The organism is Streptomyces sp. NPDC127177 (assembly GCF_042672475.1).
In the GTDB taxonomy this organism is placed as follows: Bacteria; Actinomycetota; Actinomycetes; order Streptomycetales; family Streptomycetaceae; genus Streptomyces.
The window spans coordinates 1-48014 of sequence record NZ_JBHXUW010000053.1; the positions used below are offsets into that span (position 1 = coordinate 1).

Sequence of the window (48014 nt, forward strand, 5' to 3'; positions counted from 1 at the left end):
CCCGCCGGGATACCCCCCCCACATGTGTTTCCGCGGCTGCTTGGTGGGGGTGCCGGACTCGCCCCCCCCCCGCGCCGCGTCCCCCGCCGCCGGGGCGGGCCCGGCCCCCTCAGGGGGTCCGGGCCCTCCCGTGTGTGCGGTGTGCGGTCCGTGACTAGAGGGACGTCTTCTTGGCCGTGGAGAACGCCACCACGGCGGCGACCACGAAGAAGAGGACGCTGACGAAGTCGGAGTCCTCCTTCCAGACCGTGTTCAGGTCGCTGAAGTGCTCCGTGAAGATCTCCGTAACGGAGAACACGGACTGCTTGCTGATCATGATCGCCTCGCCGAGCAGCTGCCCGGCGTAGACGCCTATCAGGGCGAACAGACCACTGAGCACCGGCAGGGCTGGGTTGCGGCCGCCGACCTTGCCCGCGGCGAAGCCGACGAGGGCGCCGACGCCCACGGCCGCGTAGCCGATCTCGTGCTTGGTGGCGCCGATGATGGCGCCGTAGATGCCCGCGGCGACGAGGGCCGCCACGAGCGCGGCGAGCAGGCCGAGCCCGACGTTGTCACGCGCCGGTGCCACCGGGGCGAACGGCATGCCGCCGCCGAACTGCGGGCCGGGCTGACCCGGCTGGCCGTACGGGCCCTGCTGCTCGGCGAACGGGTTGCCCGTGGGGGCGCCGGGCTGGGGCTGCCCCGGCTGCTGGCCGGCGTACGGGTTGCCCTCCTGGGGCGGGCCGCCGTACGGCTGCTGCGGCTGGTTCGGCGGTGGTACGGGCTGGCTCATGACGCGATCCCCCTGGGACGTGTGCGCACTGCTGTGCGAGAAGTGACGCCGCAGGCTAGCAGTCGCGTCGGACATCGGCGCACGAAAATCCTTGGGGGAACTGCGTTCAGAGCCGGTGCGCGGCTCCGGCGGGGGTGGCGCCACGGGTGTCGAGGAGGAGCTGCGCCTTCACGGCGAGGCCCTGGAGGTCGTATGTGCGGTGGTGCTGGAGCAGCACCGTGAGGTCGGCGCTGGAGGCCGCTTCGTAGAGCGAGTCGGCCCGGGGGACGGGGAGTTCACGTACGCGCCAGTCCAGTACGTGCGGGTCGTGGTAGCCGATCTGTGCGCCCATGTCCATCAGCCGGGTGGCGATCTCGCGGGCGGGGGACGCCTCCTGGTCGGCGAGGTCCGGCTTGTACGTGACGCCGAGCAGCAGCACCCGGGCGCCGCGCACGGACTTGCCGTGCTCGTTGAGGAGGGTGGCGCAGCGCTGGATCACGTACTGCGGCATCCGGTCGTTGATCTCCTGGGCGAGCGAGACCATCCGCAGCGGGTGTCCGGGGGTGCGGCTGTTGTACGGGAGGTAGCCCGGGTCGACCGGGGCTCCGTGGCCGCCGACGCCGGGGCCGGGGCGGAAGGGCTGGAAGCCGAAGGGCTTGGTCTCGGCGCACCGGATGACGTCCCACAGATCGACGCCGAGGTCGTGGCAGAGCACGGCCATCTCGTTGACCAGGGCGATGTTGACGTGCCGGAAGTTGGTCTCCAGGACCTTCGTCATCTCGGCCTCGCGCGGCCCGCGGGCGCGTACGACCTTGTCGGTGAGCCGTCCGTAGAAGGCGGCGGCCGATTCGGTGCAGGCCGGGGTGAGGCCGCCGATGACCTTGGGGGTGTTGGCGTAGACGTGGCTGCGGTTGCCGGGGTCGAGCCGGGTGGGGGAGTGGGCGAGGTGGAAGTCGCGTCCGCCGCGCAGCCCCGAGCCCTCTTCCAGGAGGGGGAGCAGGAAGTTCTCGGTGGTGCCGGGGGGCACGGCCGATTCCAGCAGCACCGTGGTGTGCGGGCGCAGCCGGGCGGCGAGCGCGCGGGCCGCGTCGCCGACGGCGGTGAGGTCCAGCGTGCGGTCGGGGCCGAGCGGGGTGGGGGCGCAGATCACGGCCGTACGGACCCGGCCCAGCTCGGCCTCGTTGGTGGTGGGGCGGAATCCGCCGGAGAGCATGCGCCGGATGTCGGACGCGGTGAGTGATCCCTCGACGGGGGTGCGGCCCGCCGAGAGCTCCGCGAAGGCCCGGGGGTCGGTGTCGTAGCCGACCGTCTGGATGCCGGCTGTGACGGCGGCTTGGGCGAGGGGCAGGCCGAGGTGACCGAGTCCGATGACGGCGAGGTCTGCAGGCACGTGAGTGGCCGTCCTTCCCTAAGACCGACCGGCACATGAGGGGTGGCGTCGCGGGGCCGGGTGCGCGCATCTGCGGCGTTGTCGTCGACCGACAACGCTCCGCGTTGCCTCGATCCTCCGCCTTGCAGCCGCACGCACCCGGTCCCGCTCCTGCTTCCGCTCCTCATGTGCCGGTCGGTCTAAGACCATGAGGAGAGAAAGTGCAACTGCTGGGGACAGCGCAATGTCAGACTAGGCGTAAATATGACCTATATGTCGCATTGTGCGGCCCTCGTCGTCGGGGTGTTGTCCACAGGCGGTGGCTGAAGTCGCGGAGCGCGGACAGAATCGAGACGTGGGCACGGGCGTCCGACCCCACGGTCGGACCGCATCCCCCGTGCCAGGACCACCCCGATCTACCGGGAGGCAGCAGTGAGGACAGCGACACTGGGACCCGCTGAGCGCGGCGAGGCGCTCGCAGCGATGGCCGAGCGCGAACTGGACGTGCTGGTCGTGGGGGCGGGCGTGGTAGGCGCCGGGACGGCGCTGGACGCGGCCACGAGAGGGCTCTCGACCGGTCTGGTCGAGGCGCGCGACTGGGCGTCCGGCACGTCGAGCAGGTCGAGCAAGCTGATTCACGGCGGGCTGCGCTATCTGGAGATGCTCGACTTCACGCTCGTCCGGGAGGCGCTGAAGGAGCGCGGGCTGCTGCTGGAGCGGCTGGCCCCGCACCTGGTGAAGCCGGTGCCGTTCCTCTATCCGTTGCAGCACAAGGGCTGGGAGCGGCTGTACGCCGGCTCGGGCGTGGCGCTGTACGACGCCATGTCGGTGTCGTCCGGGCACGGCCGGGGGCTGCCCACGCACCGGCACCTCTCCCGCCGGCACGCCCTGCGGGTCGCGCCCGCGCTGAAGAAGGACGCCCTGGTGGGCGCCCTGCAGTACTACGACGCCCAGATGGACGACGCCCGCTACGTGGCGACGCTGGTGCGCACCGCCGCCGCGTACGGCGCCCACGTGGCGAACGGTGCCCGGGTGACCGGTTTCCTCCGGGAGGGCGAGCGGGTCGTCGGCGTCCGGGTGGAGGACGTCGAGGCGGGCGGTGAGTACGAGGTCAGGGCCAAACAGGTGGTCAACGCCACCGGCGTCTGGACGGATGACACCCAGGCGCTGATCGGCGAGCGCGGCCAGTTCCACGTCCGGGCGTCCAAGGGCATCCACCTGGTCGTCCCGAAGGACCGCATCCACTCCTCCACCGGCCTGATCCTGCGCACCGAGAAGTCCGTGCTCTTCGTCATCCCGTGGGGCCGGCACTGGATCGTCGGCACGACGGACACCGACTGGGACCTGGACAAGGCCCATCCGGCGGCCTCCAGCGCGGATATCGACTATCTGCTGGAACACGTCAACTCGGTCCTGGCCACCCCTCTGACCAGGGACGACGTCCAGGGCGTCTATGCGGGGCTGCGGCCGCTGCTGGCCGGTGAGTCGGACGCCACGAGCAAGCTCTCGCGCGAGCACACGGTGGCGCATCCGCTGCCGGGCCTCGTGGTCGTCGCGGGCGGCAAGTACACGACGTACCGGGTGATGGCCAAGGACGCCGTCGACGAGGCGGTGCACGGACTGGACCAGCGGGTGGCCGAATGCGTCACCGAGGACATTCCGCTGCTGGGCGCCGAAGGCTACCGCGCCCTGTGGAACGCGCGGGCCAGGATCGCCGCCCGGACCGGACTGCACGTCGCCCGGGTGGAGCATCTGCTGAACAGGTACGGGGCCATGACCGAGGAGATCCTGGAGCTGATCGTCGCCGATCCGGTCCTGGGCGAACCGCTGCCGGCCGCCGACGACTACCTGAAGGCCGAGATCGTCTACGCCGCCTCGCACGAGGGGGCCCGCCACCTCGACGACGTACTGACCCGGCGGACCCGGATCTCCATCGAGACCTTCGACCGGGGTACGCGCTCCGCCCGGCTGTGTGCCGAACTGATGGCTCCGGTGCTCGGCTGGGACAAGGGCCAGATCGACCGGGAGGTCGCGCACTACGAGAAGCGGGTGGAGGCGGAGCGGGAGTCCCAGCGCCAGCCCGACGACCTGACGGCGGACGCGGCCAGGCTCGGGGCGCAGGACATCGTGCCCCTCTAGGGACGGCAGGTGTCGCGGGACGTCCGGAACGCCTCCCGGGTCCGCCGGCCCCGGGGCGGGGCGGGCGGAACTCCGCTGCCAGGAGCGTGGGTTCGTGCGTTCCGGCGCCGCCCGGGAGGTGTGCCGTGCGGTGGCTCCGGGCCGTACTCCCGGTGTACGGCGGCGGTGTTCGGCCCAGGGGGGAAGCGTGTGCCGGGCGTGCCACAGTCGGTGCGCCGCTCTGGACGACGGGCCCCGGAGGTATAAGGCTGCGGGCGTGAGGTGTGGTTCGCTGGGCAGGCTCGCCGTTCAGGGGCCGGGCGCGGTCACCGCCCACGGGGTGCGATCCGTGCCCCGGCGCCGCCACGGGAAACGCCTCCGGCGGTCGCATCACGGCGGACCCGGGCCCCGGGACGGGGGCCGGTCCCGGGGTGAGGGACAATGAACGCTCTGCCAGGGCGGGTTGATCGCAGAGGGGACGCATGTCGGAGGCGGAGCAGGCACGGGAGCCCCAACGGGACAAGGACGGGCGTCTCCTTGCGGGGCGGTACCGGCTCGGGGAGGTGCTCGGCCGGGGCGGCATGGGCACGGTCTGGCGCGCCGTCGACGAGACGCTGGGCCGCACGGTAGCGGTCAAGGAACTGCGGTTCCCGACAGCCATCGACGACGACGAGAAGCGCCGTCTGATCACGCGCACGCTGCGCGAGGCGAAGGCGATCGCCCGGATCCGCAACAACGGCGCGGTCACCGTCTACGACGTGGTCGACGAGGACGACCGGCCGTGGATCGTCATGGAACTCATCGAGGGCAAGTCGCTGGCCGAGGCGGTGCGCGAGGACGGTGTCCTGACGCCGAGACGGGCGGCCGAGGTGGGTCTCGCCATCCTCGACGTGCTGCGCTCGGCGCACCGCGAGGGCATCCTGCACCGCGACGTGAAGCCGTCCAACGTGCTGATCTCCGAGGACGGCCGGGTCGTACTGACCGACTTCGGGATCGCCCAGGTCGAGGGCGACCCCTCCGTCACCTCCACCGGCATGCTCGTCGGCGCCCCCTCGTACATCTCGCCGGAGCGCGCCCGCGGGCACAAGCCGGGGCCCCCGGCCGACCTGTGGTCGCTCGGCGGACTGCTGTACGCCAGCGTCGAGGGCTGCCCGCCCTACGACAAGGGCTCCGCGATCGCGACGCTGACGGCGGTGATGACCGAGCCGCTCGACCCGCCGAAGAACGCGGGCCCGCTGGAGGAGGTCATCTACGGCCTGCTCGCCCGGGACCCCGAGCAGCGGCTCGACGACGCCGGTGCGCGCGCCCTCCTCAATGACGTGATCAACGCCCCCGAGCAGTCGGAGACCCCGGTCCCGCCGCCGGCCGACGCCACCCAGGTGATGGCGCTGCCCAAGGTGCCTGCCCCGGCCAAGCCGGCGTCGAAGCCCGGCGAGACCGGCGAAGGCCCCCGCGACCGGCTGCGCGGTGCGCTGCGCTCGGTACGGAACGCGAAGGCGGCGCCCGTAGCCGCAGCGGGAGCCGCGGCGAGCACCCCCGCGACCGCACCGGCCGAGCCCACCGCGGCCCCCACGAAGACGACCACGGCCTCCGCCTCCGGAGCCGTGCCCCCGCCGCGTCCGGCCACCTCTCCGTCCACCCCGCCCCGGGCCTCGCTCACGGACGTGGTGCCGCGCCGCACGCTGGCGATCATCGCGGCCGTCATCGTGCTCGCCGTGCTCGGCACGGTCCTCGCGCTCACCCTGGGCGGAGGCGACGAGGGCACCGACAACGCGGGCAAGGGCAAGGACGGCGCCGCCGCCTCGGCCGGCGCCTCGGCGGACGGCGGCTCCGCGGCGACCGCCGGCACGGAACAGGGCGGCAGCGGCAAGGGCCAGGAAAAGGGCAAGGACCAGAACGGCTCCGGCGGCCAGGACAAGGGCAAGGGCGACGACTCCGGCAAGGGGTCGGACGGTTCCGACGACGACGCGGACGCCAAGAACGCCCTGCCCGCCGGTTACAAGTGGGTCACCGACAAGCGGTTCCACTTCACCATGGCGATGCCGAAGGGCTTCGAGCGCAACTCCATCGCGGGCAGCAACTCCGGCGGCATCTACAACATCGACAAGGGCTACCCGCGCGTCCAGGTCGACTACAACAGCTCGCCGGGCCGGGACGCGGCCGCCGCGTGGAACTCGCTGAAGGGCGCGGTTGCCGGCAGCAGCAGCGGGTACAAGCACCTCGGCATAGATCCGGTCGAGTACAACGGTTATCCGACCGTCGCCGACTGGCAGTTCGAGCGCAACGAGCACGGCCAGCGCAGCCGCATCCTGGACCGCGGCTTCAAGGTCGACTCCAAGCGCGGCTACTCGATCATGATCAGCTGCAAGGCGGACGAGTGGGACGACACGGCGTGCAAGACGCTGCGCGAGACGGCGTTCGCCACGTTCAAGCCGCTCGACTGACGACGGCTGCCGGGCCGGGTTGCGCAGACCCTGCCGCGCAGCCGCCGGTTGCCACGTATTGTGAGAGCTCGAAGACCGTACGCAGCTGAACGCGTCAGTCAATTGCACAGTAAGTGACCGCAATTGGTTGGTTCGGTGCGGTCTACGTGACCGGGGGACAGCGCGCTCTGGGGAGGCGTCGTGGACGACTACGCGGGTCGGGTACTTGCCGACCGCTACCGCCTTCCGCTGCCCCCGTCCGACGCGTACGAACTGGTCGAGACCCGGGCGTTCGACACCTACAGCGGCCAGGAAGTCCTGGTCCGGCAGGTGCCGTTACCGGAGGTCGTGGACGCCGAGGTGCTGGATGCCGACGGTCTGCCCACACCGGCCAGGCGGACGAGCGGGCGTACCGTGCGGCGGTCCACCGATCCCGCGGTCCGGCGCGCCATCGAGGCAGCCCAGGCGGCGGCCCAGGTGCCCGACCACCCCCGGCTCGACCAGGTCTTCGACGTGTTCGCCGAGGCGGGTTCGCTCTGGATAGTGAGTGAACTGGTCGCGGCCCGCCCGCTCGCCGCGCTGCTCGCGGAGCGCCCGCTCAATCCGTACCGGGCCGCGGAGATCGGTTCCGACGTCCTGACAGCGCTGCGCGTCCTGCACGCCCACGGCTGGACCCACCGCAACATCACCGTGCGCACCGTGCTCATCTGCGACGACGGACGCGTCGTGCTGACCGGACTGGCGGCCGGGGCGGCGGAGGAGGCCCTCTGCGGCTACGTGCCGGTGCCACGCCCCGACGAGGCCGAGGGTGACGGCCAGTACGGCCGGCCCGCGGTGGAGTCGGGACCCACCGGCCCGTACGTGCCGCCGATGGTGGAGTCCGGTTCCGACGACCCGTACGCGCCGGGGGTGGAACAGGGCTCCGACGACCCGTACGCGCCCCCGGTCGTCGGACCGGGTCCGGCCGATCCGTACGCGCTGCCGACGGCCGGTTCGGGTTCCGGTTCCGGTTCCGACGAGCCGTACGAGCCGCCCGCCTCGCACGCGCCCTTCCGGCCGCCCGAGCAGTCCCCGCCCGCCGAGTTGCCCGGATCCCGCGGCGCCGCAGCGATCGAGTCGGCGCCGTACGCCGGCGGTTCCGATGACCCGCACGGCCCCGGCGAGCTGGAATCCGTCCGCCGTCCGGCGCCGCCCGTCCCCGCTCCGGAACCGGGCAGCGCGGCCCAGGCGCGTGCCGCGCGCGCCGGTGCCATCGCCGCGTACCGCGCGGGCGCCCGCGCCGCCGCCCGCATCAGCGAGGAGGAGCGCCGGGCCGGCACGGACGAGCCGCGCGACACCGGCACCCTGCCCGTCCAGCGTGAAGGCGCGGGCCCCGCCGCCCCGCCGCCGGCCCTCCGGCCCCCCTACGACTACGACTTCGACGACGAGGACGACGACGAGGACGAGGGTCCGTACGACGACGAGGACGGCGGGAGCGGTGGCCAGGCCCCGCCCCGGCGGCTGCATCTGACCGGCTCCTGGGACGACGGCCCCGGCTTCGGGCGCCCCGTCCCCGCCGGCGGTTCCAGCGAGGACGCCCTGCGCGCCGACTCCCGCAGGCTGGGCGGCACTCCGGCGGTCCGCCCGCAGCAGCCCGTTGAGCCCCGGGAGACCGGCCCCGGCCGCTGGGACGAGATCGTCGCCGGGAACCGTGACACCTCCGCCTACCGGGGCCCCGCCACCACCCTCGCCGCCGAGCGCGCGCGGCAGGCCAGGATCGCCGTCGTCGGAGCGGTCACCGAGCGGTGGGCGCCCGAGCAGGCCGGACCGGTCCACGAGAACTGGCAGCTGGCGCCGCCCATCGGCCCCTCCACCGACCTGTGGGCGCTGGGCGCGCTGCTCTACCGCGCCGTCCAGGGCCACGCCCCCTATCCCGAGGAGAACGCCGCCGAGCTCGTCCAGATGGTCTGCGGCGAGCCGCCCGCCTTCGCCGAGGAGTGCGGTGCGCTGCGGCCCGTCGTCGAGTCGCTGCTGCGGCAGGACCCCACCGAGCGGCCGGACTTCGAGGAGCTGCGGGGCTGGCTGCGCTCCCTCGTACGGGCGGCGCCCGAGCCCGAGGCCGGACTCGACGTCGTGCCGCTGCCGTCCGTGGACGACACCCGGCTGCCCGTCGTGCGCCGCCGGGGCGAGCTCGTCCGCAAGCGCCGCGGCCGCCGCAACGGCCCGGCGCACGGCCGTCACCGCCAGGGCAAGGGGCGGCTGGAGGTGGAGCCCGCCGAGCTCCGGGAGCCCAAGGCCGTCAAGCCGCCGCGCGAACCCAAGGGCCCCAAGGCGCTGCGCACCCCGCCCCGTCCGCAGCCGGACGGTCAGCGCGCGCCGCGACGGCTGGGCCGACTGCTGCTCGTCCTGATCCTGCTGGTGCTGGTCGCGGCGATCGCGTACGCCGTGATGTTCATGCCCAAGTCCGGTTCGCAGTCCGGAGCGGGCGCCTCCCCCTCCCGTACGGCGTCCGGAGCACCCGATCCCGGCTCCGGCAGCGCGGACGAGCCGTCGTCGTCCGGGTCGGCCGGTGCGCAGAAACCGCAGACCAGCCGCTCCGCCGTCGCGCTCGCGCCCGGCTACGTCCTGCGCAAGGACGCGGAGGGCTTCGAGATCGCGGTGCCCAAGGGCTGGCAGCGCAGCCCTGCCAACGCGGACCGCCAGATCCGCTACGGCAGCGACGGCTTCACCGTGCTCGTCGTCCCCGGCCGCGACACGGTCAAGGCGAACGGCGCCGACCCGCTCGACTACCAGCGGGACAAGGAGCCGGAGTTGAAACCGTTCCGGGACTCCAGCTGGTCCTCGGCGAGCGGACTGCGCCGGATCGACGTCGGCCGACAGGCCATGGCGGAGGGCCAGTTCACCTGGCAGGACAGCTCGGGGCGCGAGTTGTACGTACGCAACCTCGCGATGGTCGTCGCGGGCCGCTACCACATCCTCCAGGTCATCGGCCCGGAGAGCTCGCGTGACAAGGTGTCGGACATCTACCAACAAGCCATCGCTTCCTACCGTGTGACACCCTGATACGCGGCAGGTCCCCGGAGCAACGGGCCGACGCGACAAGCATCACAGTGCGATCTCGTGCGCGGTGCGAGGTTCCGTGGCCGCACGTCCCCTCCGTAACCTGTCATCCGAAGAACGGGGCAGGTACACGTGGATCGATCACAGGGCACGGACGCGGGACTGGTACTGGCCGGGCGATACCGGCTGGGCGAAGTCCTCGGGCGCGGCGGCATGGGCAAGGTCTGGCGGGCGCACGACGAGGTGCTGCACCGCACCGTCGCGGTCAAGGAGCTGACCGCCGGACTGTACGTCGCCGAGGCGGACCGGGTGGTGCTGCACGCACGCACCCAGAAGGAGGCCCGCGCGGCGGCCCGCATCACCCATCCCGGCGTGGTCACCGTCCATGACGTCATCGAGTACGACAACCGGCCGTGGATCGTCATGCAGTACGTCGACGGGCCGTCACTCGCCGACGCGGCCAAGGAATCCGGTGTGGTGGAGCCGCGCGAGGCGGCCAGGATCGGCCTCCACGTGCTGGGCGCGCTGCGCGCCGCGCACTCGGCCGGGGTGCTGCACCGCGATGTGAAGCCGGGCAACGTGCTCCTCGCCCGGGACGGCCAGGTGCTGCTCACCGACTTCGGGATAGCCGCGATAGAGGGCGACTCGACCATCACCAGGACCGGTGAACTGGTCGGCTCCATCGACTACCTGGCGCCGGAGCGGGTGCGCGGCGGCGATCCGGGACCGGCGTCCGACCTGTGGTCGCTGGGCGCCACTCTGTACACCGCGGTCGAGGGCAGCTCGCCCTTCCGCCGCACCTCCCCGATATCCACCATGCAGGCCGTCGTCGCCGAGGAACCCCAGCCGCCCGTCCGGGCAGGTGCGCTCGCCCCCGTCATCACCGCGCTGCTCCGCAAGGACCCGGTGGACCGGCCGTCGGCCGCGGAGACGGAGCGGATGCTGCTGGAGGCCATGGAGGGGCGCCAGCCCCGGGCCGCCCAGGAGTTCGTGCCGACGCAGCGGGTGCCGGACGAGCTGCTGAACATGGTCGGCCCCGAGGGGGCGACCGGCGGTACGGCCCAGCTGCCCTACCCCGGGCCCGGCCCCACCCAGGCCCCCGGGTCCGCGCCGGTGACCCGGCGCAGCCGCAGCCGGTGGCGTACGGCGGTTCTGGTCGTCGCCCTGGCGGCGCTGCTCGGCGGCGGTGCGGGGATCGTCGCCATGAAGTACCGGGGGCACTCGGAGAGCGGCAGCGTGAGCGGCGGCACCAGCACCGGCACCCCGGACACCGCGTCGCCGGATCCGAGGAAGAAGCCGTCGCGGAAGCCGACGCCCGGCCCCACGCCGAAGGACGTACCGGACGGCTGGCACCGGGTGCAGGACCCCGACGGGTTCACCGTCGTCGTGCCGGACGGCTGGGTGCGCAAGCCGGCCGAGACGTACACCGACTACACCCCGGACGGCGGCGTGCACTACCTGCGCATCAGCGTCGACGAGTCACCCGACTTCGAGAACTCGTACCAGCACATGAAGAACCTGGAACTGGGCCTGCAGAAGCGTCTGCCGCAGTACCGGAGCCTGGACCTGCGCCCCAACACCTACCGGGACCACACGGGCTCGGTCTGGGAGTTCACCTGGAACGAGAAGGTCGGCGAGCCGCGGCACGCCATCGACCAGATGTACTACGCGGACGACGGCGGCCCGGAGTACGCGCTGTACATGACGGGCCCGGCCGCGGACTGGGACACCACCCGAGACCAGTTCGACACCATGCTGCGGGGCTGGCGAGCCCCGGGGGACAACGGCTGACGCCGGAAGATAGCCGCTGATCAGCACTTATGTAGCCAGTAGACACTGGCTCGATCAGCGGGGTTCGGGGCGGGTCGGTTGTAGGGACTGTGAAAAGCTGTTACCCACGGGTACCCAAAGCATCCGGCTGGACGTACTCTCGCCCTCATGACGGACTCGCAGGCCTCCACGCCCACCTCTGCCGCCGGTGCAGGCACCAACCCGGTGGCCGCAGCGCCCGCCGGCGTGCGCACGGCCGCCGATGTCGTGACCCCCGAGGTGATCGCCCAGCTGACCCGGGGCGTCGTCGGCTCCGGCCGTACGGCCAACCACACCCCGTTCACCGGGGAGAAGCTGGCCGACCTGCCGGAGTCCACGCCCGAGGACGTGGCGACGGCCTTCGAGCGGGCCCGCGCCGCCCAGCCCGCCTGGGCCGCGCTGCCCGTCCGCGCCAGGGCCGCCGTGCTGCTGCGCTTCCACGACCTCGTCCTCGGCCGCCAGTCCGAGGTCCTCGACCTCATCCAGCTGGAGACCGGCAAGGCCCGGCTGCACGCCCACGAGGAGGTGCAGGCGGTCACCGTCGCCGCCCGGCACTACGGCCGCAAGGCCGGCTCGTATCTGCGGCCCAAGCGGCACACCGGTGTCGTACCGACGCTCACCAAGGTCACCGAGCTGCGCCAGCCGCGCGGTGTCATCGGCCAGATCGCGCCCTGGAACTACCCGCTGGAGCTGTCCGTCGGGGACGCGCTGCCCGCGTTCGTGTCCGGCAACGCCGTCGTGATGAAGCCCGACACGGAGACCGCGCTGACCGCGCTGTGGGCCCGTGACCTCCTGATCGAGGCCGGACTCCCGGCCGAGGTCTTCCAGGTCGTCCTCGGTGACGGACCCGTCGTCGGCCCCGAGATCGTCAAGCACGCCGACTACGTCTCGTTCACCGGCTCCACCCGTACCGGCCGTGAGGTCGCCCAGGGCGCCGCGGCCCGGCTCGTCGGGGTCTCGCTTGAGCTCGGCGGGAAGAACGCCATGCTGGTCCTGAAGGACGCCGACGTGGAGAAGGCCGCCGCCGGCGCCGTCCGCGCCTGCTTCTCCTCCGCCGGCCAGCTCTGCATCTCCATCGAGCGGCTGTACGTGCACGAGTCGGTCGCGGACGACTTCGTGGAGCGGTTCGCCGCCCGTACGAAGGCGATGCGGCTCGGCAACTCCCTGGCCTACGGGGCCGACATGGGCTCGCTGGTCGGTGAGCGGCAGCTGGAGACGGTCAGCCGGCACGTCGCGGAGGCCGTCGAGAAGGGCGCCAGGCTCGTCGCGGGCGGCGTCGCCCGGCCCGACATCGGCCCGCTCTTCTACGAGCCGACCATCCTCGACGGCGTCGAGGCACCGATGGCCGTCTGCAACGAGGAGACCTTCGGACCGGTCGTCTCCGTCTACCGCTTCAGCGACGAGGACGAGGTCGTCGCTCTCGCCAACGCCACCCCGTACGGGCTCAACTCCAGTGTCTGGACCAAGGACGGCAGGCGCGGCCACCAGGTCGCCGCCCGGCTGCGGACCGGCACGGTCAACATCAACGAGGGCTACGCCCCCGCGTACGGCAGTGTGCAGTCCCCGATGGGCGGCATGAAGGACTCCGGTCTCGGCCGACGGCACGGCTCCGAAGGCATCCTCAAGTACACCGAGGCCCAGACCGTCGCCCAGCAGCGGCTGATCCCGCTCGCCCCGTCCTTCGGGATGGACGACGAGAAGTACGCGGCCTTCATGAGCCGCAGCCTCAAGGCGATGAAGGCCTTCCGCCTGCGCTGACCCCCGCACCACCGCAGCATTTCTGTCCTTTTCGTACCGAGGAGAGCCATGTCCCAGGACAGCCCTGCCCAGAACCAGGCCGGACCGGCCGATGACGACGCCGCGTACGACTACGACGTACTGGTCGTCGGTTCGGGCTTCGGCGGCGCGGTCTCGGCCCTGCGGCTGACCGAGAAGGGGTACCGCGTCGGCGTGCTGGAGGCGGGCCGCCGCTTCACGCCCGGCACCCTGCCCAAGAACTCCTGGGACCTGAAGAACTACCTCTGGGCCCCCGCCCTCGGCCTCTTCGGCATCCAGCGGGTGCATCTGCTCGGCAACGTCATGGTGCTGGCAGGCGCGGGCGTCGGCGGCGGCTCGCTGAACTACGCCAACACGCTGTACGTGCCCCCGGCGCCGTTCTTCGAGGACCGGCAGTGGGCGCACATCACCGACTGGCAGGACGAGCTGAAGCCGTACTACGACCAGGCCGAGCGGATGCTCGGGGTCCGGCTCAACCCGACGACGACCCCCTCCGACGTCCACCTGAAGGCGGCCGCCGAGGCCATGGGCGTCGGCGACACCTTCCATCTGGCGCCGGTCGGTGTCTTCTTCGGTGACGGCAAGGACTCCGACGGTACGGCCAGGGCGAAGCCGGGCGGCACGGTCGCCGACCCGTACTTCGGCGGCGCGGGCCCCGCCCGCAAGGCCTGTACGGAGTGCGGTGAATGCATGACGGGCTGCCGGCACGGCGCGAAGAACACCCTCAACGAGAACTACCTCCACCTCGCCGAGAAGGCCGGCGCGGTCATCCACCCGATGACCTCCGTCGTCGGGATCACGGACGACCCGGAGGGCGGCTACCGCGTCACCACCGTCCCGACCGACCGCCGCAGGAAGGCGAAGCCGACGCGGCTGCGCGCCCGCAAGGTGGTCGTGGCGGCCGGTACGTACGGCACCCAGACCCTGCTGCACACGATGAAGGACCAGGGGCTGCTGCCCCGGATCTCCTCCCGGCTCGGCGAGCTGACCCGGACCAACTCCGAAGGGCTCGTGGGGGCGCAGACCTCCGACCGGCGCTACCGCAAGAAGCACGGCACCAAGGCCGACTTCACCAAGGGCGTCGCCATCACCTCCTCGATCCACCCCGACGAGAACACCCACATCGAGCCGGTCCGCTATGGCAAGGGATCCAACGCGATGGGCGGGATGACCATCCTCCAGGTCCCCTTCAGCACCCACCGGGTGCTGGGCTGGCTCGGCAGCATGGCCAGGCACCCGGCGCTCGCCGTACGTTCGCTCTCCAACCGGCGCTGGTCGGAGCGGACCATCATCGGGCTCGTCATGCAGTCGCTGGACAACTCCCTCACCGCGTACCGCAAGCCCAGCGGCATCGGGAAGGGCCTGCTCACCGCCAAGCAGGGCCACGGAGCGCCCAACCCGATCCAGATCGCCGAGGCGACGCAGAGCGCCTCGCTGCTCGCCGACGAGATCAACGGCTTCCCCGGCTCCAACATCGGCGAACTGATGGGGACCCCGCTCACCGCGCACTTCCTCGGCGGCTGCCCGATCGGCGCGAGCGATGAGGAAGGGGTGATCGACGCGTACCACCGGCTCTACGGGCACCCGGGCATCTCGGTGGTCGACGGTTCGGCGGTCTCCGCCAACCTCGGCGTCAACCCGTCGCTGACGATCACCGCGCAGGCCGAACGGGCCATGTCCTTCTGGCCGAACAAGGGCGAGCAGGACCCGCGCCCGGCACCGGGCGAGGCGTACGAGCGGCTGACGGCGGTCGAACCCCAGGCGCCGGCAGTTCCGAAGGAGGCATTCGGCGCGCTGCGGCTGCCGTTCCTGGGGATGCCCGCGGTACCGCCGAAGAAGGCCGGAAAGGCCTGACCCGGGACAGCAGAAGGGGCTGCACCCCCCTCCGAGTGCAGCCCCTCACGCTCAACCGGTGAAGCCGTGTGACGGATGCGACCGGTGGTTCCGCATGCATGACCTGCAAGCCATCCGGATGGTTGTCCCGAAACTCACAGAATCCTTATGTGACGCCGCTCACCTTCCCGTCTGTTGTGCTCAATCCGTGACCTGACCCGGCGCAACTGTTCGTACGGTCCCGGGGTCGAACTCGTACCGCTGCCACGGCAGCCGCACGGTTCCCGCCACCCCCCAGAAGGTCCCGCGATGAGAAGCACGACCCCGAGAGCCGCTCTGCGCCGCGCCGCGGGCAGCCTCGCCGCCGTCGGCCTGCTGGCCGCCGGAGCACTCGCCCTGACCGGCCCGGCCCACGCCGACGGACCGGTCATGGGCTTCGGCGGCCCCGCCGAGACCGCCCTGTACCCGTATCCCGAGAGCGGGGCGCCGCGGCAGAGCTCCGTCGCCGTCACCGTCGACAACCCGTCCCAGGACGAGGAGCACGGCGGTTTCGACGGCGAGTACACCGTGACCTTCGACCTCAGCGGGATCGAAGGCGTCGCCGACGCCGTCTTCGGCGAGCAGGGCGGCGCCGACTGCGCGATCACGGGCACCACCGGTGTCTGCCACGACTCGGGCATCTCGCCGGGGACCAACCCGCTGCCCGAACTCCGCGTCACCGCCGCGAAGGGCAGCGAGGAGGGGGACTCCGGCACCATCCGGGTCACCGGTACGGCGGACGGCGCGGACTTCACCCCGTTCGCCACCCGGATCGGTGTCGGCGGCCCCGACCTGGTGATGGAGCGGGTCCCGCTGAAACAGGAACTCGATCCGGGTGAGACCCAGCCGGTCCCGCTCGCCTTCGCCAACCACGGCACCCGCGCCGCGGACGGGGTGCTGCTCACCCTCATGTACACGCGCGGCGTCGAGTTCACCGAGCGCTACCAGAACTGCGAGTACACCGAGGGCGACGCCGACCGGGGCGTCTCCGTCCGGACCACCGCGCTCTGCTCGGTCCCGGGCAGCTACGAGCCGGGCGCCGTCTACGAGCTCGCCGAACCGCTGACGCTCCGGGCCACTCCGCACGCCTACCGGGACACCCTCGTCTACCGGGTCGACGAGGGCGGTCCCGCCGAACGGTCCGGTGCGCGCTCCTCCCCGGGCGCCCGGGGGAACGTGCTCACCCTGGAGGAGCTCCCCACCGCCCGCTCCGCGGACCTGAACCCGGGTGACAACCAGCAGGAGGCCGACTTCCGCACGGCCAACACCGCCGACTTCGTGGCCTACGGGGATACGGCGGACGGTCCGGCGGGCGGCACCGTCGAGGCCGACATCGGCTTCCGCAACGAGGGGCCGGCCTGGATCGGCAACCTGCGCTCCGGTGAGTCCGTCGCCACCGTCGACTTCACCGTCCCCGAGGGCGCGTCGGTCACCGACTGGCCCGGCGGCTGCCGGGGCGTGACGGCCGGCGGGCAGTACCGCAAGGAGCAGACCGGTGCACCCCGCTACCTGTGCGCGACGCCGATGGCGGTCCGCGAGGACGCCGACTTCGCGCTGCACTTCGACCTGAAGATCACCGAGGCAGTCACCGGGGCGTCCGGCGCGGTGGTGGTGCGCAACGCGCGGCAGCAGGACCCGCTGCTGCCGTTCGACCCGAAGCAGGAGAACAACACCGCGTCCTTCGTCCTGAACGCCGAGGAGCCGGGCGGTCCCGGAACCGGCGGTACGGGAGCGGCCACCTCCGGTTCCACCGGCGGCCCGTCCACCGCGGGCGGCTCCGGGACCGACGGCGGCTCGGCCACCGGCGGCTCCAGCGCGACGGGCGCCACGGGTTCGACCGGCTCCGGCACGGGCGGCTCGGGCGGCGGCCTGGCCGCCACCGGCACGTCGGCGCTGACCGCCGCGGCCGCGGCGGTGGCCGCCCTGCTGGCGGGCGGTGTGCTGTACGTGACGACCCGGCGGCGCGCGGCCCGGTAAGGGCGACCGGGCACAACGCGGCCGGCGTGGAGGCGACCGGCGCAATGCGGCCGGCAAGGGGGCGGCCCGGTTCGCGGCTGGACCCCGAACACAGATACGGCCGCCTCCGGGCGTCCCCGGAGGCGGCCATTTCCAGTGACCGGGCTGCTGTCCCCTGCCGACCGGTCACGCACGCCGGTGCGCGGTCCCACGGCGTACACGCGGTACGCCACACGCCCCGGCGGAGCCACGCGTGGTTTCTTCTCGCAGCCGCCCCTGGCTGGCACGGACACCGGGACCAACGAAACCGCGTCGGACCCGGTCACGCGCCGTACGGGTGAGACTCCGCCCGAACTGGGATACGCCCGTACAGCCCTGCCGCCGCACGGGCCCCGTGGCCCGCGGCGGCACGTCACACGCGACCGCGGCACAGCTCCAGCAGGGTCATCGCCAGGGACGTGCCGGGCTTGCCGAGCGCCTCCCGGTACTGGCCGAGGATCTCCATCTCCCGGGAGAGGTTCACCCGGCGGCCCCCGGAGGTGATGCGGGCCTCCTGGATGACCGTGGAGACGGCCATCCGTTCCTGGACCAGGCCGATGATCCGGTCGTCCAGGGAATCGATGCGCGACCGGGCGTCGCCGATCAGGGACGCGGCCTCGGCGGTGTGCGCGCCGGTCGCCTCGGTGGCGGTGCGGGCGGCTGCGGTGCTGCTCATGGTGGGTCTCCCGGTGGGGTGCGGCTCCCCGGCCGACGGGCCCCGGAACGCCAGAACGCCCCGGGCCTGTCGGCCCGGGGCGCCTGGAACGTTGCTTGTCAGTTGCTCAAGCAGCACGACCATGGCAGCCGGCGGGCCGGTTGCCATAGGTAAAGACGAAGATCGTGTGCTGACGCATGGGGGACAGTATGGACCGGCTCCCGGCCGGGGTTCACGCCGGGCCCGGATGGTGAGACGGGAGCCCGGCGGGGCGATGGTCCACGGCCGGTAGAATCGGAAGAACCGACCCCCTCTCCACCGCCGGAAGGCCGCCCCGTGCCAGCAGCACCCCCCGCCGCCCCCGACACCACCACCGACGTGGTCCTCGTTGTCGACTTCGGCGCGCAGTACGCCCAGCTCATCGCCCGCCGCGTCCGTGAGGCACGGGTCTACAGCGAGATCGTGCCGTCCACGATGCCGGTGGCCGAGATGCTGGCGAAGAACCCCCGCGCGATCATCCTGTCCGGCGGACCGTCCTCCGTGTACGCCGAGGGCGCGCCCTCGCTCGACCGGGCGCTGTTCGAGGCCGGGGTCCCCGTCTTCGGCATGTGCTACGGCTTCCAGCTGATGGCCACCACGCTCGGCGGCACCGTCGACGACAACGGCGCCCGTGAGTACGGCCGTACCGCGCTCGCCGTCTCCAAGTCCGGCTCGACGCTCTTCGAGGGCACGCCGTCCGAGCAGTCGGTCTGGATGTCGCACGGCGACGCCTGCTCCGCCGCCCCCGAGGGCTTCACCGTCACCGCGTCCACCGACGTCGTGCCGGTCGCCGCCTTCGAGAACGACGAGAAGAAGCTGTACGGCGTCCAGTACCACCCGGAGGTCCTGCACTCCACGCACGGCCAGCAGGTGCTGGAGCACTTCCTGTACCGCGGCGCCGGCATCGAGCCGAACTGGACGACCACCAACGTCGTCGAGGAGCAGATCGCCCTGATCCGCGAGCAGGTCGGCGACAAGCGCGCCATCTGCGGTCTCTCCGGCGGCGTGGACTCCGCGGTCGCCGCGGCCCTCGTGCAGAAGGCCATCGGCTCCCAGCTCACCTGCGTCTACGTCGACCACGGTCTGATGCGCAAGGGCGAGACCGAGCAGGTCGAGAAGGACTTCGTCGCCGCGACCGGCGCGAAGCTGAAGGTCGTCGACGCGGAGAAGCGCTTCCTCGACGCCCTGGCCGGTGTGTCCGACCCGGAGCAGAAGCGGAAGATCATCGGCCGCGAGTTCATCCGTGTCTTCGAGCAGGCCCAGCTGGAGATCCTCCAGGAGGACGGCCCCGAGGTCGCCTTCCTGGTCCAGGGCACGCTCTACCCGGACGTCGTCGAGTCCGGCGGCGGCACCGGAACCGCCAACATCAAGTCCCACCACAACGTGGGCGGGCTCCCCGACGACATCGAGTTCCAGCTCGTCGAGCCGCTGCGCCAGCTCTTCAAGGACGAGGTCCGGATGGTCGGCCAGGAGCTCGGCCTGCCGGACGAGATCGTCCAGCGCCAGCCCTTCCCCGGCCCCGGCCTCGGTATCCGGATCGTCGGCGACGTCACCAAGGAGCGGCTCGACCTGCTGCGCGAGGCCGACGCCATCGCCCGCGAGGAGCTGACCGCGGCCGGCCTCGACCGGGATATCTGGCAGTGCCCGGTGGTCCTGCTCGCGGACGTCCGCAGCGTCGGCGTCCAGGGTGACGGCCGCACCTACGGCCACCCGATCGTGCTGCGCCCGGTCTCCTCCGAGGACGCCATGACGGCTGACTGGTCCCGGCTGCCGTACGAGACCCTCGCCAAGATCTCCACCCGCATCACCAACGAGGTCGCCGACGTGAACCGGGTGGTCCTCGACGTGACGAGCAAGCCGCCGGGCACCATCGAGTGGGAGTAGTCCCGCCCGGTGCCCGCTGGGCACGTGGCGGTACCGATGCCGTCGTCCGGTCCTCCGGGCGGCGGCATCGTCGTACCTCTGGCCACCTGCGGCAACCGGCGGTAACTTCCGATCCCGTACGACCGGTCCGGTAAGCCCGATGCTTACGCCGGGGAGCCCGAGGAGCCGCCATGCCCGAGCCCACACCCATACCCGTGGAGCAGTTGCACTTCGCCATGCCGCCCGTGCACGCCTCCGTCGACGAGGAGCGCGCGTACCGCAAGGAGCGGCTGGCCGGGGCGCTGCGGCTGTTCGGTGAGTACGGGTACGAGGACGGCGTCTCCGGGCACATCACGGCGCGCGACCCCGAATTCCCGGACTGCTTCTGGGTCAACCCCTTCGGCGCCCCCTTCGAGGGGCTGCGGCCGGAGCAGCTGATCCTGGTCAACGGGGACGGTCAGGTCGTCGAGGGCCGCCGGCACGTCAACCAGGCGGCGTTCGCCGTCCACGCCCAGGTGCACCGGGCCCGCCCGGACGTCGTGGCCGTCGCCCACACCCACTCCGTGCACGGCCGCGCGCTGGCCGCGCTGGGGGAGCTCGTCGAGCCGATCACCCAGGAGTCCTGCGCCTTCTACGAGGACCACGCGCTGTACGACGCGTACACCGGCGTCGTCGTGGACGAGGACGAGGGGCGCCGGATCGCGGCCGCGCTCGGCAGCCGCAAGGCGGTCATCCTGCGCAACCACGGACTGCTGACCGTGGGCGACTCGGTGGACGCGGCGGCCTGGTGGTTCCTCACGATGGAGCGGTCCTGCCAGGTGCAGCTGGCCGCGCGGGCGGCCGGGAAGCCGGTGCTGATCGAGCACCGGGACGCGGTCACCACCCGGGAACAGCTCGGCAGCGACCTGGTCGCCTGGATCAACTACCAGCCGCAGTGGCAGCGAATCGCTCGAACGTTCTGACGAACCCACCCGCCCGGTGTGCCCCGATGCGGGGGAAGCCGGTCCCGTACGGCACAATTCGCAGCAATCACAGCTGAGTTGGATTGGCCGACGGCTGTCGGGAATCAGTGGTACCGGGGCGGGAAAGGGCGGCGTTCTCCGTGGCGTTGGACGAGGCACGACAAAGCACGCACGGCGGTGGCTGTACGTGCGGTGACTGTCCGCACGGGGCACGCGAGGGACACCGGCGCGCGGTGGCCGCGTTCCTGACCAAGCGGGACGAACTGGCCGCGGGCCAGGGACTGCCCACCGGGGTCGCCCGGTCCGCGTCCGCGACCCGGCAGTGGGTCTCGGACGAGCTGACCCAGTCGGCGCGCGCGGTCGCCGACCGGGGCCGGGAGGCGGGCGACGCCTGGCTGTACCGGGTGTGGCAGCGCACCCTGGTCATCGTGTGGGGCGCCGTCGCCGTACTGGCCGTCGCCGAGTCCGCGACCGCGATCGGCGCGGGCTGGAGCCACGCCCGTACCGCCGGGCTGGTCGCCGGACTCCTCACCGCGGGGCTGCTGACCGCCGCCGCCCACGTGCACCGGGCACGCGGCGGCCTCCTCGCCCCGCTGATCGGCGAGGACAACCGGCTCTCCACCTCCCGCACGGTCGCCGCGTCCTGGGTGCTGCTCGCCGTCTTCTCCGTGCTCGTCCTCGCGCTCCAACTGGCGGCGGCCTCCGGCCACTCGGAGCGCGACGCGCTGATCGAGGGCCTGGACCTGGCGCGCGGCGCCGGCGTGGTGAGCGTGCTGGCGCTGGTGTGCGCCGTCGCCGTGGTCGTCCGGCGGGTGGTGAGCGTACGGGTGCTGTCCGGGCGGCTCCAGAAGCTGCGGGCCGACCGGCCGCGCGCCGCGGATCTGCTGACCGACGACTCCGGCCGGGGCGCCTTCACCGATGTGAGCTACGTCCTGGTGTCCACCGTCGCCGTGGTCTTCGCCGCGGTCCGGCTGGCCCGGCGGCCCGAGCAACTGCCCGATCTGCCCTGGGGCCTTGCCCTGCTGGTGGCCGTATCGGCGGCTGCCTACCTGGCCGGCAAGTACACCGAGTCGGGCCGGCCGGTGGTGCTGTCGGTGGTCAGGTCCCGTGAGGCCGGCGACCTGGACGCGCCGATCCGGACCGGCGACGACATCGAGATCCGGGGCGCGGGTTTCGTGCCGCCCGGCGCCGGGGCCCCCGACAGGCTGGCCCGCATGGTCGTCCGGATCGGCCCGGTCCACGTGCACGTCCCCCTGATCCCGGTCCCCGGCGGCTTCGCCAACCCGACCGACACCGTGCTGACCGTGCCGGTGCCGGTGGAGGTGGAGCCGGGGGTGGTCGAGGTGCAGGTCGTCACGGCGGCGGGTACCGAGTCGAACCGGGTCGAGATCGACGTCACCGACTGAGGCGTCCGTGGATTCCCCGCACACCTGTTGAGCCCCGACCACGCCGCATACGTAAGGTCTGGTGACGGATCGAACGGTCCGGCGGGGGTCGAATGAATCCGTGGGCGGGGCCGGTGGCCCTCCGCACACGGGCTGCGGAAGGCGGGCGAACCATGCACGGGTACGGCACGAGCGGGCGAGGTCTGGGCGAGGCCAGGAGCCCGGGGGAGCTGGCGCGGGAGCATGCCCTGCTGCCACTGCGGATCTTCCTCGGCGTCACCTTCGTCTACGCGGCGATCGACAAGCTGACCGACAGCGCCTTCTTCCACACCACCGGCGCGGGATCCATCGGCGAGATGATGAGCGGGGTGCGGGACTCGGCCGCGATCCCGGGCCTCGTCGACCTCGCGCTCAAGAGCCCGTCCGGTTTCGGGTACGCCATCGCGTTCGGCGAACTCGCCGTCGGGATCGGCACCCTGCTCGGCCTGTGGTCCAGGATCGCCGCGCTCGGCGGTGCGCTGATCTCGCTGAGCCTGTGGCTGACCGTCAGCTGGCAGGCCGAGCCGTACTACCTGGGCAACGACCTCGCCTACCTCATGGCCTGGCTGCCGCTGCTGCTCGGCGGGGCCCCCACGTTCTCCCTGGACGCCCTTCGCGCTTCCCGGCGGCGCCGGATCATGTAGGCGGCCCAGGTGGTCAGGACGGCCGCCCAGACGCCGCCGGCGAAGAGCGCGGCGAAGAACACCAGCGGGGCGTTCCACAGGCCCGCGGCATCGGCCGCGTAACCGGCCGCCAGGGCCAGCAGCACCAGGCCCGCCACGGCCCGTCCGGGCCGGATCTCATGACGCAGCACGGCTGACCTCCACCTGTCCGAAACCGGCTTCCAGATCCAGCTCGACCGTACCGGCCGGCTTGCCGCCCTCGGCCGGCCGCATCGTCCTGCGCTCGTCCTGCGACGAGCGGACGTCCACATCGGCCCTGCTCCGGCCGTCCAGCAGCGTGATCGCGCCGAGGTCCGTCCGCGCGCGCACCTTCACCGTGACGTTCTCCGGAACCCGCACCAGGACCCGGCCGGCCCGGACCTCCACCCGGGTCCTGACCGTGCCGCCCTCGGGGACGGCGATCCGGGTGAGGTCCAGATCCGCCACCCCGGACGCCACCTCGTACCGCGGCTGCACGGCGGCGACCGTCGCCGGCCGCCACTCCTCGCGCACCCAGTGCGTGGAGATGTCCTTGGGGAGCGCGGACGCACCCGCGAGCAGCCCCGCCGTGATCACCGCGAGCAGGATCGTGCCGAAGCCCGTCCGGCCGAGGAAGGCGCTGATCAGCAACCCGGCCCCGAACACCGCGAGCGCGGCGGCCAGGCCGATCTGAAGACTCGTGCCGAGCGGCTGGGAGTCCCAGCTGAGCCCCGTGCCGAGGCCGCCCGCCGTCACCGCGAGCAGGAAGACGCCGCCGGCGATGGAGGCCGGTCCACGGTCGGCCTTCTCCCGCGGCTGCCGGGGCGCCCGGAACGGGGCATCGGCCGTCGCCCCGGACGGGCCTGCCGCCCTGCCGCCCATCGTCGTGTCCGCCGGCCCCCAGAGATAGCCGAGGCCCACCGGCCCCGACGTACCGTCCTTGATGATCGGGTCCCGCCACCAGGACGGAGTGCCCGGCCGCGGCGGAGCCTTCACCTCCGGCGGCGCGTCCGAGACGGCCTGCGCGGCCGCAGGGTGCAGCGGACCCTGCGGATCGGCCGTCCTGCGGTGCTGCGTCCAGACCGAGAAGCCGAGCACCGCGACGGCCAGCATCGCGGAGAACGCCAGCGTGCCTCCGTTGCCCAGCATGGACAGGAACAGGCCGCAGCCGATCAGCGCGAGCAGCACCGCGATCAGCGACGCCCCCTCGACCCGGCCCGAAAGCAGCCGGCGCGCCTCGTTCTCCTCCTCGCCCTCCAGCGGGACCAGCAGCCACGCGAAGCCGTAGAAGATCAGCCCGAGACCACCGGTCACGGAGAGCACCCCGAGCACGATCCGGAAGATCACCGGATCGACATCGCAGTACCGGCCGAGCCCGCCGCACACCCCGGCCACCACCTTCTGCCGCGGGGTGCGCCGCAGTTGCGGCGCCGGCCCGGGTGGTGACGGCGGTGCGGCTCCGGGCGGCGCGTCCTGAGGAACGGTCATGGCTCCATGGTGACGGGCGCCCGGCCCGTCCGGCACCCGCCCCGACCCTGGCCGATCCCTGATATTGCCCCGCCCGACCCTGAGGGGACCGTTCCGCCGGCCCGGCCCGCAGCCCCCGTAACCCGCATCCGGCTCTCAGGGTCGAAGTGGGGGCCGACCCTGATGCCACCACCCCTGCGCGCGTGTGACGATCGGGGCATGCCAGCCGCCACCGCCCGAGCCGCCAGCTCCCTCACCCCCGACCCGGAGGAGCCACCGCTGCGCAAGCTGTACCGCAGCGCCGACGGACGGCTGCTCGGCGGTGTCGCACGCGGACTCGCCGGACACCTCGGGCTGCCGGTCGCCTGGGTGCGGTTCGTCTTCCTCGGACTGTTCTTCGCGGACGGCCTCGGCGCGCTCCTGTACGCCGTGTTCTGGATCGTCGTCCCGCTCGGTGTCGGCGGTGTCGACAGCCCCAGGTCCGTCTTCGAGACCGCCCCCGACGGCAGACGCCGGCTCCGCAAGCCGGACCGGGGCCAGGTCTTCGCCCTGGTCGCGCTGCTCGTCGGCGCCGTGATCTTCGTCAGCAACGTCGACATGGGCAGCAAGGCCGACCGCTACATCTGGCCCACGCTGCTCATCGGCGCCGGTTCCGTCCTGGTGTGGCGACAGGCCGACAACGCCCGCCGCGCCCGCTGGATGGAGGTCGGCAGCCGCCGCCGGGTGCTGCATCTGGCCCGTGGGCTCGCCGGGGTCGCCCTGGTCGGCCTCGGCCTGGCCGGTTTCATGGTGGTACGCGGCTCCGCCGCCCAGCTGGGAAACGTCCTCACCGCGGCCATCGCCGTCCTCACCGGCATCGCGCTGCTGGCCGGTCCCTATCTCGTACGGATGACACAGGACCTCTCCGAGGAACGCCTGATGCGCATCAGGGCCCAGGAGCGGGCCGAGGTGGCGGCCCATGTGCACGACTCCGTCCTGCACACCCTCACCCTGATCCAGCGCAACGCGGAGGACCCGGGCGAGGTCCGCAGACTGGCCCGTGCCCAGGAGCGCGAGCTGCGCAACTGGCTGTACAACCCCGAGGGCACGGGCAAGGACGAGGACGACGAACCGGAGACCCTGGCCGAGGCCGTCAAGCGCGCCGCCGCCGAGGTCGAGGACAAGCACGGTGTCCCGCTGGAGGTCGTCGTCGTCGGCGACTGCCCGCTCGACGAGAGGCTGACCGCACAGATGCAGGCCGCACGCGAGGCGATGGTCAACGCCGCCAAGTACGGTGGCGAGGGCGGGGCCGTACAGGTCTACGCCGAGGTCGAGGGCCGCACGGTCTTCGTCTCGGTGCGCGACCGGGGTCCCGGATTCGATCTGGACTCCGTGCCGGGGGACAGAATGGGCGTACGAGAATCGATCATCGGCCGGATGCAGCGCAACGGCGGTACCGCCCGGCTGCGTTCGGTGCCCGGCGGGGGCACGGAAGTCGAGCTGGAGATGGAGAGGACGAGCGATGAACGGGACCACTGAGGCGACCGGGGGCCACGAGGGCCCGGAGCGCCGGGTACGAGTCGTGCTCGTCGACGACCACCGGATGTTCCGCACCGGCGTGCAGGCCGAGATCGGCCGCACCGAGGAGACCGGTGTCGAGGTCGTCGGCGAGGCCGCCGACGTCGACCAGGCGGTCACCGTCATCACGGCGACCCGCCCCGAGGTCGTCCTCCTCGACGTCCACCTCCCGGGCGGTGGCGGCGTCGAGGTGCTGCGCCGCTGCGCCCCCTTCATGGGCCCGGTCGAGAACCCGGTGCGCTTCCTCGCGCTGTCCGTCTCGGACGCCGCCGAGGACGTCATCGGAGTGATCCGCGGCGGCGCCCGGGGCTATGTCACCAAGACCATCACCGGCGCCGACCTGGTCGACTCGGTCTTCCGGGTCCAGGACGGCGACGCGGTGTTCTCGCCCCGGCTGGCCGGCTTCGTCCTGGACGCCTTCGCCTCGACGGACGCGCCCCCGGTCGACGAGGACCTCGACCGGCTCACCCAGCGCGAGCGCGAGGTGCTGCGGCTGATCGCCCGCGGCTACGCGTACAAGGAGATCGCCAAGCAGCTGTTCATCTCGGTGAAGACGGTCGAGTCGCACGTCTCGGCGGTGCTGCGCAAGCTCCAGCTCTCCAACCGTCATGAGCTGACCCGCTGGGCGACGGCCCGACGGCTGGTCTGAGCCGGGCGGTCAGCCGGTCGGCCGCTCCGGGTCGAGCGAGATGTTGAGCTTCTCGCCGACCCTGCGGTAGCCGATGCCCGCGTAGATCCGCTCCACGTCCGCGTCGCCCGGCTCCAGCCACACGACGCGGCAGCCACGCTCGAAGGCCGTCTTCGTCAGATGGGCGGAGAGGGCGGCTCCGATGCCCCGCCGCCTGAAGCTGGAGGCGACCGCGAGACCGGCCAGCTCACTGAGACCGTCGACCGGTACCGAGCAGCCGCCCGCGCCCGCCGGGGCCCCCTCGACGGTGGCGAGCACGGCGACCCCGCCGCCGGCCGCCGCGTTGCGCAGCCACTCGGCCGTACCGTCCTCGGGCTCGCCGGTCCCGCCGTACCCGAGGTGCTGGACGAGGGCGGCGGCGGCGAACTCCGCGTCGGTGCCGGGCTCCGCCGTCACCACCCCGTCCACCGGCTTGGGTGCCAGCAGGTCCCCGGGGGCGCAGGCCAGGATCGGGGCCCGGTTCTCCACGGTGAACCCGGCTTCGAGCAGAGCGGGTTCGACCGCGGGCGCCCAGCCGGGCAGATACTCCAGGCGCGGCATCCGGTCCAGCTCGCGGAAGGCCGCGATCAGTGCGTCGAGTTCGCCGGGCGTCGGCTCGGCGCCCTGGTCGGGGATCGCGTAATTGGCGTACTTCAGCGACCAGTTCGGGTTGTAGCGGATCACGAACGAACCGACCCGGACGTGGTCCGGGGAGCGGAGCGTCAGCGTGCGGGCATGGGTCTGGACTTCGACGTCCATGGGCATGTGTGGGTGTCCCTCGGTCCGGTGGTTCGGAAGGACGGGAGCCTATGCCACCCGGGTCGCTCCGGCGAAGGGCATTTCGTCGATCGGCGCGATACGGACCGGGGCGCCGGGACGCGGGGCGTGGATCATCCGGCCGTTGCCGATGTACAGGCCGACGTGGCTGACGCCCGAGTAGAAGAACACCAGGTCCCCCGGGGCGAGTTCGGACCTGCCGACGCGTCGGCCGGCGTTGATCTGGGTGTACGTGGTGCGGGGGAGCGAGACGCCCGCGGAGCGCCAGGCCGCCTGGGTCAGGCCGGAGCAGTCGAACGACGAGGGGCCGGTCGCGCCCCAGACGTACGGCTTGCCGAGGGCCCCGTAGGCGAAGGCGACCGCCTCGGCCGCGCGGGCGTTCGGCGCGCGGCCGGAGCCGCGCGGGGAGCCGCGGTCGGCGTGACCCGTGCCGCGGCCGCCGTCCGAGGCGTCGTAGGCGGCGCGGTCGGCGGGGGAGAGGCGGGCGAGCAGCTTGCGGGCCTCGGCGAGCTTGGACCGGACCGTCGCCCTGTGCTTCTTCAGGTCGGCCTGGCGGGTGGCGAGTTCGGCCAGCTGTCCTGCCGCCTCGGACCGCACCTGCGCCACTTCGGCGACCTGGCGTCGTACGGTACGCAGCTCGGTGGCCCGGCCGTCGGCGGCCCGCTCGACGTACGAGGCGCGCTGGAGGTACTGGTCCGGGTCCGAGGAGAGCGCCAGCTGCACGGACGGGTCGAGGCCCCCCGAGCGGTACTGCGCGGCGGCGTAGGAACCCAGTTCGTCGCGCGAGGCGTTGAGCCGCTCCGTCCTGCGGGCGGCCTCGTCGCGCAGCGCGTCGATGGACTCGGCGGTGTCGGCCGCCTTCACCTTCGCGCCGTTGTACTGCTCGGTGGCGACCTCCGCCTCCCGGTACAGCCGGTCCACCTCGGCCTTGACCTGGGCGGTGGTGGGCGTCGGGTCGGCCTGCGCGGATCCCGGCAGCGCGGCAGCGGTCGCGGCCCCGGCGAGGGCGAGGGTCGCTGCGGTGCGGGCAGCAGAGCCGGTGTACAGGCGCTGCTTGGGTTTCCGGTGCGCGGCCACGAGGGCGGTGGTCCTTCCTGTCGACTGCCCGTCGGGGTCTACCGGCGGGCCCGCCCCGGTCCGGCGGCGGGTCGCCAACAGGGGGAGCGGCCCGCCGCCGGATCTCACGGCGGGGTGACCGGAAGGCGCCGTCCGGGTGCGGAGCGGCGGTGAAGCCGGTCACCTGGGTAGGGACGCTAAACCCGGGGCACGGGCAGGAGTCGTAATGACGCTTATTGCCCGAATTTGGCGGGGCGTTGTTGCCGAGTGACAGGAAAAATTGCACCAGAGTCAGGCAATTGGTGCATTCATCAGTCAAGTGGCGAGTAAGTCTCACCTGGCTTCCGGAGGCTGATATGGCCCGGACTAGGGTGCGGAACCATGCGTGTACTCATCGATGTCTTCGTCGCCCTGCACATCATCGGGATCGCCGCCCTGCTGGGTGGTTTCCTCACCCAGATGAAGGCGATGGGGGCGGGGACGGCGCGGTTCGTGCCGGGGATGCTGCACGGCGCGCTCACCATGCTGGTGACCGGTATCGCGCTGGTCGGGCTCGACCAGGCCGACGACCACCCCGTGAACAACGTCAAGATCGGCATCAAGCTGCTGATCCTGGTCGTCATCCTCGGCATCGTCTACGTCAAACGGGACGAGGAGAAGGCCGAGAAGGGCCTCTTCGCGGCGGTGGGCGGACTGACGGTCGTCAACATCTTCATCGCCACGCTCTGGACCTGAGCGGTCGTCGGCGACCGGTGACACATCACCGGCCGCCGACGGTTACGGCACGGCGTCCCGGTCGACCCGCCGGCCCTCCCGCCGCAGCGCCTCCTCCGCACCGGCTCGGTCCTCGGCCCACTCGTGGCCGCCGACCCGGCGATGACCGGGACCGTGCGGGCGGCCGCTAGCCCGGCCGCACGCTGCCGTAGATCGGCATGTAGTAGATCGACTCCTCGCGCACGTTCGCCCCCGGCTTGGGCGCGTGGATCATCATGCCGTTGCCCTTGTAGATGCCGACGTGGCTGATGTCGTCGTAGAAGAAGACCAGGTCCCCGGGCTGCAGATCCGCCGTCGCGATCCGGGTGCCGACGTTCACCTGGTCCCAGGTGGTCCGCGGAATGCTGACACCCGCCGCCTTCCAGGCCGCCTGGGTGAGCCCCGAGCAGTCGTACGACGACGGGCCGGTCGCCCCCCATACGTACGGCTTGCCCATCTGGGCCCTGGCGAACGCGAGGACCTTCTCGGCCTTCGTCGTGGCGCTGCTGTCCGAACCCGAGCCGGTGCCCGAGCCCGAACCGGTGTCCGTACCGCCGCCGGCCTCCTTGGCCTTGCGGTCGGCCTCCGCCTTCGCGGCGGCCTGCTTCTCGGCCAGCTCCGCCGCCTTGCGCTTGGCCTCCGCCTTCTTCTTCCGCTCCAGCTCCGCGAGGCGCGCCTTCTCCTCGGCGGTCAGCTTCGACAGCAGCGTGCGGGCCTCGGTCAGCTTGTTCTGGACGTTCTGCTTGCTGGTGCGCAGCCGGGTCTGCGACTCGGTGAGCGTCTCCAGGCCGGTCACCGCCTCGGCACGCTTCTTGGACGCCTCGACCTGCTTCGTACGGAAGTCCGTGACGGCCTGCTGCTGGTTCCTGGCCATCCGGTCCATGAGGTGCGTCTGGTCGAAGAACGACTGCGGGTCGTTGGCCAGGAAGAAGGTGGCCGTCGGTGCGAGCGCGCCGTCGCGGTACTGGGCGGCGGCGTAGTTGCCGAGCGTGCGCCTGGCCTCGTTCAGCTTCTGGGTGCGCTCGGCGATGTCGTCCAGCAGCGTGTCCACCTTGGTGCGCTGCTTGGCGGTGGCTTCCTTGGCCTCGTCGTAGTGCTGGGTCGCGGTGCCCGCTTGCCGGTAGAGGTCGTCGACCTTCTTCTGGACGTCCTCGATGCTGGGCTTCGGGGCCGGGGCCGCCAGTGCGCTCTGCGTGGAGAGCAGGGTCACCGAGGCGAGTGCCGCCGTCGTGAACCCGATGGCCGGTGTGGTGCTGCGCACCCGGGGGCGCGGTTTGCGATGCGAGGCCAAGGCCGGCATCTCCTTCCGTGGACCGCCTACCGGGTTAGCTGTCGGGTTCGGGCGGAACGGAAGGCTGCCCTACGGTCCTGGTGGGAGGTTCGGACCGATTCACCCCGGTGATGCGTGTGGGTCCCCGGTTCCGGGCTCCCGCACGGGCAGCCCGAATTCGGCGTGGACGTCCGCTCGGCGTGGTTCGCCTCGGGGGTACGGGCCGCCCGAACGAGCACGCTAGCCAACTCATGGTGTCGCTGTGAAGGTTGATGTTCGATATGCCCGATACATTTTCGTGACCTTGCGGAACCTGCCCGCTCCCGGCGGGATGAGCGGCCGGGAACCCTGCGCAGAGTGGGAAGCGGCTCACCGTGCGTGTTCCCGGCCGGTGCGCGTTCTCCCCATGCGGCCCCGGGTGTCAGTGGGGCGCCCTAGACTCGTACAGCGATGAGCAGCCTCTTTGACGACAGTTTCCTGGCCGGCCTCCAGCAAGCGGAGGACGGGCCCCCGCCGCCCCCCGAGGACTCCGCACCCGAAGCGGTGCCGGAGGACCTCTTCTCGGGCGTGTTCGACGGGCCTCCGTCGCCCCGCGACGCGTACTACCGCGACGGGGCGCACCGCCCGGTCATCGACGCCGCCGCGCTGCTCGACGGGCTGAACACCGAGCAGCGCGCCGCCGTCGTGCACGCGGGTTCCCCGCTGCTCATCGTCGCCGGGGCCGGTTCGGGCAAGACCCGGGTGCTGACCCACCGCATCGCCCATCTGCTGGCGGAGCGCGGGGTGCACCCCGGCCAGATCCTCGCGATCACCTTCACCAACAAGGCCGCCGGTGAGATGAAGGAGCGCGTCGAGCAGCTCGTCGGGCCCCGTGCCAACGCCATGTGGGTGATGACCTTCCACAGCGCGTGCGTACGGATCCTGCGCCGCGAGTCGAAGAAGCTCGGTTTCACCTCCTCGTTCTCGATCTACGACGCCGCGGACTCCAAGCGGCTGATGGCGCTGGTCTGCCGCGACCTCGACCTCGACCCGAAGCGCTTCCCGCCCAAGTCGTTCACGGCGAAGGTGTCGAACCTGAAGAACGAGCTGATCGACGAGGAGACCTTCGCGGGCCAGGCCGCGGACGGCTTCGAGAAGACGCTCGCCCAGGCCTACGCGATGTACCAGTCCCGGCTGCGCGAGGCCAACGCGCTGGACTTCGACGACATCATCATGACGACGGTCCACCTGCTCCAGGCCTTCCCCGACGTCGCCGAGCACTACCGCCGCCGCTTCCGGCACGTCCTGGTCGACGAGTACCAGGACACCAACCACGCCCAGTACACCCTCGTACGGGAGCTGGTCGGCCCGGCCGGACCCGAGGACGCCCCCGCCGAGCTGTGCGTCGTGGGTGACGCGGACCAGTCGATCTACGCCTTCCGCGGCGCGACCATCCGCAACATCCTCCAGTTCGAGGAGGACTACCCGAACGCGACCACGATCCTGCTGGAGCAGAACTACCGCTCCACGCAGACGATCCTGTCCGCCGCCAACGCCGTCATCGAGCGCAACGAGAGCCGCCGCCCGAAGAACCTGTGGACCAACGCCGGCACCGGCGCCCGCATCACCGGTTACGTCGCGGACACCGAGCACGACGAGGCGCAGTTCGTCGCCGACGAGATCGACCGGCTGACCGACGCGGGCGACGCCAAGGCCGGTGACGTCGCGATCTTCTACCGGACGAACGCGCAGTCCCGTGTCTTCGAGGAGATCTTCATCCGGGTCGGCCTCCCCTACAAGGTCGTCGGCGGGGTGCGCTTCTACGAGCGCAAGGAGGTCCGGGACGTCCTGGCCTACCTCCGCGTCCTCGCCAACCCCGAGGACACCGTCCCGCTGCGCCGCATCCTGAACGTGCCCAAGCGCGGCATCGGCGACCGGGCCGAGGCGATGATCGACGCCCTGTCGCTGCGCGAGAAGATCACCTTCCCGCAGGCGCTGCGCCGCGTCGACGAGGCCTACGGCATGGCCGCCCGCTCCGCCAACGCCGTCAAGCGGTTCAACACGCTGATGGAGGAGCTGCGCACGATCGTCGAGTCGGGCGCAGGCCCCGCGGTGGTGCTGGAGGCCGTTCTGGAGCGGACCGGCTACCTCGCCGAACTCCAGGCGTCCACGGACCCGCAGGACGAGACCAGGATCGAGAACCTCCAGGAGCTCGCCGCCGTCGCCCTCGAATTCGAGCAGGAGCGCGGTGAGGACGAGGGCACGGGCACCCTCTCCGAGTTCCTGGAGAGGGTCGCGCTCGTCGCCGACTCCGACCAGATCCCGGACGAGGACACCGACGGCTCCGGCGTCGTCACGCTGATGACGCTGCACACGGCGAAGGGCCTCGAATTCCCTGTCGTCTTCCTGACCGGCATGGAGGACGGCGTCTTCCCGCACATGCGGGCGCTGGGCCAGGTGAAGGAGCTGGAGGAGGAACGCCGGCTCGCCTACGTGGGCATCACCCGTGCCCGCGAGCGGCTCTATCTGACCCGGGCCGCGATGCGCAGCGCCTGGGGCCAGCCCTCGTACAACCCGCCGTCGCGGTTCCTGGAGGAGATCCCGGAGCAGCACCTGGACTGGAAGCGGAAGGGGCCGATGGCGGCCCCGGCGGGACCGACGTCGGGCATCACCTCGTCGCTCTCGGCGTCCCGTTCACGCTCCGGCCCCTCGGGCTTCGCGACCCGGCGCACCTCGGACAAGCCGACGATCACGCTGGTGGTCGGCGACCGGGTCACCCACGACCAGTTCGGTCTGGGCACGGTGACGGCGGTCGAGGGCGTCGGTGACCAGGCGAAGGCCACGGTCGACTTCGGGGACGAGCGGCCGAAGAAGCTGCTGCTGCGCTACGCGCCGGTCCAGAAGCTGTAGCCGGGGGCGGCCGGCGCCGGCCGCCGGCTCAGGTCGGGTCGACGCCGTGGCTGCGGAGCCAGGGCAGCGGGTCGATGGCCGCGCCGCCGCCGGGCCGCACCTCGAAGTGCATGTGCGGGCCGGTCGAGTTGCCGGAGCTCCCGGAGTATGCGATGACGTCACCGGCCTTGACCGGGCCCGAGCGGATCCTGGTGCTGCTGAGGTGGCAGTACCAGGTCTCGGTGCCGTCGGCCATCGTGACGATGGCCATGTTCCCGTACGCGGTGTTGTACTGCGTACGGACGGTCCCGTCGGTCGCGGCCATCACCGGGGTGCCGTACTGGACGGGGAAGTCGATGCCCGTGTGCACGGACATCCAGTTGACGCCCGCCTGGCCGAAGTACGCGCTGAGGCCGTGCTCCTTGACCGGCATGACGTACTTGGGCCGCAGGGCCTCCTTGCGGGCGGCCTCCTCGGCGCGCTTCTTCTTGTCTGCGGCCTGCCGCGCCTTCAGGTCGATGCGCTCCTGGGTGCGGCTGGCGCGGTCGGCGAAGTTCTCCGCGTCCGCGCTGAGGTTGGCGAGCTGGGTGTCCAGCTTGTTGTTGACCGCGACGGGCTTGACCGAGCCGGGATCGGCGGCCGCCATCGTCGTGGTGTCGTCCTTCTTCTCCTCGCCGCCGCCCATGCCGCCCACGGAGGCGGCGGCGATACCGGCCACGCTCATCACACAGGCGGACGGAACGGCGACGGTGAGGAGTGCGGAACGCTTGGCGGGCGAACGCCTGCGGCTGCGGCTGCCGCCACCGCGGGAGGCCGGACGGCCCGTGGGGCGGTGGGAGTCGGCCCGGGGCGTGGCGTGGTCATGGTCCTCGGCGTCGTGGCCGGCGGGGATGTCGTAGTCGTCCGGTCCGGCCTCGGGGCCGCCGTGGGCGTCGAGATCCGCATCGAGCTGCGCCTCGGCCCCCGGGTCGGGCTGCGCCTCGGGTCGTGGATCGGGCTCCGGGACGCTGAACTCGTACGTTTCGTACGGGTGCTGTGCCGTCTGTTCGGTTCCGTACGAGCCCGTCAGGGTTTGCATGGTTTGCTGTGTGTGCTCGGGCGTGGCGCCGGTGTTCCAGGCGGTGGCGTCGTAGGCGCCGGTGTCGTATCCCGCCGTGTCGGTGCTTGCCCACTGGCCGTTCGCGTACCAGCCGGACGTGTCCCACTGGCCCGAGGAGTCCGGTGCGCCGCCCTGCGCCGGGATGTTCGCGGCGTAGCCGTCGGTGGGCACCCAGGTTGCGCCGGTGTCGTACTGCTGCGGGGCCGCGTCGTACTGCGGGGCCGCCTCGTACTGCGGATGCTGCTGGTGGTGGGGGGCGTAGGCCGTGTAGTCGGCGGGGTGGCCGTACTCGAAGGTCTGGTGTGCGCCCGTGTCCCACTGGGTGGAGTCGTACTGGCCGCTGTACCCGGCCTGCCCGTTGTCGTACGGGGCGGCGTAACCGGGAGTGGTGTCGTACGAGCCGTCGTAGCCGCCGGGAAGGGAGCCGAAGAGCGGGTCGCTGTCGAAACTGCCCGTGGAGTGGCTGTCGTATCCGACGTACCCGGCGTGGGGGTGCTGGTCGTTCACCAACTTCTCTCTCGCCTCGGCAGCAGGACCTGCGCCCGACGGGTCCGGTGGGGGACTCCGGGGGGAAAGCAGTGGCCGCGACTGTACCCGGCGGTATGCGACGCCGACAATCTTCCACGGCTGGGGAGCGCTCAGGAAACGGGCAATCGGCCGCCTTTCGGCGGACCGCTCACAGAGCCTTGGCTCTACGTTCGAAACCCGTTCTATTTGTGGGCGCGGCGGGCTGTTGACGGGGTGCCCACCGAGCCCTGCCGGTCGACCACTGGGGGTCATCGGAGGCCACCCGGGGTCACCGGACGGGGCTCCGTCGGGCGGGCTCAGGCCACGGAGACGGCGCCGCCGGCTTCGCGTGCCGCCTCATCGGCGTCGAGTGCCCGGCGGACCCCGGCGGCCACGGCCGGATGCACGGGCAGCGCGAGATGGCCGATCCCGCTGACACGGACGTTCGTCACGTCGAGGTCCGGATGGTCCACACAGGCCGCCTCGGCAGGCACGATCACCTGGTCCAACTCGCTCCAGAAGCTGACGAACCGGGTGCGGCAGCCGGGCGCCGGAAGCCGCAGCTCCTCGATCGGGGCGGAACCGCTGCGCATCTGCCGCACGATCGGGTGAGCGCTGGCCAGCGGGGCGACGGCCGTACCTGCGTGCGGGGTGCCGAGGGTGACGAGGGTGCGCACCCGGTGGTCACCGCCCAGCCGCTGCACGTAGTAGCGCGCTATCAGTCCACCGAGGCTGTGTCCGACGATGTCGACCTCGCGGTGACCGGTGCGGGCGCAGATCTCCTCGATGTGCCGGCCGAGCAGCTCGGCTGCCGTACGGATGTCGCAGGTCAGCGGGGAGTAGTTGAGCGACTCCAGATGGCGCCAGCCGTGCCGGGCGAGGGAACGGCGCAGCAGGACGAAGACCGAGCGGTTGTCGATGAAGCCGTGCAGCAGCACGACGGGCGGACGGCCGTCGTGCGCGGCGGGCAGGGTGGCGGTCCCGGACGGTACCGGGACCGAATCGCCGGCCGGGCGTGGCGGGGTGCGCCGCTCTCCCGCGATGCCGGTCGGATACAGCAGCGCGTGCCCGGCGAGCACGACCAGCTCCAGCGCGCTCGCTCTCAGCAGCGCGGACGACAGCCAGGTGGTGCGGCGCAGACCGGTCAGGCGCAGCAGCAGGGGAAGAAAGGGCGGGGCCTGGGCCTTCATGGTCGACCTCCTGCTCCGGCACCCGGGGAGAGGCGGCTCCTGCCCCGTATGCCCTCATGGGGCGCCGATTCGGAGGTCCGGGCGGCAGATCACCGTCCGGGACCCGCCGCCCGCCGTGCCCGCCGGATCACCTTCGGTGACCGGCCGGTGGGCGGTCGGTGAGCCGTACCACCGTGCCGTGCGGCTGACGGCGCGGTGGTACGACGACCTCGTGCGGCTCCCCTGGCGGCCGGTCCCGCACGGCAGGAATACCGCGTGCTGCGGGAAACGGCGCCCGGTGAACATGTCCCACGTGTGATTTCCCCCTCCCCGACCACCGCGAAACAGCGGCTTGCGGGATGCTGTGGATAACGTTCGTTCACATCCCCGGCCCTTCGGGGCCGGAAGACGCGTGTGGAGGCAGTGATGGGTGTGACCGGTCCGATCCGTGTGGTGGTGGCCAAGCCGGGCCTCGACGGCCATGACCGCGGCGCCAAGGTGATCGCGCGGGCGCTGCGCGACGCCGGTATGGAGGTCATCTACACCGGCCTCCACCAGACGCCCGAGCAGATCGTCGACACCGCGATCCAGGAGGACGCCGACGCGATCGGCCTCTCGATCCTCTCCGGTGCGCACAACACGCTCTTCGCCAAGGTGATCGCGCTGCTGAAGGAGCGCGAGGCCGAGGACATCAAGGTGTTCGGCGGCGGCATCATCCCGGAGGCGGACATCGCACCGCTGAAGGAGCAGGGAGTCGCGGAGATCTTCACCCCGGGTGCGACGACGGTCGAGATCGTCGCCTGGGTCAACGCGAACGTCCGCCAGCCGGCGGAGGCGTGAGCCGTCCCGGGGGAGGCATGAGCCGTCCCGGGGGCGGCGCGACCCAGCAGGGGGCCGCCCCGCCCGGTCAGGTCCCGCGGGAGGGCTGATCGCGCCCTGCCCGTCCTCACCGGTCGTGGCGTGTCCGTCCCCGTTTCCACCGGCGTTGCGGCGCCCGGTCTCCGCGGTCATGGCCTGTCCGTTCCTATTGGTCCGGTGCCAGTTCCGCGTCCATCGCCGCGCGCAGCCGCAGAGTGGAGACCAGGCGCTGGAACGCCTCGGACCAGTAGCCGTTCGCCCCGGGGGACGCGTCCGCCGGTTCGTCGGTCGTGGTGGTGAGGACCTCCAGCCGGTCGGCCTCGGCCGGATTCAGGCAGCGTTCGGCGAGGCCCATCACCCCGCTGAAGCTCCAGGGGTAACTGCCGGCGTCCCGGGCGATGTCGAGGGCGTCGACGACGGACCGGCCGAGCGGCTCCGCCCACGGGGTCGGACAGACCCCCAGCAGCTGGAACGCCTCCGACAGGCCATGAGCGGAGATGAACTCGGCCACCCATCCGGCCCGTTCGGCGGCGGGCAGCACGATCAGCAGCTTCGACCGCTCGGCGAGCGACGCCGTGCCGGGGCCGCTCGACGGAGGTGTCGAGGGGGTGCCGAGCAACGCCCGCGCCCACTCCGGGTCCCGCTGCCGGACGGCCGCCCGGCACCAGGCGGCGTGGAGCTCCTCGCTCCACCCGTCGGCCACGGGCAGCGCGACGATCTCCCACGCGTCCCGGCCGCCGAACCGCGCCGGCCAGACGGTGAGCGGGGTCGCCTCCACCAACTGGCCCAGCCACCAGGATCGTTCACCCCGCCCGGACGGCGGGAGCGCGACGACGCCGTCGCGCTGCATCGCCGCATCGCATTCGTGCGGGGCCTCCACCGCCACGGACGGCTCGGCGCCGGTCAGACCGGGGCTCACACAGGACAGGGCGCGCGCCGCCATCCGGTGTGCGAGCGCCGAATCGGGAAGCGCGGACAGCAACTCGGCCGCGGTCGCGCGGACGTTGCGGCTGCGGTCGGCGAGGACCTGTTCGAGGAAGTCCTCATCGGTGCCGGAGAGCCCCGTGCGCAGCGAGTCGACGAACATCAGCCGGTCCTCGGCACGCTCGGTGGACCAAGTGGTGGCGAGCAGGGCGAGGGCGCTACCGGCGTCGTGCGCCCGCACGGCCGCGAGCAGGGCGACCCGCTCGGCGAACAGGCCCTCCTCCCACAGTCGGCCCACCGCTTCCCGGTCGGTCGGGTCGGGCAGCAGTGACGTGCCGGACGAACCCCGCAGCGCGAACTTCCACTCGGGGTTCAGTCCGGCCAGCCAGAGCCCGCGCGGACCGGCGAACGCCAGGGCCTGCGGCCGCAGATCGGTGCGCGCCCGCGCCGCGTCCAGCAGGGCGGGCAGCGTCGCGTGCGGGGCCCGGTAGCCGTGCAGGTTGGCGGTGGCCAGCCACTGCGGTATCAGTTCCGTGAGATCGGGGGCAGTGCCGCGTCTGCCCCCCGAACCGCTGGGTGCCGAGCGGTCCGCGAGCAGCCGCTCCAGCCGGTTCCGGGCAGCCTCGGGCAGGGGCGGCCGGGGGTCGGCCGGCGCGCACTTCGGCCGGGGGACCGCGGGAGCGGGCAGCAGACCGGCCCGGCGCCGCACGGTGTGCAGGGCGGCGGCGCTGAGCAGCGCGACCGCCGCGCCGTCCGGTCCGGCGGGCGCGGAGGCCCTGACCGGGCCGGTGCCGGCTGCCGTCGCGGGCGGACGGCGGTCCGTGCCGAGCAGGGCCGATGTGACGAGTTCCTCCCACGGGTTCGACGCGAGCAGACCGCTGGACGCGGGCGCCGCGCCGGCCGCGTAGTGCGCGCCGGGCCCGGCCGCGGTGTCTCCCGGTGCGGGGCGGCGCGCGTCGGGAGCGCCGCCGGGCGTGTCGGTCGCTGACGTCGTCGTGGTGGGTGCGGCGGACGCGCTGACTGGTGTGGTGGTGCGGGGCATCGCTCCTCCTCCTGGACTCAGATGAGAGGTACGGTCTCGACGGCGACCGGCGTGGTGGGCGGGGCGGCGGCCACCGACCTCGTACCGCCGCCCCCGCGTACGGACGGCCAGGCGGCGAGCGGATCGAAACCGCGGTGGCCGCACTCGCCGAAGACCGTGAGCGGTTCGCCGCCGGAGAGCGCGACGAGCTTCCACAGCGCGGGCCGGGACAGTGCGGCCGGGGCGACGGGCAGGGCCGAATCGCCTGCCGCGTCCACCAGTTGCCAGCCGTCCGTGGACGGCACGGGTATGACATCGCGCAGCGTCACCGGCCAGGAGTCCAGCCACGGGTCGTCGCCCAGGGCCCGCCCGTAAGCGGCGATCGCCCCGGTGACCGTGACACCCGGCGGAGGCGCCCCCGCGTTCTCCGGCGTTCCGAACTGCCTTCCCAGCTCGGCCCGTAGCCGGCCGGAACCCGGGTAGGGCGTGAGCTCGGCGTCCAGCGTGACGCCCACCGGCAGGGCCTGTCCGGGGGAGCGGCCCGCGGCCCCGAACGACAGCAGCAGCGCGGTCCGGCCCGACCCCCTCCCGTACAGCCAGATACGGCGGGCGACGATCTTTCCCTCGGGGGTGTCGTACTGGGCGAGGACCAGCCAGTCGTCCCTGACCGGTGGGCCCGCGGGGGGCGCTGTCAGGCCGACCCTGGTGCGGACTGTGGCCGCCAGGGGCAGCGGCAGCCCGTCGATGCCCAGCCAGGCCGTGTCCAGCAGGTGCAGCAGCGCGCACTCCTCCAGCAGCCGCACCGGCCAGCCCGGACCGGACCCCGGTATGGCGCCCAACTCCCGCACCCGGCCGGCGAGGCCGGGTGCCTGGGCATCGACCATGCGGGCCGCCGTCTCCTCCCACAACCCGTATCCCGACTGCTCGGCCGCCGCCAGACCGCCGCGCACCAGATCGGTCAGGCGCTGCTCCAGCTCCCGCACACCACCGCCGATCCGCTCGGCCCGGCGCTCGGCCCGCCGCCGGGCGGCCACCGGATCGGCGGGACCGGCCGCCGGGCCTCCGTCCTCCGCCGGGCTCTCCTTCGCCTCCGCCGCCTCCGCGCGCCGGCGCCGGCCCCGGAGCCACTCCTCGGCCCAGTCGGGCGGATCGGCCGCGCGCACGGCCGTCCCGTCGGACGCCCGGAGCAGCAGCAGGCCCAGCGCGTGCTTGCACGGGAACTTCCGGCTGGGGCAACTGCACTTATAGGCGGGGCCGGTGGTGTCGACCACCGTGCGGTACGGCTTGCTCCCGCTCCCCTTGCACAGCCCCCACACCGCACCCCGGCCGTCCCACCCGGTGTCCGACCACGGCCCGGCCGAACCCAGCTTGTTCCCCGCCTTGCGTGAGGTGTCGTCAGGAGCCAGGGCCAGTACCTGCTCCACCGTCCAGCGCGCCGCCGCGTCGGCGGTGCGCAAGGGTTCTCCCCCGTCAGTCAGCAGCATGGACACGACGGTAGGGCGCACCACTGACAACCGGCTCCGACCTGCGGGAACGCCGATTGTCAGTGCCATGGTGCACGGTGGGAACCACATCGGGTCGACCGATCTGGAGGGGGATCCATGACCGTGTCCGAAACCATCTCAGCCGTGGGCGCCGAGGCGCTGCGCCCGCACGCCGAGGACGCCTTCGCCGATGAGCTGAAGGCACTCGCGGCCGCCGACGACCGCCCGCGGCCCGCCCGTTGGCGGCTGTCGCCCTGGGCCGTCGCCACGTACCTGCTCGGCGGCACCCTGCCCGACGGCACGGTGATCACACCCAAGTACGTGGGCCCGCGCCGCCTCGTGGAGGTCGCCGTCACCACGCTCGCCACCGACCGGGCGCTGCTGCTGCTCGGCGTGCCCGGCACCGCCAAGACCTGGGTCTCCGAGCATCTCGCGGCCGCCGTCAGCGGCGATTCGACCCTCCTCGTGCAGGGCACCGCAGGCACACCCGAGGAAGCGGTCCGCTACGGGTGGAACTACGCGGAACTGCTCGCGCACGGCCCCAGCCGAGAGGCGCTGGTGCCCAGCCCGCTGATGCGGGCCATGTCCGACGGCATGACCGCGCGGATCGAGGAGCTCACCCGCATCCCCGCCGATGTGCAGGACTCGCTGATCACCATCCTGTCGGAGAAGACCCTGCCGCTGCCCGAGCTGGGCCAGGAGGTCCAGGCCGTCCGCGGGTTCAACGTCATCGCCACCGCCAATGACCGCGACCGCGGGGTCAACGAGCTGTCCAGCGCGCTGCGCCGCCGGTTCAACACGGTGGTCCTGCCCCTGCCGGCCACGCCCGAGGCCGAGGTCGACATCGTCTCCCGCCGTGTGGACCAGGTCGGCCGCTCGCTCGATCTGCCGCCCGCGCCGGACGGCCTCGCGGAGATCCGCCGCGTGGTCACCGTCTTCCGCGAACTGCGCGACGGCGTCACCACCGACGGCCGCACCAAGCTCAAGTCCCCTTCGGGCACGCTCTCCACGGCCGAGGCCATCTCCGTCGTCACCAACGGGCTGGCTCTAGCGGCCCACTTCGGCGACGGTGTGCTGCGCGCGGGGGACGTCGCGGCCGGGATCCTCGGCGCGGTCGTCCGGGACCCGGCGGCCGACCGGGTGGTCTGGCAGGAGTATCTGGAGACCGTGGTGCGCGAGCGGGACGGCTGGAAGGACTTCTACCGCGCCTGCCGTGAGGCATCCGCATGACCGGCACCCCGCGCCCCGACACCTTGAGGCCCGGCGTCCCGGCGCCCGCGGGGCCGCTGCTGCTGGGGGTCCGGCACCACGGCCCCGGCTCCGCCCGCGCCGTAGGCGCCGCGCTCGACGCCGCCCGCCCGCGGGCGGTGCTCATCGAGGGCCCGCCCGAGGGCGACGCGCTGCTGCCGCTCGCAGCCGACGAGCAGATGCGCCCGCCCGTCGCCCTGCTCGCCCACGCGGTGGACGATCCCGGGCGGGCGGCGTTCTGGCCGCTCGCCGAGTTCTCGCCCGAATGGGTCGCGATCCGCTGGGCCCTGGCGCACGGTGTCCCGGTCCGCTTCATCGACCTGCCGGCCGCCCACTCGCTGGCCATGACCGAGGAGGAGGACCGGGAGCGGCCGGAGAAGGCCGAGGAGGCCGGGCCCCCGGCCGCCCCGGTCGACCCCATCGGGGTGCTGGCCGAGACGGCGGGGTACGACGACCCCGAGCGCTGGTGGGAGGACGTCGTCGAACACCGCGCCCACGACGGCGGCCCCGGCGACCCGCTGGCGGCCTTCGCCGCGCTCGGCGAGGCGATGACCGCCCTGCGCGAGGTGTACGGGGACGGCGGCCACCCCCGGGACGGGGTCCGCGAGGCGTACATGCGGATCCAGTTGCGCACCGCGCGCAAGGAGTTCGGTGACGACCTCGCCGTGGTCTGCGGTGCCTGGCACGTGCCCGCGCTGGGCGCGAGGACGACACTCGCCGCCGACCGGGCCCTCCTGAAGGGGCTGCCCAAGGTCAAGGCCGAGCTGACCTGGGTCCCGTGGACCCATCACAGGCTCGCCCGGCACAGCGGATACGGCGCCGGGATCGATTCACCCGGCTGGTACGCCCACCTCTTCGCGTCCCCGGACCGGCCGGTGGAGCGCTGGATGACCAAGGTCGCCGGACTCCTGCGCGACGAGGACCGGTTCGTATCCTCCGCCCACGTCATCGAGGCCGTCCGGCTCGCCACGACCCTGGCCGCCATGCGCGGCCGGCCACTCGCCGGTCTGAGCGAGGCGAGCGACGCCGTCCGGGCGGTGATGTGTGAGGGATCCGACGTGCCGCTCGCGCTCGTCCGGGACCGGCTGATCGTCGGTGGGGCACTCGGCGAGGTGCCGGACACCGCCCCCGCCGTACCGCTCCAGCGCGACCTCACCCGGCAGCAGCGCACCCTGCGGCTCAAACCGGAGGCGTCGGAGCGGGAGATGGAGCTCGACCTCCGCAAGGAGAACGACGCGTCCCGCAGCCGGCTGCTGCACCGGCTGCGGATCCTGGGCGTCGGCTGGGGCGAACCCGCCGAGGCCCGGGGCAGCACCGGCACCTTCCGGGAGGGCTGGCGGCTGCGCTGGGAGCCCGAGTTGTACGTACGCGTCGCGGAGGCCGGGGTCTGGGGCACCACCGTGCTCTCCGCCGCCACCGCCCGCGCGGAGTCGGACGCCGTGGCGGCCACCGCGCTCGCCGAGGTCACCGCGCTCGCCGAGCGGTGTCTGCTGGCAGAACTGCCCGAGGCACTGCCCGTCGTGATGCGCGTGCTCGCCGACCGCGCCGCGCTCGACACGGACGTGGGCCATCTCGCCGACGCCCTGCCGTCCCTGGCCCGGACGCTGCGCTACGGGGACGTCCGTTCCACGGACACCACGGCGCTCGGTGAGGTCGCGGCCGGGCTCGTGGAGCGGATCTGCGTCGGGCTGCCACCCGCCTGCACCGGACTCGACGCCGACGCGGCCACCGCACTGCGCCGCCAGGTGGACGGGGTCCACACGGCGGTCGGGCTGCTCGCCGGTGCCGTACCGGAGACTGCGGACGGACTGCGCGAACGCTGGAGAGCGGTGCTGCACAAGCTCGCTGCCCGGGACACGGTCGCGGGCGTGATCCGCGGCCGAGCCGCCCGGTTGCTGCTCGACGACGGACACCTCGAACAGGACGACGCCGCCCGACTGATGGGCTTGGCTCTGTCGCCCGGCACACCGCCCGCCGACGCCGCCGCGTGGATCGAGGGCTTCGTCGGCGGTGCTGCCGGGGGCGGCATGCTCCTGGTCCACGACGAGAGGCTGCTCGCCCTGGTCGACTCCTGGCTGACCGGAGTCCCCGCGGACACGTTCACCGATGTGCTGCCGCTGTTGCGCCGCACCTTCTCGGCGTACGAGTCGGGCGTCCGGCGCACGCTGGGCGAACTGGTCCGTCGCGGCCCGGCGGCCGGGGGAGCGGTGGCGTCCGGCACGATCCCAGGCGGCGAGGCGACGGCCCCCGGCTTCGGGCCCGCCCTGGACACGGCACGGGCGGACGCGGTGATGCCGGTCCTGCGCCTGCTGCTCGGGCTGGGCGGGACGGACGGGCTGGACGGGACGGACGCGCTGGACGGGGCGGACGCGACGGACGGGCTGGGCGGGGGAGCGGCGGCGACGGAGAACGACGAGCAGGCTCTGGGGGCGACGGGATGACGACGGACACGGACACGAACGCGGGGACGGGCACGGTCACGGACGCGGGGACGAACGTGGGCGCGGGGACTGACACGGACACGGATACGGGTGCCCGGAGTGGCGACGGCGAGCGCCTGCGGCGCTGGCGCATGGTCCTGGGCGCGGACAGTTCGGAGAGCACCGGCTGCACCCTCACCGGACGCGACGCCGCGATGGACGGCGCACTGACCGCGCTGTACGAGAGCGGGGGCAAGCAGCCCGGCGGACGCGGCAAGGGCGGCCGCTCGGCCGGACTGGGCGCGTCCGCGCCCTCCGTGGCCCGCTGGCTGGGGGACATCCGCACGTATTTCCCCAGCTCCGTCGTCCAGGTCATGCAGCGTGACGCCATCGACCGCCTCGGCCTCTCCGCGCTCCTGCTCGAACCCGAGATGCTGGAGGCCGTGGAGGCGGACGTCCATCTCGTCGGCACGCTGCTCTCGCTCAACAAGGTCATGCCCGAGACGACGAAGGAGACGGCGCGAGCCGTCGTGCGCAAGGTCGTCGAGAAGCTCGAGAGCCGGCTCACGACCCGCACCCGGGCCGCGCTCACGGGTGCGCTGGACCGCTCGGCGAAGGTCAGCCGGCCCCGCCACCACGACATCGACTGGAACCGCACCATCCGGGCCAACCTGAAGAACTACCTGACCCTGCCTGGGGAGGACGGGGCCGGAACCATCGTGCCCGAGCGTCTCATCGGCTACGGTCGCGCGGCGCAGTCGGTGAAGAAGGACGTCATTCTCTGCATCGACCAGTCCGGTTCGATGGCGGCCTCCGTGGTGTACGCCTCGGTCTTCGGCGCCGTGCTCGCCTCCATGCGCGCTCTGCGGACCAGGCTCGTCGTCTTCGACACGGCCGTGGTCGACCTCACCGATCAGCTGGACGACCCGGTGGACGTGCTCTTCGGCACCCAGCTCGGCGGTGGCACCGACATCAACCGGGCGCTCGCCTACTGCCAGTCCAGGATCACTCGCCCGGCCGACACCGTCGTCGTGCTCATCAGCGACCTCTACGAGGGCGGCATCCGCAACGAGATGCTGAAGCGGGTCGCCGCGATGAAGGCGTCCGGCGTGCAGTTCGTGACCCTGCTCGCGCTCTCCGACGAAGGCGCGCCCGCCTACGACCGCGACCACGCGACGGCGCTCTCCGCGCTGGGCGCCCCGGCCTTCGCCTGTACGCCGGATCTCTTCCCGGAGGTGATGGCGGCCGCGATCGAAAAGCGGGCATTGCCCATACCGGACAAGGAGACCCATCAGTAACAGGGGGCTTGCGTGACCCCGGGCGACTCGTGCAAGCATCGTTCCGTCGTCCGCGGAGGGTTGCGTTCCGCGTCGGCCCGTGGGCCCACGCGGTCCCGCGTACTTCTGTGGTTCTGCCGCAGTTCTGCCGCACCCGCGTACGCACCGTTCGGAGAGGACTCGTTCCCGCGTGATCACCGCAGTTGCCCGTTCTGCCGACGACCCGCGCACGATGCGCGGGCCGGCCGGTCGACGTGCCCTGCAGCTGGTGCTCTTCGTCGGTGGACTGCTCGCACTGGGGCTGCTCTTCGGTACCCGGGCCCATGCGGATCAACATCCGCTGCCGCAGCTGCCCGGCACCACGTCAGGTGCGGGCGCGGGCGTCGGTGCGGGCGCGGCGGTGGACGAGGCGGCACCCGTCGTGGACGAGGCGGCACCCGTCGTGGACGAGGCCGCGTCCGGCGCGGACAAGTCCGCGGCCCGGGTGGACAAGCCCACTTCCGGCCTGAACGAGGCCGGGTCGTCCGTGCGTAAGTCGGCCTCGACTGTGCACAGGTCGCCGTCGACTGCGCACAAGTCGGCACCGTCCGTGGCCGGGTCCGTTGCAGTGCCGGCTCCCGTGCCGGCCACCTCGTCGGCGCACGACGCGCACAAGCGGCCGGCGGCCCCGGTATCGCGAATAGCGCAGCACACCGCCGCCGGGTCCGTACCCACACCCGCGGCGGCCCATCGCTCGGTTGCCGAGCCGGTGCGACGTGACACGGTCCGTCCTGACGCCGGAAAGGGTCTCGGGACGGCCGTCACCGACCTCCTCGACACCGCAGGGAACTCAGGGAACTCAGGGAGCTCCACGCGGCTGCATCCGGGCGAACTGCCACTACGGGAACTGCCGTTGCGAGAACTGCCACTGAGGGAACTGCCGTTGCCGGACCTGTTGTCGTCGGTTCTGCCGTTCCCCGGACAGTTGTCGCCGACCGACCCGGAGGCTCCGGCCGCCGGCGCGCGCCCGGCACCCGGTAGCGCCGACGACGGCGTCCGGCACCCGGCCGCACCGCGGCCGGTAACCGTGCCGATGGCCTTGACGGCCTCCGGGCCGGGCGGGTCCCCCGTGGCGCGTGAGTCGGCCTGCGCCGATCATCGGGCCGTCGTGGCGGACCATCGGCCGGGGCACCGGGGGCCGTTCGGACCCGGTGGTGACCGGGGCGGTTCCGCGTCGGCGGAGTTCCACCCGCCGCGCGGCGGTGACCAGCCCGCCGTCTCCTTCAGGGACGGCATCTCCTTCGGACTCGTCCGCGGTGCCGGTCTCCCGGCGACCGCCGCACCGGTCAGTGACAGATCGGGCGACATCCTCGAATTCCCCGGCTAGGGCAGACCGTTCCCCCGCCCCGACCTGCCGCGCGGGGGCGGAACAGGTCTGCCCGCTGTCCGGGCGTTCCCCGGATCGATCGAGCCACGAATTCGAAGGATCTGACACACACATGCACAAGAACATCCGCCGTTCCATAGCCGTTGCCGCAACGGCCACGGGTATGTGGGCCCTCGGCACCGCCGCAGCAAGCGCGGACGAACTGCCCGTGTCCCTCCCGCTGTCCACCCCCGACCACGCGGCCGACGTCTCCGATGCGGCCGACGTGATCGACGGTGTCGACGGCGACGACGTCGTCGGCAGGGCCGAGGGGCTCAAGGACACCGCACAGGAGAAGGCGGCCGACGCGACGGCCGACGCGAGCTCCGCGGCCCGGCGCGCCGCGGCCGGTCACGCGACCGACCGGGCGTCCCTCGCCGGTCACACCAAGGAGGTCGAGGACCTGGTCCAGGGCCGGGCCACGGACCAGGTCGAGGACCGGATCACCGGCCGGGACAAGGACCAGCTCGCGGGCCGGGTCACGGACACCGTCGAGAAGGCCGCAGGCACCACGACGGACAGGATCAGCGGCAGCAGCATCGCCGCCCCCGCCCCCGAGGCGCCCATCGACTACCTCTTCGGTCCGATCGACCAGCTCCCCGGCTACGGCCAGGACGACCTGCGCACACCGGCCCCCGGCGCCCTGGACACCGACCCGGGCGCAGCTCTCGCCGCGGCGCAGGGCACGGCCCGGACGGTCACCGAGGGAGCCCTCACCCGGTCCGCGCCCGTCGTCGGGCAGACCTCCGACGCCGTGCTGCCGCCCGTCGCCGCCGACGCCGTCTCCACGGTGCTGCCGGTCGTCGGACAGGCGCTCGGTGACGTCTCCACGCTCGTGCAGGGCGTCACCGGGGAGGTCACACCGTTCGCCGACGGAGTCGTGGCGCAGGCCGCCGTGCCGTTCGTGCAGGGCGTGACGACCGAGGTCCAGCCGCTGGCGCACGGAGTGACCGGCTCGGTCGAGCCGTTCGCCGAGGGTGTCGTCTCCGAGGTGCAGCCGCTGGCCCAGGGCGTGACAGGCGACGCGGTCGGACCGTTCGCGCAGGGGGTGACCACCCGGGTGATGCCGCTGGCACAGGGCGTCGGTGCCGAGGTCCGGCCCTTCGCGGGCGGTGTCGTCGGGACGGTCGGCGACGACGCTCGCCCCACCGTGGAGAACGCGGCGCACGGCGCTCACGGCCTGACCTCCGTCACACCCGACTACGTGCAAGGGATCTGACAGGGATCTGACTACGTGCAAGGGATCTGACGGGGATCTGATTCCGTGCAAGGGATCTGAGAGTCCCCGCACATCGCGCATGACACCGGGACTCGCTCCCGGTGCCGTGCCGGGCGGTCTCCCCCGGTCCGGACCCGCCCGGGGGGGGGGCGGGGGGCGGCCGGGGCCCGGGGCGGGGGGCCCGGGGCTGTTTAAAATAGAGGGGCCCCCGGGGCGGTCCCGCGGGGGGGGT

Annotated in this window: 33 protein-coding genes and 1 riboswitch; of the genes, 21 read left to right on the forward strand and 12 right to left on the reverse strand. The window is 72.6% G+C overall.

From position 1 onward, the window contains the following. Positions 1 to 154 precede the first annotated feature (154 nt). A complete protein-coding gene (locus tag ACFVJX_RS27600) occupies positions 155 to 772 on the reverse strand; it encodes a hypothetical protein (RefSeq protein ID WP_384123218.1) in 618 nt (205 codons plus the stop codon). A gap of 106 nt (positions 773 to 878) precedes the next feature. Next, positions 879 to 2141 (reverse strand): nucleotide sugar dehydrogenase, encoded by a 1263-nt coding sequence (locus tag ACFVJX_RS27605; RefSeq protein WP_384123216.1) that lies wholly within the window; start codon positions 2139 to 2141, stop codon positions 879 to 881. Between the two features lie 411 nt (positions 2142 to 2552). Between ACFVJX_RS27605 and ACFVJX_RS27610 the strand changes: the two genes are divergently transcribed. The 7 genes from ACFVJX_RS27610 to ACFVJX_RS27640 all read left to right on the forward strand — a co-directional run bounded on the left by ACFVJX_RS27610 (position 2553) and on the right by ACFVJX_RS27640 (position 17134). Further along, a complete protein-coding gene (locus ACFVJX_RS27610; RefSeq protein WP_384123214.1) occupies positions 2553 to 4259 on the forward strand; it encodes a glycerol-3-phosphate dehydrogenase/oxidase in 1707 nt (568 codons plus the stop codon). Positions 4260 to 4720: 461 nt separating this feature from the next. After that, positions 4721 to 6682, forward strand: coding sequence for a serine/threonine-protein kinase (locus ACFVJX_RS27615; RefSeq protein ID WP_384123212.1), 1962 nt, complete (start codon positions 4721 to 4723; stop codon positions 6680 to 6682). 180 nt (positions 6683 to 6862) lie between these two features. Then, positions 6863 to 9703, forward strand: a complete 2841-nt coding sequence (locus tag ACFVJX_RS27620) for a protein kinase (protein WP_384123210.1) — start codon at positions 6863 to 6865, stop codon at positions 9701 to 9703. A gap of 129 nt (positions 9704 to 9832) precedes the next feature. Continuing rightward, positions 9833 to 11491 (forward strand): serine/threonine-protein kinase, encoded by a 1659-nt coding sequence (locus ACFVJX_RS27625; protein ID WP_384123208.1) that lies wholly within the window; start codon positions 9833 to 9835, stop codon positions 11489 to 11491. Positions 11492 to 11638: 147 nt separating this feature from the next. Further along, a complete protein-coding gene (locus ACFVJX_RS27630) occupies positions 11639 to 13267 on the forward strand; it encodes a succinic semialdehyde dehydrogenase (protein ID WP_384123206.1) in 1629 nt (542 codons plus the stop codon). Positions 13268 to 13315: 48 nt separating this feature from the next. Continuing rightward, on the forward strand, positions 13316 to 15139 hold the full coding sequence (locus tag ACFVJX_RS27635) for a GMC family oxidoreductase N-terminal domain-containing protein (RefSeq protein WP_384123204.1): 1824 nt from the start codon (positions 13316 to 13318) through the stop codon (positions 15137 to 15139). A 288-nt stretch (positions 15140 to 15427) separates the two neighbouring features. Then, on the forward strand, positions 15428 to 17134 hold the full coding sequence (locus tag ACFVJX_RS27640; RefSeq protein WP_384123203.1) for a peptidase: 1707 nt from the start codon (positions 15428 to 15430) through the stop codon (positions 17132 to 17134). Between the two features lie 391 nt (positions 17135 to 17525). On the opposite strand, the gene ACFVJX_RS27645 is transcribed toward ACFVJX_RS27640, so the two are convergent. Next, positions 17526 to 17828 (reverse strand): chorismate mutase, encoded by a 303-nt coding sequence (locus ACFVJX_RS27645; protein WP_384123201.1) that lies wholly within the window; start codon positions 17826 to 17828, stop codon positions 17526 to 17528. A 315-nt stretch (positions 17829 to 18143) separates the two neighbouring features. Between ACFVJX_RS27645 and guaA the strand changes: the two genes are divergently transcribed. From guaA to ACFVJX_RS27665, 4 genes are all read left to right on the forward strand, one after another. After that, positions 18144 to 19730, forward strand: a complete 1587-nt coding sequence (guaA, locus tag ACFVJX_RS27650) for a glutamine-hydrolyzing GMP synthase (protein ID WP_384123199.1) — start codon at positions 18144 to 18146, stop codon at positions 19728 to 19730. Positions 19731 to 19900: 170 nt separating this feature from the next. Next, positions 19901 to 20671: a class II aldolase/adducin family protein gene (locus ACFVJX_RS27655; protein WP_384123197.1), complete on the forward strand. Its 771-nt coding sequence runs from the start codon at positions 19901 to 19903 to the stop codon at positions 20669 to 20671. Between the two features lie 140 nt (positions 20672 to 20811). Then, entirely contained in the window at positions 20812 to 22077 is a 1266-nt protein-coding gene (locus ACFVJX_RS27660) for a hypothetical protein (protein WP_384123195.1), read from the forward strand. 152 nt (positions 22078 to 22229) lie between these two features. Next, the gene (locus tag ACFVJX_RS27665) at positions 22230 to 22739 is read left to right on the forward strand and encodes a DoxX family protein (RefSeq protein WP_384123193.1); all 510 of its coding nucleotides are present in this window, start codon (positions 22230 to 22232) and stop codon (positions 22737 to 22739) included. Here the strand turns inward: ACFVJX_RS27665 and ACFVJX_RS27670 are convergent. Together ACFVJX_RS27670 and ACFVJX_RS27675 are read right to left on the reverse strand one after the other, a co-directional pair. Beyond that, complete coding sequence (locus ACFVJX_RS27670; protein ID WP_384123191.1) at positions 22646 to 22909, reverse strand: hypothetical protein; 264 nt, start codon at positions 22907 to 22909, stop codon at positions 22646 to 22648. The two genes, ACFVJX_RS27665 and ACFVJX_RS27670, sit on opposite strands and share 94 nt — an antisense overlap. Beyond that, positions 22896 to 24224, reverse strand: a complete 1329-nt coding sequence (locus ACFVJX_RS27675; RefSeq protein ID WP_384123189.1) for a PspC domain-containing protein — start codon at positions 24222 to 24224, stop codon at positions 22896 to 22898. The genes ACFVJX_RS27670 and ACFVJX_RS27675 overlap by 14 nt, the downstream gene beginning before the upstream one ends. 198 nt (positions 24225 to 24422) lie before the next feature. On the opposite strand from ACFVJX_RS27675, the gene ACFVJX_RS27680 reads away from it, so the two are divergent. Together ACFVJX_RS27680 and ACFVJX_RS27685 are read left to right on the forward strand one after the other, a co-directional pair. Beyond that, the gene (locus tag ACFVJX_RS27680; RefSeq protein ID WP_384123187.1) at positions 24423 to 25721 is read left to right on the forward strand and encodes a PspC domain-containing protein; all 1299 of its coding nucleotides are present in this window, start codon (positions 24423 to 24425) and stop codon (positions 25719 to 25721) included. Beyond that, positions 25705 to 26409, forward strand: coding sequence for a LuxR C-terminal-related transcriptional regulator (locus ACFVJX_RS27685; RefSeq protein WP_384123185.1), 705 nt, complete (start codon positions 25705 to 25707; stop codon positions 26407 to 26409). The genes ACFVJX_RS27680 and ACFVJX_RS27685 overlap by 17 nt, the downstream gene beginning before the upstream one ends. Before the next feature lie 9 nt (positions 26410 to 26418). On the opposite strand, the gene ACFVJX_RS27690 is transcribed toward ACFVJX_RS27685, so the two are convergent. After that, on the reverse strand, positions 26419 to 27192 hold the full coding sequence (locus ACFVJX_RS27690; protein WP_384123183.1) for a GNAT family N-acetyltransferase: 774 nt from the start codon (positions 27190 to 27192) through the stop codon (positions 26419 to 26421). Positions 27193 to 27234: 42 nt separating this feature from the next. Beyond that, complete coding sequence (locus ACFVJX_RS27695; protein ID WP_384123181.1) at positions 27235 to 28281, reverse strand: NlpC/P60 family protein; 1047 nt, start codon at positions 28279 to 28281, stop codon at positions 27235 to 27237. Between the two features lie 360 nt (positions 28282 to 28641). Between ACFVJX_RS27695 and ACFVJX_RS27700 the strand changes: the two genes are divergently transcribed. Continuing rightward, complete coding sequence (locus ACFVJX_RS27700; protein ID WP_384123180.1) at positions 28642 to 28995, forward strand: hypothetical protein; 354 nt, start codon at positions 28642 to 28644, stop codon at positions 28993 to 28995. 166 nt (positions 28996 to 29161) lie between these two features. Here ACFVJX_RS27700 and ACFVJX_RS27705 read toward each other — a convergent pair whose 3' ends face one another. Beyond that, entirely contained in the window at positions 29162 to 30313 is a 1152-nt protein-coding gene (locus ACFVJX_RS27705) for an NlpC/P60 family protein (protein ID WP_384123179.1), read from the reverse strand. After that, positions 30312 to 30477: riboswitch (cyclic di-AMP (ydaO/yuaA leader) on the reverse strand. It overlaps the preceding gene by 2 nt. Positions 30478 to 30733: 256 nt before the next feature. Between ACFVJX_RS27705 and pcrA the strand changes: the two genes are divergently transcribed. Next, positions 30734 to 33172: a DNA helicase PcrA gene (gene pcrA / locus ACFVJX_RS27710; RefSeq protein ID WP_384123177.1), complete on the forward strand. Its 2439-nt coding sequence runs from the start codon at positions 30734 to 30736 to the stop codon at positions 33170 to 33172. A gap of 28 nt (positions 33173 to 33200) precedes the next feature. Here the strand turns inward: pcrA and ACFVJX_RS27715 are convergent, their stop codons facing one another. Then, positions 33201 to 34757 carry a peptidoglycan DD-metalloendopeptidase family protein gene (locus tag ACFVJX_RS27715; RefSeq protein ID WP_384123175.1) on the reverse strand — a complete coding sequence of 519 codons (1557 nt, stop codon included), beginning with the start codon at positions 34755 to 34757 and terminating at the stop codon, positions 33201 to 33203. Between the two features lie 317 nt (positions 34758 to 35074). Further along, complete coding sequence (locus tag ACFVJX_RS27720) at positions 35075 to 35947, reverse strand: esterase/lipase family protein (protein WP_384123173.1); 873 nt, start codon at positions 35945 to 35947, stop codon at positions 35075 to 35077. A gap of 405 nt (positions 35948 to 36352) precedes the next feature. On the opposite strand from ACFVJX_RS27720, the gene ACFVJX_RS27725 reads away from it, so the two are divergent. Beyond that, positions 36353 to 36766: a cobalamin B12-binding domain-containing protein gene (locus ACFVJX_RS27725; protein WP_145767369.1), complete on the forward strand. Its 414-nt coding sequence runs from the start codon at positions 36353 to 36355 to the stop codon at positions 36764 to 36766. A gap of 184 nt (positions 36767 to 36950) precedes the next feature. On the opposite strand, the gene ACFVJX_RS27730 is transcribed toward ACFVJX_RS27725, so the two are convergent. Next, positions 36951 to 38750, reverse strand: coding sequence for a DUF5691 domain-containing protein (locus ACFVJX_RS27730; RefSeq protein ID WP_384123171.1), 1800 nt, complete (start codon positions 38748 to 38750; stop codon positions 36951 to 36953). Between the two features lie 17 nt (positions 38751 to 38767). Then, entirely contained in the window at positions 38768 to 40213 is a 1446-nt protein-coding gene (locus tag ACFVJX_RS27735; RefSeq protein WP_384123169.1) for an SWIM zinc finger family protein, read from the reverse strand. A gap of 117 nt (positions 40214 to 40330) precedes the next feature. On the opposite strand from ACFVJX_RS27735, the gene ACFVJX_RS27740 reads away from it, so the two are divergent. The 5 genes from ACFVJX_RS27740 to ACFVJX_RS27760 all read left to right on the forward strand — a co-directional run bounded on the left by ACFVJX_RS27740 (position 40331) and on the right by ACFVJX_RS27760 (position 47782). Beyond that, the gene (locus ACFVJX_RS27740) at positions 40331 to 41443 is read left to right on the forward strand and encodes an AAA family ATPase (RefSeq protein ID WP_384123167.1); all 1113 of its coding nucleotides are present in this window, start codon (positions 40331 to 40333) and stop codon (positions 41441 to 41443) included. Continuing rightward, positions 41440 to 43902 carry a DUF5682 family protein gene (locus ACFVJX_RS27745; RefSeq protein ID WP_384123165.1) on the forward strand — a complete coding sequence of 821 codons (2463 nt, stop codon included), beginning with the start codon at positions 41440 to 41442 and terminating at the stop codon, positions 43900 to 43902. Before ACFVJX_RS27740 ends, ACFVJX_RS27745 begins: the two co-directional genes overlap by 4 nt. Positions 43903 to 44033: 131 nt before the next feature. Then, on the forward strand, positions 44034 to 45179 hold the full coding sequence (locus ACFVJX_RS27750; RefSeq protein ID WP_384123388.1) for a vWA domain-containing protein: 1146 nt from the start codon (positions 44034 to 44036) through the stop codon (positions 45177 to 45179). 169 nt (positions 45180 to 45348) lie between these two features. Continuing rightward, the gene (locus ACFVJX_RS27755) at positions 45349 to 46524 is read left to right on the forward strand and encodes a hypothetical protein (RefSeq protein ID WP_384123163.1); all 1176 of its coding nucleotides are present in this window, start codon (positions 45349 to 45351) and stop codon (positions 46522 to 46524) included. A gap of 112 nt (positions 46525 to 46636) precedes the next feature. Beyond that, on the forward strand, positions 46637 to 47782 hold the full coding sequence (locus tag ACFVJX_RS27760; protein ID WP_384123161.1) for a hypothetical protein: 1146 nt from the start codon (positions 46637 to 46639) through the stop codon (positions 47780 to 47782). Positions 47783 to 48014 lie beyond the last annotated feature (232 nt).

Bases quoted from the DNA above. Each gene is read 5' to 3' on its own strand.
- ACFVJX_RS27680 (WP_384123187.1), top strand. From the start codon at position 24,423: ATGCCAGCCGCCACCGCCCGAGCCGCCAGCTCCCTCACCCCCGACCCG.
- ACFVJX_RS27745 (WP_384123165.1), top strand. From the start codon at position 41,440: ATGACCGGCACCCCGCGCCCCGACACCTTGAGGCCCGGCGTCCCGGCG.
- ACFVJX_RS27705 (WP_384123179.1), bottom strand. From the start codon at position 30,313: ATGCCGGCCTTGGCCTCGCATCGCAAACCGCGCCCCCGGGTGCGCAGC.
- ACFVJX_RS27760 (WP_384123161.1), top strand. From the start codon at position 46,637: ATGCACAAGAACATCCGCCGTTCCATAGCCGTTGCCGCAACGGCCACG.
- ACFVJX_RS27635 (WP_384123204.1), top strand. From the start codon at position 13,316: ATGTCCCAGGACAGCCCTGCCCAGAACCAGGCCGGACCGGCCGATGAC.
- ACFVJX_RS27645 (WP_384123201.1), bottom strand. From the start codon at position 17,828: ATGAGCAGCACCGCAGCCGCCCGCACCGCCACCGAGGCGACCGGCGCG.
- ACFVJX_RS27690 (WP_384123183.1), bottom strand. From the start codon at position 27,192: ATGCCCATGGACGTCGAAGTCCAGACCCATGCCCGCACGCTGACGCTC.
- ACFVJX_RS27700 (WP_384123180.1), top strand. From the start codon at position 28,642: ATGCGTGTACTCATCGATGTCTTCGTCGCCCTGCACATCATCGGGATC.
- ACFVJX_RS27600 (WP_384123218.1), bottom strand. From the start codon at position 772: ATGAGCCAGCCCGTACCACCGCCGAACCAGCCGCAGCAGCCGTACGGC.
- ACFVJX_RS27640 (WP_384123203.1), top strand. From the start codon at position 15,428: ATGAGAAGCACGACCCCGAGAGCCGCTCTGCGCCGCGCCGCGGGCAGC.
- ACFVJX_RS27740 (WP_384123167.1), top strand. From the start codon at position 40,331: ATGACCGTGTCCGAAACCATCTCAGCCGTGGGCGCCGAGGCGCTGCGC.
- ACFVJX_RS27725 (WP_145767369.1), top strand. From the start codon at position 36,353: ATGGGTGTGACCGGTCCGATCCGTGTGGTGGTGGCCAAGCCGGGCCTC.
- ACFVJX_RS27750 (WP_384123388.1), top strand. From the start codon at position 44,034: ATGGTCCTGGGCGCGGACAGTTCGGAGAGCACCGGCTGCACCCTCACC.
- ACFVJX_RS27685 (WP_384123185.1), top strand. From the start codon at position 25,705: ATGAACGGGACCACTGAGGCGACCGGGGGCCACGAGGGCCCGGAGCGC.
- ACFVJX_RS27615 (WP_384123212.1), top strand. From the start codon at position 4,721: ATGTCGGAGGCGGAGCAGGCACGGGAGCCCCAACGGGACAAGGACGGG.
- pcrA (WP_384123177.1), top strand. From the start codon at position 30,734: ATGAGCAGCCTCTTTGACGACAGTTTCCTGGCCGGCCTCCAGCAAGCG.
- ACFVJX_RS27720 (WP_384123173.1), bottom strand. From the start codon at position 35,947: ATGAAGGCCCAGGCCCCGCCCTTTCTTCCCCTGCTGCTGCGCCTGACC.
- ACFVJX_RS27630 (WP_384123206.1), top strand. From the start codon at position 11,639: ATGACGGACTCGCAGGCCTCCACGCCCACCTCTGCCGCCGGTGCAGGC.
- ACFVJX_RS27665 (WP_384123193.1), top strand. From the start codon at position 22,230: ATGCACGGGTACGGCACGAGCGGGCGAGGTCTGGGCGAGGCCAGGAGC.
- ACFVJX_RS27735 (WP_384123169.1), bottom strand. From the start codon at position 40,213: ATGCTGCTGACTGACGGGGGAGAACCCTTGCGCACCGCCGACGCGGCG.
- ACFVJX_RS27675 (WP_384123189.1), bottom strand. From the start codon at position 24,224: ATGACCGTTCCTCAGGACGCGCCGCCCGGAGCCGCACCGCCGTCACCA.
- ACFVJX_RS27655 (WP_384123197.1), top strand. From the start codon at position 19,901: ATGCCCGAGCCCACACCCATACCCGTGGAGCAGTTGCACTTCGCCATG.
- ACFVJX_RS27730 (WP_384123171.1), bottom strand. From the start codon at position 38,750: ATGCCCCGCACCACCACACCAGTCAGCGCGTCCGCCGCACCCACCACG.